Origin of the sequence: Sinosporangium album (assembly GCF_900100605.1) — a bacterium.
GTDB lineage: Bacteria > Actinomycetota > Actinomycetes > Streptosporangiales > Streptosporangiaceae > Sinosporangium > Sinosporangium album.
The window spans coordinates 112,519-170,189 of sequence record NZ_FNCN01000001.1 but is presented as its reverse complement, the minus strand read 5'-3'; the positions used below and the strand labels follow the sequence as shown (position 1 = coordinate 170,189).

General features: G+C 68.6%; 41 protein-coding genes and 1 tRNA gene (2 of these 42 only partly in view). 20 read left to right on the top strand and 22 right to left on the bottom strand.

Translation table 11 applies throughout. The features are described 5' to 3' along the window. Both BLQ73_RS00720 and BLQ73_RS00715 read right to left on the bottom strand, forming a co-directional pair. Positions 1 to 968: the 5' portion of a response regulator gene (locus BLQ73_RS00720; protein ID WP_093167160.1), read on the bottom strand. The gene continues 238 nt to the left of window position 1, outside the view; the window shows 968 of its 1,206 coding nt (coding positions 1-968); its start codon is at positions 966 to 968; the stop codon falls past the left edge of the window. 353 nt (positions 969 to 1,321) lie between these two features. Further along, a complete protein-coding gene (locus BLQ73_RS00715) occupies positions 1,322 to 2,089 on the bottom strand; it encodes a LysR family transcriptional regulator (RefSeq protein ID WP_176955200.1) in 768 nt (255 codons plus the stop codon). A 306-nt stretch (positions 2,090 to 2,395) separates the two neighbouring features. On the opposite strand from BLQ73_RS00715, the gene BLQ73_RS00705 reads away from it, so the two are divergent. Beyond that, positions 2,396 to 3,526 carry a Fic family protein gene (locus BLQ73_RS00705; protein WP_093167154.1) on the top strand — a complete coding sequence of 377 codons (1,131 nt, stop codon included), beginning with the start codon at positions 2,396 to 2,398 and terminating at the stop codon, positions 3,524 to 3,526. 46 nt (positions 3,527 to 3,572) lie between these two features. Here BLQ73_RS00705 and BLQ73_RS00700 read toward each other — a convergent pair whose 3' ends face one another. Beyond that, positions 3,573 to 4,379, bottom strand: coding sequence for an SAM-dependent methyltransferase (locus BLQ73_RS00700; RefSeq protein WP_093167152.1), 807 nt, complete (start codon positions 4,377 to 4,379; stop codon positions 3,573 to 3,575). Positions 4,380 to 4,847: 468 nt separating this feature from the next. Here BLQ73_RS00700 and BLQ73_RS00695 point away from each other — a divergent pair, with 468 nt between their 5' ends. Then, positions 4,848 to 5,999 (top strand): DUF418 domain-containing protein, encoded by a 1,152-nt coding sequence (locus BLQ73_RS00695; protein WP_176955199.1) that lies wholly within the window; start codon positions 4,848 to 4,850, stop codon positions 5,997 to 5,999. Positions 6,000 to 6,124: 125 nt separating this feature from the next. Further along, positions 6,125 to 7,819 carry an N-6 DNA methylase gene (locus BLQ73_RS00690; RefSeq protein ID WP_093167148.1) on the top strand — a complete coding sequence of 565 codons (1,695 nt, stop codon included), beginning with the start codon at positions 6,125 to 6,127 and terminating at the stop codon, positions 7,817 to 7,819. 30 nt (positions 7,820 to 7,849) lie between these two features. Here the strand turns inward: BLQ73_RS00690 and BLQ73_RS00685 are convergent, their stop codons facing one another. The 7 genes from BLQ73_RS00685 to BLQ73_RS00655 all read right to left on the bottom strand — a co-directional run bounded on the left by BLQ73_RS00685 (position 7,850) and on the right by BLQ73_RS00655 (position 27,516). Continuing rightward, the gene (locus tag BLQ73_RS00685; protein ID WP_093167146.1) at positions 7,850 to 9,988 is read right to left on the bottom strand and encodes a UvrD-helicase domain-containing protein; all 2,139 of its coding nucleotides are present in this window, start codon (positions 9,986 to 9,988) and stop codon (positions 7,850 to 7,852) included. Between the two features lie 36 nt (positions 9,989 to 10,024). Continuing rightward, positions 10,025 to 11,236 (bottom strand): McrC family protein, encoded by a 1,212-nt coding sequence (locus tag BLQ73_RS00680; protein WP_093167144.1) that lies wholly within the window; start codon positions 11,234 to 11,236, stop codon positions 10,025 to 10,027. Next, a complete protein-coding gene (locus tag BLQ73_RS00675) occupies positions 11,233 to 13,086 on the bottom strand; it encodes a DUF4357 domain-containing protein (protein ID WP_093167143.1) in 1,854 nt (617 codons plus the stop codon). Before BLQ73_RS00675 ends, BLQ73_RS00680 begins: the two co-directional genes overlap by 4 nt. Further along, a complete protein-coding gene (locus tag BLQ73_RS00670) occupies positions 13,086 to 17,240 on the bottom strand; it encodes an Eco57I restriction-modification methylase domain-containing protein (RefSeq protein WP_093167141.1) in 4,155 nt (1,384 codons plus the stop codon). The genes BLQ73_RS00675 and BLQ73_RS00670 overlap by 1 nt, the downstream gene beginning before the upstream one ends. Then, positions 17,240 to 20,173: a DEAD/DEAH box helicase gene (locus BLQ73_RS00665; protein ID WP_093167139.1), complete on the bottom strand. Its 2,934-nt coding sequence runs from the start codon at positions 20,171 to 20,173 to the stop codon at positions 17,240 to 17,242. The genes BLQ73_RS00670 and BLQ73_RS00665 overlap by 1 nt, the downstream gene beginning before the upstream one ends. Positions 20,174 to 20,268: 95 nt before the next feature. Further along, positions 20,269 to 26,499, bottom strand: a complete 6,231-nt coding sequence (locus BLQ73_RS00660; RefSeq protein WP_093167499.1) for a protein kinase domain-containing protein — start codon at positions 26,497 to 26,499, stop codon at positions 20,269 to 20,271. Between the two features lie 600 nt (positions 26,500 to 27,099). Further along, a complete protein-coding gene (locus BLQ73_RS00655) occupies positions 27,100 to 27,516 on the bottom strand; it encodes a hypothetical protein (RefSeq protein WP_143020064.1) in 417 nt (138 codons plus the stop codon). A gap of 541 nt (positions 27,517 to 28,057) precedes the next feature. On the opposite strand from BLQ73_RS00655, the gene BLQ73_RS00650 reads away from it, so the two are divergent. Then, positions 28,058 to 29,320 carry an MFS transporter gene (locus tag BLQ73_RS00650; RefSeq protein ID WP_143020063.1) on the top strand — a complete coding sequence of 421 codons (1,263 nt, stop codon included), beginning with the start codon at positions 28,058 to 28,060 and terminating at the stop codon, positions 29,318 to 29,320. Positions 29,321 to 29,385: 65 nt separating this feature from the next. Here BLQ73_RS00650 and BLQ73_RS30845 read toward each other — a convergent pair whose 3' ends face one another. After that, complete coding sequence (locus BLQ73_RS30845) at positions 29,386 to 29,670, bottom strand: hypothetical protein (protein ID WP_143020062.1); 285 nt, start codon at positions 29,668 to 29,670, stop codon at positions 29,386 to 29,388. A gap of 261 nt (positions 29,671 to 29,931) precedes the next feature. Between BLQ73_RS30845 and BLQ73_RS00645 the strand changes: the two genes are divergently transcribed. The 9 genes from BLQ73_RS00645 to BLQ73_RS00605 all read left to right on the top strand — a co-directional run bounded on the left by BLQ73_RS00645 (position 29,932) and on the right by BLQ73_RS00605 (position 39,241). Beyond that, positions 29,932 to 30,987 carry a lysine-2,3-aminomutase-like protein gene (locus BLQ73_RS00645; RefSeq protein WP_093167133.1) on the top strand — a complete coding sequence of 352 codons (1,056 nt, stop codon included), beginning with the start codon at positions 29,932 to 29,934 and terminating at the stop codon, positions 30,985 to 30,987. A gap of 160 nt (positions 30,988 to 31,147) precedes the next feature. Then, on the top strand, positions 31,148 to 31,888 hold the full coding sequence (locus tag BLQ73_RS00640) for a class I SAM-dependent methyltransferase (protein ID WP_093167132.1): 741 nt from the start codon (positions 31,148 to 31,150) through the stop codon (positions 31,886 to 31,888). Next, the gene (locus tag BLQ73_RS00635; RefSeq protein WP_093167130.1) at positions 31,885 to 33,186 is read left to right on the top strand and encodes a preATP grasp domain-containing protein; all 1,302 of its coding nucleotides are present in this window, start codon (positions 31,885 to 31,887) and stop codon (positions 33,184 to 33,186) included. Before BLQ73_RS00640 ends, BLQ73_RS00635 begins: the two co-directional genes overlap by 4 nt. Beyond that, complete coding sequence (locus tag BLQ73_RS00630) at positions 33,186 to 33,812, top strand: SET domain-containing protein-lysine N-methyltransferase (RefSeq protein WP_093167128.1); 627 nt, start codon at positions 33,186 to 33,188, stop codon at positions 33,810 to 33,812. Before BLQ73_RS00635 ends, BLQ73_RS00630 begins: the two co-directional genes overlap by 1 nt. Positions 33,813 to 33,913: 101 nt before the next feature. Then, on the top strand, positions 33,914 to 34,798 hold the full coding sequence (locus BLQ73_RS30840) for an alpha/beta fold hydrolase (RefSeq protein ID WP_143020061.1): 885 nt from the start codon (positions 33,914 to 33,916) through the stop codon (positions 34,796 to 34,798). Then, positions 34,788 to 36,440: a class I tRNA ligase family protein gene (locus BLQ73_RS00620; protein WP_093167126.1), complete on the top strand. Its 1,653-nt coding sequence runs from the start codon at positions 34,788 to 34,790 to the stop codon at positions 36,438 to 36,440. The genes BLQ73_RS30840 and BLQ73_RS00620 overlap by 11 nt, the downstream gene beginning before the upstream one ends. A gap of 25 nt (positions 36,441 to 36,465) precedes the next feature. Next, on the top strand, positions 36,466 to 37,851 hold the full coding sequence (locus BLQ73_RS00615) for a lysine N(6)-hydroxylase/L-ornithine N(5)-oxygenase family protein (protein ID WP_093167124.1): 1,386 nt from the start codon (positions 36,466 to 36,468) through the stop codon (positions 37,849 to 37,851). After that, positions 37,848 to 38,192 carry a cupin domain-containing protein gene (locus tag BLQ73_RS00610; RefSeq protein ID WP_143020060.1) on the top strand — a complete coding sequence of 115 codons (345 nt, stop codon included), beginning with the start codon at positions 37,848 to 37,850 and terminating at the stop codon, positions 38,190 to 38,192. Before BLQ73_RS00615 ends, BLQ73_RS00610 begins: the two co-directional genes overlap by 4 nt. Next, entirely contained in the window at positions 38,189 to 39,241 is a 1,053-nt protein-coding gene (locus tag BLQ73_RS00605) for an NAD(P)/FAD-dependent oxidoreductase (RefSeq protein ID WP_176955198.1), read from the top strand. The genes BLQ73_RS00610 and BLQ73_RS00605 overlap by 4 nt, the downstream gene beginning before the upstream one ends. 175 nt (positions 39,242 to 39,416) lie before the next feature. On the opposite strand, the gene htpG is transcribed toward BLQ73_RS00605, so the two are convergent. Continuing rightward, positions 39,417 to 41,468 (bottom strand): molecular chaperone HtpG, encoded by a 2,052-nt coding sequence (gene htpG, locus BLQ73_RS00600; RefSeq protein WP_093167118.1) that lies wholly within the window; start codon positions 41,466 to 41,468, stop codon positions 39,417 to 39,419. Positions 41,469 to 41,718: 250 nt separating this feature from the next. On the opposite strand from htpG, the gene cobF reads away from it, so the two are divergent. Continuing rightward, positions 41,719 to 42,483, top strand: coding sequence for a precorrin-6A synthase (deacetylating) (cobF, locus tag BLQ73_RS00595; protein ID WP_093167116.1), 765 nt, complete (start codon positions 41,719 to 41,721; stop codon positions 42,481 to 42,483). Between the two features lie 266 nt (positions 42,484 to 42,749). On the opposite strand, the gene BLQ73_RS00590 is transcribed toward cobF, so the two are convergent. The 4 genes from BLQ73_RS00590 to BLQ73_RS00575 all read right to left on the bottom strand — a co-directional run bounded on the left by BLQ73_RS00590 (position 42,750) and on the right by BLQ73_RS00575 (position 46,038). Further along, positions 42,750 to 43,112 carry a DUF1330 domain-containing protein gene (locus BLQ73_RS00590; protein WP_093167114.1) on the bottom strand — a complete coding sequence of 121 codons (363 nt, stop codon included), beginning with the start codon at positions 43,110 to 43,112 and terminating at the stop codon, positions 42,750 to 42,752. Continuing rightward, complete coding sequence (locus BLQ73_RS34425) at positions 43,109 to 43,363, bottom strand: hypothetical protein (RefSeq protein ID WP_218125563.1); 255 nt, start codon at positions 43,361 to 43,363, stop codon at positions 43,109 to 43,111. Before BLQ73_RS34425 ends, BLQ73_RS00590 begins: the two co-directional genes overlap by 4 nt. A 98-nt stretch (positions 43,364 to 43,461) precedes the next feature. Next, the gene (gene pruA / locus BLQ73_RS00580; RefSeq protein ID WP_093167112.1) at positions 43,462 to 45,087 is read right to left on the bottom strand and encodes an L-glutamate gamma-semialdehyde dehydrogenase; all 1,626 of its coding nucleotides are present in this window, start codon (positions 45,085 to 45,087) and stop codon (positions 43,462 to 43,464) included. Between the two features lie 24 nt (positions 45,088 to 45,111). Continuing rightward, complete coding sequence (locus BLQ73_RS00575; protein WP_093167110.1) at positions 45,112 to 46,038, bottom strand: proline dehydrogenase family protein; 927 nt, start codon at positions 46,036 to 46,038, stop codon at positions 45,112 to 45,114. 76 nt (positions 46,039 to 46,114) lie between these two features. Here BLQ73_RS00575 and BLQ73_RS00570 point away from each other — a divergent pair, with 76 nt between their 5' ends. After that, positions 46,115 to 47,203, top strand: coding sequence for a PucR family transcriptional regulator (locus tag BLQ73_RS00570; RefSeq protein WP_093167108.1), 1,089 nt, complete (start codon positions 46,115 to 46,117; stop codon positions 47,201 to 47,203). On the opposite strand, the gene BLQ73_RS00565 is transcribed toward BLQ73_RS00570, so the two are convergent. Further along, on the bottom strand, positions 47,187 to 48,701 hold the full coding sequence (locus tag BLQ73_RS00565; protein ID WP_093167106.1) for an AAA family ATPase: 1,515 nt from the start codon (positions 48,699 to 48,701) through the stop codon (positions 47,187 to 47,189). The genes BLQ73_RS00570 and BLQ73_RS00565 overlap by 17 nt on opposite strands. A gap of 350 nt (positions 48,702 to 49,051) precedes the next feature. Between BLQ73_RS00565 and BLQ73_RS00560 the strand changes: the two genes are divergently transcribed. From BLQ73_RS00560 to BLQ73_RS00550, 3 genes are all read left to right on the top strand, one after another. Next, complete coding sequence (locus tag BLQ73_RS00560; protein WP_275936249.1) at positions 49,052 to 49,288, top strand: WhiB family transcriptional regulator; 237 nt, start codon at positions 49,052 to 49,054, stop codon at positions 49,286 to 49,288. 91 nt (positions 49,289 to 49,379) lie between these two features. Next, positions 49,380 to 50,762, top strand: coding sequence for an NAD(P)/FAD-dependent oxidoreductase (locus BLQ73_RS00555; protein WP_093167104.1), 1,383 nt, complete (start codon positions 49,380 to 49,382; stop codon positions 50,760 to 50,762). A 712-nt stretch (positions 50,763 to 51,474) separates the two neighbouring features. Beyond that, a complete protein-coding gene (locus BLQ73_RS00550; protein WP_093167102.1) occupies positions 51,475 to 52,005 on the top strand; it encodes a tetratricopeptide repeat protein in 531 nt (176 codons plus the stop codon). 85 nt (positions 52,006 to 52,090) lie between these two features. On the opposite strand, the gene BLQ73_RS00545 is transcribed toward BLQ73_RS00550, so the two are convergent. The 4 genes from BLQ73_RS00545 to BLQ73_RS00535 all read right to left on the bottom strand — a co-directional run bounded on the left by BLQ73_RS00545 (position 52,091) and on the right by BLQ73_RS00535 (position 56,753). Continuing rightward, positions 52,091 to 53,647, bottom strand: coding sequence for an extracellular solute-binding protein (locus BLQ73_RS00545; RefSeq protein ID WP_093167100.1), 1,557 nt, complete (start codon positions 53,645 to 53,647; stop codon positions 52,091 to 52,093). Next, entirely contained in the window at positions 53,647 to 55,548 is a 1,902-nt protein-coding gene (locus BLQ73_RS00540) for a vWA domain-containing protein (RefSeq protein WP_093167098.1), read from the bottom strand. Before BLQ73_RS00540 ends, BLQ73_RS00545 begins: the two co-directional genes overlap by 1 nt. Positions 55,549 to 55,801: 253 nt before the next feature. Further along, on the bottom strand, positions 55,802 to 55,978 hold the full coding sequence (locus tag BLQ73_RS30835) for an alpha/beta fold hydrolase (protein ID WP_143020059.1): 177 nt from the start codon (positions 55,976 to 55,978) through the stop codon (positions 55,802 to 55,804). A gap of 349 nt (positions 55,979 to 56,327) precedes the next feature. Further along, on the bottom strand, positions 56,328 to 56,753 hold the full coding sequence (locus BLQ73_RS00535; protein WP_093167096.1) for a helix-turn-helix domain-containing protein: 426 nt from the start codon (positions 56,751 to 56,753) through the stop codon (positions 56,328 to 56,330). Positions 56,754 to 56,849: 96 nt separating this feature from the next. Between BLQ73_RS00535 and BLQ73_RS00530 the strand changes: the two genes are divergently transcribed. After that, positions 56,850 to 56,926: transfer RNA gene (locus BLQ73_RS00530), tRNA-Pro, on the top strand. A 295-nt stretch (positions 56,927 to 57,221) separates the two neighbouring features. On the opposite strand, the gene BLQ73_RS00525 is transcribed toward BLQ73_RS00530, so the two are convergent. Then, positions 57,222 to 57,437, bottom strand: a complete 216-nt coding sequence (locus BLQ73_RS00525) for a hypothetical protein (RefSeq protein ID WP_093167094.1) — start codon at positions 57,435 to 57,437, stop codon at positions 57,222 to 57,224. Positions 57,438 to 57,577: 140 nt separating this feature from the next. Between BLQ73_RS00525 and BLQ73_RS00520 the strand changes: the two genes are divergently transcribed. After that, positions 57,578 to 57,671, top strand: partial view of a DUF2975 domain-containing protein gene (locus BLQ73_RS00520; RefSeq protein ID WP_218125562.1) — the 5' end (the start) only. The gene runs 377 nt beyond the window's last position; 94 of the gene's 471 nt are visible here — the first part of the coding sequence; it begins with the start codon at positions 57,578 to 57,580; its stop codon lies off the right edge, out of view.

Genomic DNA, 57,671 nt, shown 5'->3' with positions numbered 1-57,671 from the left:
ACGGCGAGATTCGGTTCGCCGGCGGGGGCAGGGGCCACCGAGTCCAGCACGATGTCGGTGTCGGCGCGCAGCGACAGCACCGCCGCCACCTCGCCGATGCGCCGGGCGCGGCTGAGCGCCCGCCGGGCCAGGCTCTCGGCCTCCGCCGCGCTGCGGCCCAGACCGAAACCGACACGCGCCATCCGGTTGCGTGCGGCCAGCCTCGCCAGCATGGGCAGCCCGGAGAAGCCGCCGGTCGCGTCGTAAAGCGGCCCGCGGGTCGTCACCAGCAGGTGGGTGCCGCCCCGGAACGCCGCGAGTGTGCCGCCGAGCGCCGTCGCCTCGCGCAGCAGCCCCTCCTCCCTCTCCACCTCGATCAGGCCGAGGGCGATCTGGGCGTCTTCCTGAGCCCGGCTTTCCGCGGTCAGCAGAAGCTGCCGCAGCGCGACGCGGACGGAGTGCGCCGACGGCGTCAGCCGCAGCACGTGCATCTCGTCGCGGAGCGCGTCGTACACCGGGCCGAGGCAGGTGATGACCGGGTGGGCGGGGCCGCGGCGGTGAAAGGTGATCGCGTTCCTGTCGGTCAGCTCGGTGCGGTACGGCAGCATGCGCACATGCTCGATGGGCAGGCCCGCCTCGGCGAACGTGGCCGCCGCATCCGCCGCGGGCAGGGTGTCGATGGACAGGCGTGTCACGTCGAGGCCCTGGCGCTGGAGCCGTAGGATCGCGCTCAGCAGCGTCACGCCCGCGTGGTCGACGAAGGCGGCCGGCCTGGCGAGGGTGTCGGCGTCGCGGGCCCGGGTGTACGGCGCCACGCCTGTGAACAGCCATCCTTCGACGCCTGCGGTGTGCGCCTCGGTGATCGCGGGGGCCTGCGACTCGTGGTCGTAGTCCAGCCGCAGGGCGCTCACCCCCGGTTGCTCCTCGCAGACCGCGGCGACGTCGTCGACCAGATCGTGCGGGCCGACGACCCCGATGACGATTCTCACCCGAGCCTCCTTGCGCCTATTCAGTTTCCAAGTCCCGCTCGTCGATCTACTTCGGTATGCGCATCCTGCGTTGGGGGCAGGTCGAGCGGGAAACAGGAGTTGTACGGCTTCCGCGATGCGATCGCCCCCGATCCGGCATCGCGGCCCCTCGCCCGCCCGGCATGATCATCAACACGCCGATCATCGGGTCCGGGACCGTGGGCCCCATCTTGGCGCAGAATGCCGGTCCCTGTCTCCGCCGATGCGAAACCTCCGCCGCCGGTGGGCACGTCCCGTCCGGCGACGCCGGAGGGCGCGGCCGGGAGATCCCGGGGGTGGTCGGCTGATAGGCCGGCGGCGGCGCGGCGCGGTGTTCAGGCGGGGAGCCGGGGCCGGGTCTCCAAGCCGCCGGTTTCGGCGGTGTCGCGGGCGGCCTGGGCGAAGGCCCGCATCTGGTGGGTCTCGTCGCCGACCCGCCGGATGAGCCTCCAGTGGAGGGGCACGGCATTCCGGAACGGCACGTAGACGACATCCGACCATGACGTCGTCCGCGTGAGGCGGGTGGTGACCGCACCCGGTTCGTCCGCGGGGTCGAGGGCGTACGGCTGCCGCCGGGGCGACGCGGCGCGCGTGCGTCTGCGCGCGCGCGGCTCGCGGAACAGGACGGGTCCGGCGGTCAGGTCGGGCTCGTGGACGGGGAAGCCGGTGAACAGCAGCTCCGTCTCGCCGTCGCGCAGGGAAGTGAGGTGCTCCCCGAGCCGCACCTGCCGGATGCGGACCTCGCAGCCCGGGTGGCGGTGGCGGAACAGCCGGGCGGCCCTGACGAGGAAGTGTTCGCCGGTCGCGCCCAGCACGTCGATGCGGAGGAGGCCGGTGATGCCGCGCCCGGCGGCGGTCGCCAGGGCGATCCCCTGGCAGATCTGGTCGTAGCCGGGCCGCAGGTCTTCAAGGAGTTGCCGTCCGATCGGGGTGAGGGCCACCCGGCGGCTGGTCCGTTCGAACAGGCGCGTGCCGATGTGCCGCTCCAGTTCCTTGACCGACTGGCTGATCCGCGCGGTGGAAAGGTGCAACCGCTCTGCCGTACGGCGGAAGTGCAACTCCTCGGCCAGAGTCAGGAAAACTTCGATCTCGCGGCGTTCCACTGTCGTCCCCCTAGACGTTAATCCCCAGGTCAACCATAGTTGTCCTGTTCTTTACGATCTTTACCGGACCCCGTGAGAACGCGCTCTCGATCCGCTCGCGCAGGGAACCCAGGGACGTGAAGTGGTGCCCCGCCATGCCCATCCGCTCCGCCGCGCGGACGTTCTCCGCGCAGTCGTCGATGGAGACCGTGTCGCGCACACGCCATTGGAAGATCACGATTGCCGACCTCCACCTCAACCGGCGAGCCGCCAATGCTCCTAGCCGTTTAGCTTGCCTCGATGACACGATGATTGCATCATGAAGTCATGCTATTCGAGACGCCAAGGCTCGACGGGGCCGACCGCCAGGTGATCGAAGAGATCGAGAAGATGCGGCACGACCTTCGTCTTCACGTCCAGCCGCGGGCGCGCTGGACCAAGCACCTGCGGCGAAACCTCACCGCGAGGGCGATTGTGGGGTCGAATGCGATCGAGGGCTATCCGGCGTCGGTCGACGATGTCGAAGCCCTCATGGTCGGCGAGGAGTCGCTGGAGACCGATGAGGCGATCCGTTCGGAGCTGGAAGGCTACCAGCGGGCGATGACCTACATTCAGGCGCTGTCGGACGCCGGGGATGGTTTCCGCTATGAGACCGGGCTGCTCAACAGCCTGCACTTCATGATGCAGGAGCACCATCCGGACAAACGCCCAGGTCGGTTCCGGAAGGGAATGGTCTACCTTTCCAGCCCGGATGATCCGGTCATTGCCATCTATACCGGACCTGACACCGACGAGGTCGGCGGCTTGATGGAGGAACTGGTCTCCTGGCTCAACGAAGGCGACCTCGACGCGCCGGTCGCCGTTCGCGCCTCGATGGCGCATTTGAACCTGGTCAACATTCACCCGTGGGCTGATGGTAACGGCCGTATGTCCCGTGCGCTTTCCACTCTGGTCTTCTCGCGTGAGGCGCTGATACCCGCGGAGTTCTCTTCCATCGAGGAGTGGCTCGGCCGGGGGCAGAACACCTATGCCTACTACGAGATCCTCAAGAGGACCGGAGGAGCGCACTGGAGCCCCGACGGCGACGCGCACCCCTGGATCAGGTTCTGCCTGCGCGCTCATCACCTCCAAGCCCAGCAGGCCAAACGTCGAGTCGACCTGATCAGCCGGGCCTGGGGGATGCTCACGGAGGTCGTCGCGCTCGCCGGACTGGACGAGCGAGTCATCTTCGCTCTCCTGCCCGCATTCTGGGGGTCCAAAGTCCGCCGCGCCATCTACCAGCAGGATGCGGAACTGAGCACCCAGCAGTCGACCCGCGATATCCGGGACCTCTGCCGGTTCGGGTGGCTGACCGCTCAGGGGCAGGCACGCGGCCGGTACTACGTGGCCGGGCCTGCGATGCAACAGGTTCTCGACGCGGTGAAAAGTTCCACTGAACCGTTCCGCGAACCGTACTGACGCACGACGCGGACGTCGCGGAGAGGGTGCCCAGGGCTTGCGGGCGCTACGGCTTGCGGCCGATCGCGGCGTACATGTTGGTGTCGGTGTCCGCGAGAGGCGGATCGCCGGGAGCGGGGCGCCAGCGGGGCATCGGGACGACGCCGGGGGAGAGGAGCTCCAGCCCGGTGAACAGGCGTTCCACTTCGGCGTGGCCGCGCAGGTACATGGGGATGCCGCGGCGAGTGTATTCGCGGGCCAGCCGCTCGGACTCGGGGGCGAGGTCGCCCGTGGGGATGGTGATGGCGAGGTGGCTGCCCCGGGAGAGCGGCGCGAGGAGCGCCTCCACCAGGCCCTGGGCGTCCTCCACGAACTGCAGCATCGCGATCACGGTGAGCGCGACGGGCTGCGAGAGGTCGAGCACGTCGTGGAGGGCGGGGTCGCCGAGGAGGGCCTCGGGGGAGTTCATGTCGGCCTGGATGTAGACGATGCGCCCCTCGGGGGTGCCGGCCAGCAGCGCACGCGCGTGGGCCAGGACGATGCGGTCGTTGTCGACGTAGACGATCCGCGCGTCGGGCGCTGTCTCCTGCACCACTTCGTGCAGGTTGGGCGAGGCTGGAATGCCGGTGCCGACGTCGATGAACTGCCGCACGCCGAGCTCGGTGAGGTGGCGCGCCATCCTGTGCATGCACGCCCGGTTGGCCCGCATCGACGTGCGCAGTCCCGGCCAGTCCGCCAGCACCGCGGCCGCGGTCTCCCGGTCGGCGGCGAAGTTGTCCTTGCCGCCCACAATGTAGTCGTAGACCCGCGCCGAGTGCGGCCGGTCGGTCTGTAAGTCTATCGGGGCAAGTCCGTCCTGGGGGATGTCGGACATATCCGGATTTAGTCCTTTCGCTTATTCCTGTTGGGACGTCATCGCCAGGCTCTCAAGATCAACCATAAGGCACAAGTCGATCGGCTCGCTTTCAATCCATTCCAAACCAAGTGCCACATTTCAGCATTAATGCCCGGATTGATTGCGGCCCTCTGCCGAGGGCCGCCATTTCGATTATCGGAGCGCTTTGAAAACCGCTGCTCGAATGTCGGGCGGCGGCCCCGCCCGGGTCACCGTCTGCGGGCAGTCGGCCGAGTCCCCACGGGCTCCTCCCCAAGGAGGAGGGCACACGGCCTCCCAGAGGATGGTTTACGGCACCGGCCTCGATCATGCTTGGGGCATGAAAGCCAGAGAAACGATCGACCCGCGAGAAGGCGACGGGCGGTCCCCCAGGCACACCCCCCGTGTCACGCGGGCGGGACATCACGGTCTTTCCTCCGAGTGGGGAGTCGGCGGGGTGTGCGGTACATGACATTGACGAACGTGCGTCCCGTCCAGCCGCGCGTCCACGAGGTCGACACCATCCGCGGCTTCGCCCTCGGCGGGATCCTCCTCGCCAACATCGGCTTCTTCGGCGACCCCCGGCTGCTCGCCACGATCGGCATGGGCGCGACGGGGCCGGTCAACTTCGTCGTGCAGACGCTGGTGCTGTCGAAGTTCTACATCATCTTCTCGTTCCTGTTCGGCTACTCCTTCACGCTCCAGATGAGCTCGGCGGAGAAAGCCGGCGCCGGCATCGTCGCCCGCACGCTGCGCCGCAGCCTGGGACTGTTCGTGATCGGCGCGCTGCACGGCCTGCTGCTCTGGCCGGGCGACATCCTCACCCTCTACGCCGTGCTCGGCCTCGTTCTGCTGGCCCTTCGCCGCATCAAGCCGAAGACCGCGCTGATCACCGGGATCGTCCTGCTCACGCTGGTCGCCGCCTTCTACGCCCTCATCGCGTGGGCGATCACGCTGAGCCCCACGTCCGTCACGCTGATGACGCCGCTGCCTCCGGAGGAAGGGGCCCGCATGCTCGCGGCCTCGACCGCAGGGCCGCTCGACTTCCTCGCCGTCAACGTGTCCAACTACCTCAGCACCGTGCCCGCGATCTGGTTCGCGCAGGGGCCCACGGCGCTGGCGATGTTCCTCTTCGGCTTCGCGGCCGGCAGGTGGGGTCTGTTCCACCGGATCGACGAGTGGGCGCACCGCATGTCCGCCGTGCAGTGGGTCGGCTTCCTCATCGGCCTGCCGGGGGCGGTGGTCTACGCTTCGATGTTCAACATCAACGGCCCCGAGATGCCGGCTGCGACCGCGCTGCACACCCTCACCGCGCCGCTGCTCTCCGCCGCCTACGTGGTCACGCTGATCCGCCTGGGGAGGCGTTTCCCCGCCATCCCCGCCGTGCTCGACCCGGCGGGCCGCGTCGCCGCCTCCAACTACCTCGGCCAGTCCGTCCTGGCGTGCCTGGTCTTCACCGGGTACGGCCTGGGCCTGGCCGGACAGGTTCCCCCGCTCGGCGTGATGGCGATCGCCGTCGTCATCTTCGCCGTACTGCTGGCGCTCAGCGCGTGGTGGCTGCGCGGCCACCGCTACGGGCCGGTGGAATACGCGCTGCGCCGCTTCACCAACTGGCGCTGAGGCCAAGCGGCGCCGAGGCGGCCGGGCGGGGTTAAGTCGGGGTTTGCCTACCGCGGCATTCATGTTGACGCTGTCAATACACCTCACCCTCGGGATCAAGGGGTGGCCCGTGTACTGTTATCTCCATGAACGCCGATTCTCTGGTCTCGGCCGCCGAGATCGCGAGAGTGGCCGGGGTGACGCGAGCTGCGGTCTCCAACTGGCGCAAGCGATACCCCGACTTTCCCGCGCCTGTCGGAGGCGGAGGGCGCAATGCGTTGTTCGCCTCCTCCGAGGTTCACGCCTGGTTGGATCGGCAGCGCAAGGGCAACGACGTTTCCACCGAGGTCGTCCTATGGCAGGAGCTGCGGGGGCGGTACGGCGACGACATGGTTCGGGCCCTCGGCGATGTGTGTGAGCTGCTCGCCACCGGCTCCTCCGACGCCTTGAGCGCTGATCTGAAAGCGCTGATCAGCGATCTCGCCGAGGAAGATCCCCCAGAGCAGGTCATGCAAGGCCTGACGGAGCGTTTCATCGAGTCGGCCGGCCGTGCGGGCTCCGACCAGGTGTCGACCTCCCGGCTGATCCGTGCGGTGCGTCACTTCGCGGGGACGGCATCCGGCGCGGCGCTATCCCCGATGACCGGCACCGTGTTCGACCCGGCCTGCGGAATCGGTTCCCTGCTTCTCGCGCTTGGCGAGGCGGGCGGTGGAGCGTCGATCGGGCAAGAGCTCAACCCGCAGGCCGCCCGTCTGGCCATGATGCGCGCGCGACTTGCCGGGCGGACGGATGTGAAGGTCAAAGTGGGCGACTCCCTCCGTGAGGACGGCTGGCCAACCCTGCGCGCCGAGCTCGTGGTGTGCGATCCGCCGGTCAACGTGTCCGACTGGGGACGTGAAGACCTGCTGCTCGACGCCCGCTGGGAGCTCGGCGTCCCGACAAGGGCAGAAAGCGAGCTGGCCTGGCTGCAGCACTGCTACGCCCACGTCGCCCCCGGTGGGAGGGCGATTCTGGTGATGCCCCCCTCCGTCGCCTATCGCAAGGCGGGTCGCCGTATCCGCGCAGAGCTCGTACGGCGCGGCATTCTCACCCAACTCATCGCACTTCCGGCGGGCATGGCCGCCTCACACACCCAGCCCCTGCACCTGTGGATGCTCGCACGCCCGTCGGGCGCGGGAGGCGGGGTGTCCGCCGTCCGGCTGGTGGATCTCACGGACGCGGACCCCGACGGCCCGCTCCAACCCGCTCTTCACCAGATCGCGGACATACCGCTGATCGACTTGCTGGATGAGACGGTGGACCTCACACCGGCACAGCACATCACCGCCACCTGCGCCGACCATCTAGCGAACTATACGGCGACCCGAGAGGCCCTGCTGGGCAGACTCCACGAGCTGGCCGGCCTGCTCCCGCAGCTCGACTCGGGCCCAGGAGCCCTCGACGGCGCCACGGTCGGCGTGGCCGATCTGGTCCGGGCGGGCTTGGTCGAGCTCCTCGAACGCGATGCGGTCTCCATGAGTGACCGGCTCGACAACGACTTTCTGCACGGCTTCTTGCACAGCCCCGCGAACACCCGGCGCTCCACGAGCGCCAGTGGCGGTTTCCGGGCCGAGCTCCGCGGATCACGCATCCCCCAGATGAGCGTCGACGACCAACGGTTGTACGGCACCGCCTTCCGCACCATCGAGGACTTCGAGCGGAGCGTTAGAGATCTGGCGGAACTCAGCGCCCGCGCAGTCTCACTGGCACGCGCCGGCCTCACCAGCGGCGCTCTGCGCCCCTCCCCGCAACGCGATGACGTATCCCGCGGTGATGTAGGGAGTGAACGTCGGAGCGGGTGAGGACGCGGGTGCCTCTCACTCAAGGGTCCGTCACTGAGGGGGCAGGAACGGGCTGGGTGCCCCGCTCCAGGACACGTGGAGTGCTTCACGGGCCCGCGTGCAGGCGACGAAGAGGACGCAGCGCTCGCGGAGCATGTCGCTCTCGTGCTGGATCCGGTCGACATCCACTGGTGTGACCGCCTTGGTGAAGGGCACCGCTCTCGCGGTCACGCCGACCACGGCCACACAGCGGAACTCCAGCCCCTTCATCGCATGCATGGTCGCCAGACGCACCCCTTCGACGGCCGCACCCGGATGGTCCTTCACCCAGACCACCGGGGTGCCCGCCTTCTTCAGGCCGTCCTCCACCTTCTCCAGCAGGGCGGTGAACCGCGCGCAAACGGCGATGTCGGCGGGCCGTACACCCTGTCCGATCCACTCCCGCACCCGGTCCACCAGCGTCGCCACCTCGACCCTCTCGTTCGCCCGTCCCTCGGCGTGCGGTCGCTTTCCGCGGAGCAGCGACCGGTATCCCGCCAGATTGTCACTGCCCTCGCCGCCGAGGTCTTCGATTCGCGAGCGGTTGAGCACGCCGACGGACCAGGTCAAAATCTCCTCTGTACTTCGATAGTTGATGCGAAGGCGGCTGCTGCGCCCTGCGACCGAGATGCCGAGCGAGGCGAGCGTCACCCGCGAGTCGTAGATCCGCTGATGCGGATCACCCGTGATGAAAAGATCGTCCGGTCCTCGGGTGACCGCGGCGCGGAGCACCCGCCACTGCGCGGGATGCAGGTCCTGGGCCTCGTCGACGACGATGTGGTCGTATCCGTGCACGGTGAGATCCGCGTTGTTCAGCAGACGAGCGGCCTCGGCGCACACCTGCAGATGAGTGGCGGAGCCCGCCGCGCTCAGCTCCGCCGCGAACACCTTCATCGCCTTCCACAGGAGGTCCCGCTGTCGCGCTCCGAGACCCGAGCCGCGGCCCCGCCGATGGGCCCGGCCGTATTCCTCGCGGTCGGCGATGTTCTGCGCCAGGACGACATGCCGGAACTCCTGCGCCAGGAACTGCTCGTTCCACGGCAGGTCGAGGTGACGGCGCACGCCCGTCCAGATCTGGAGTTCATCGGCGTCCCCGATCGGCGTCGGCACGTGCCCCGCCACGGCCCGCACCGTACGGTGCGCGAAGGCGTTGACCGTGGTGATGTCGACGCGCGCGAGCCGATCCTCGTCCTCCAGAAGCGAGGCGAGGTTTTCGCGCAAGGTCCCGGCGAGCGCATTGGTGAAGGTCGTGAGCAGGACCCTGCTGCCGGGCGAGCGTGACAGGAGATGCTTGACGCGGTGCAGGGCCACCACTGTCTTACCGGTCCCGGGGCCGCCGGTCACCTGTGCGGGACCGTTGTAGGAGACGCGGTAGGCGACCCTCCGCTGAGACGGATGGAGGAACACGCGCCACGCGGCGAAAGGCTTGTCCAGGACGTCGGCCAGTTCCTCGGGACCGCTCACCATGGTGATGCGGCTGGTCGTGTTGGCTATGGCCGCCGCGAGACTCTCCGACACATCGGGCCCGGCGTCGGCCGGGCGGCGTTCGGCCACGACGTCCCGCCAGACCTCCTCAGGGGAGAATCCTTCGGCGAGGAACTGCAGCACTTCGAACTGGTCTTCGGGGAGCAGCGAGCCGAATGCCTCCAACTGCGACTTGTCGATGATGGTTCGTACGGCGGGCAGCACCTGCTCGTCGACGCCGAGATCACGGAGAACGCGGTCGGAGAAACGGGAGAACAGGAGCGACGGGGCGTTGGCCGCGGCCCTTTCCAGAGCGGGCGTGAGCTGCTCGATCGCGACCACATTGCGCACCTCCAGCGCCCGCGTGGCGGTGTTCACGGTGTAGAGGCGCTTGGCGGCCCAGCCGTAGGCGTCGTCATGCGGCACGACGTTGAGCAGGAGGAAGGTGTCACTGCCATCGTCGGGCGCCAGCACCACACCGCGCCAGAAGGCGTTGATGCGGATGGTCCGCATGCGTGAGTCCCGGGATTTCTCCACTGCTTCCAGGTGCAGGCCCTTGTCGGCGTGCAGTTCGGCGACGGTTAGTTGCTGGAACTTCGCCATTGCCGTGCGCACACCGGCTTTGACCTGCTTGTCCAGGACGTCGTAGCTCTCCCAGAAGCTGTTGGCGAAGGCGAGCTGAGGCATGGGGGGACCTCCTGGGGTTGGTGGGAGGGAAACGGATCATACCGCCGGAGTCGCGGCGAGCCGCCGGGCGAGAACACGCACGTCGGCGAGCAATCCTGCTGGAGGCTGGTCGAGTTCGAGCGCGTGCCGGTGGATCGCGATGGGGGAGTGCCGCACCTGGTGTACGGCATGGGCCGCGTTCCCCTTGGCGTACACGAGATGGCCCTCCCGCAGGTTGAGCGCCGTACAGTAGGCGAGCATCTGATAGAGGTCGGCGTCGGGAACCCCCTCGCGCTTCTCGGCTTTGTACTTCGCGTCGGCCACGGCGAGCGGTGTGCCGTCGTCGGCATACATCACGAGATCGGGGATCACGCGGATCGCGTCGTGTTCGTCGAGGTGGTGAGCGGCCTGCAAGGCCACGCGGCGGCTCCCGCCGAGTGCTTCGCGCAGGGCGGCGGTGACGAAGTCCTCGAAGACCTTGGCCATGTCGAACAGGAACCCGCTCACAGCCACATCCCCGGCCCGATGCTCGACGGACGCCCCTCGAAGCACCAGCTCGGCCACGCGCAGAGCCGTGTGGTAGCGCGCGTTGAGCCTGTTCGGCCGCCATACCGGCGGTTCATGTCCACGGCCTATCGGCGTGACGTCCGCCAGTCGCACCCGCAGTCGAAGCAGCCTGCCGCGCACGTCGTGGGGGATGCCGGAAGGCAGTCGGCAGAGCCGTTCGCACGCCGTACGCAGCAGCCTGTTCTCGGCGATGTCGGTGGTGTAGTCGTCGTGGACGACCTCCACGGGGACGAGTCCGCCCCGGTGCCTGCGGACCTGGTCGGCCTCCCGGATCCGGCCTCGCACCACCAAGGAGGTCTCCTCGGTGGTGCGGTAGCCCTGGACCAGCCCCTGGCGCAGCGCGCGGTGAGCCTGCCGTTCGAAGAGCCGGGCGAAGGCGGGCAGCAGTTCCGACTCCTCATCGAGCCGCACATCCTCGTCCCGCCACCCTTTGGCGTTGAGCCCGTAGCCGAGGAGGAACAGGAGCCGCGCGATCGGCAGCTTGGGCGTGATCCGCACGGTGACCGTCGCGCCGCCCGGCACGCCGACCGCCGCCGCACCGACTCTGCCCCCGGCCTTCACGCGCCACCGCCCCGCGAGAAACGGGTCGGGTGCCGCCTCGACGATCCGGGAGGCCGCGAGGGCTCGGCCGGTGGCGTCGTCGAGCGGGACCGTGATGGCCGCGCCGTGCTCGGCGAGCTCGACGACTGTGCCGCCCGTCATGGCCGGCCGGACGCGCCGGCCGACGCGTCGGCCGGCGGAGTCGCGGCGAGGGCGGCCCGCAGTGCGGGAAGGCCGTAGCGCCGCGCGACGTCCACGTCGTCCCCGTAGTGGTGCTCTTCGAGCAGGGGGAGGATCTTGGTGCGCCACGTGCGTTCGAGTCCGCCGTCGCGGTAGACCCCCTTCTTCATCAGATACGAGGGGCCGACGCGGAAATCCGGGTCGCCGATGCGCGAGTTCAAAGCGTCGAGGAGCTCCGCGGGGTCGGCGTCGCGCCCTTGGCGGGTGAGCCATCGCCGGAGCAGTCCGCTGGTCGGCTCCGTCCGAGGCGACAGCTCCACGAACGCGAAACGGCGGCGCATCGCGGCGTCCACGAGCGCGATCGAGCGGTCGGCCGTGTTCATGGTGCCGATGACGAACAGGTTCGGCGGCAGCGCGAAGTCCTCGCCGGAGTATGTGAGGCGCACCGACCTGTTGCGGTATTCCAGCAGGAAGTACAGCTCGCCGAAGACCTTGGCCAGATTGGCGCGGTTGATCTCATCGATGATGAGGAAATAGGGGATGTGCCGGTTGCCTTCGCGAGAGGCGAGGTCGGCGAGCTCGCGTAGCGGTCCCGCCGTGAGTCGAAAGGCGACCTCCCTGGTCTCTGGCGCCTCTTGAGGACGGAATCCCTCGAAGAAATCCTCATAGGCGTAAGAAGGGTGAAACTGGACGAGTTTCACCTGTTCGGGGCCGCCGCCGAGAAACTCGGCCAGCTTCAGCGCGAGATACGTCTTGCCGGTGCCCGGCGGGCCGTACAGCACGAGCTGGCGCTCGTCCCACAGCAGGTCGCGCACCTCGCGCAGCCACTCCACGTCGTGCACCAGAAGCTCGTCCGCGAGCTCCTGCGTCGGCTCCGGCAGCTCCAACTCGCGGCGCGCCACGAGCGCCGCCATCTCCGCACTCGCCGCGTCTCCGGCCCCCTCCGCCTCGTCGGCCAACTCGTCGTCGCTGAGCCCGAGCCCCGCCACCAGTGCCTGAACCGAGGTGAGATCGACCACGTCATGCTGGACCGACAGCTTCTGCTGAAGCGCCTCTGGCAGATCGTCAAAGGCGTAGCCGATGCTCTGCCACTCCACCGGCCGCCGCAGGTTCGACCGCCCGTCCTGGGAGGCGACCTGCTCGGCCTCACCGGTGATCGTCCCGATGTGGAGCCGACCGCCGGAGATCGTGCACACCGTGTCACCCGGCTTCATCCGCGACAGGAAGGCGTGAAACTCCTCGATCAAATGCAGCCTCTGGCCATACGTCGCCGTCGCCTGGTAGTCCTCCTCCACGAAGCCGCGCAGCCGGTCCTTGGACATGCCCTGCCGCGCCCCCTCACGCAGGCGGCCCGCGGCCACACTCACCCGCCCCTCGGGAAGCCACAAGCCCTGGACCAGGTCAAGCCCCGACACATTCGACCCGCGGACCAGCCACGTGCGGTTGGGCCCCGACCACACCTGTGCCACGAAGTCGGCGAGCGGCCTCCCGTCGTCCGTCTTCCACTCCAGCCACCCGTTCGAACTGCGGCCGATCAGCATCCCGGCGGCGGCGGACGGAGAATTGCAGACGACGTTTCGGGCCGTCTCCAAATAGCCCGGCCACGTCGTGGACTCCACAATCGAGCCGTCCGCGATCAGCTGCTCCCGCAGCGCGAATGAAGACGGCATCCGCGCCGGAAACGACGGAACGCCCTCCGGCCGGACCGGCGACCCGCCCCTCACCAGGAACTTCTGGCTGCCGTTCCTCCCCTTCTCCTCCAGCAGCCGCCCACGCCCGGCAGGTCCCCCATGCGGCAGGCGGATCCAGAACTCGGGATAGACCTCGGCCACTAGACACCCTCGCCTTCCAGCGGGCTTCCCGGTACGGCCGGAGCCGGGTCATGCCGGGGGCCGCGGCCCGGCGGCGGGTTGAGCGTGGAGACGAAGCTCTCCCCGTCGGTGAGCGGGACCGCCAGGCCCACCCCGGCCGGCGACATCCGGTCGTACTCCGCAAGGACGAGGTCCTTGGTGCGGTAGGTGCCGTATTTGGCGATCTCATTGTTCTTGAGGCCGCCGCTCTCGGTCTGGAAGGTCTCCAGGATGTAATCCGTGTCGTCGCGGGAGATGCCGTAGAGGTGGAAGAAGTAGGCGTCCAGCTCGGCGCGGATCTGGGCCCGGCGCTCCTCGTCCCACCGGAAGGGCTGGGCCTCGGCGGGGTCGCCCAGGTCACGCGCGAGTGGGGCCATGTCGTAGGCGGTGTAGACGAGTTCGAGGACACGGGGGGTGATAAAGGAGGTGTGGGGGTCCAGCATGTCGGGAGTGGGGACTGGGAGTTGTTTCCAGACGAACAGCGCCATGCTTATACCGCCAACCTTCTGGCGACTCAGATAGTCAAAAACCAAGGAACTCTGTGTGGCGATTAGGGCAGAGGTGAGGGCTGGTGCTACCCGTGGAAACATCAGTGGGAACTTCTCTACCACGGCGGCACGTGGAATGAATGCTGGAAGGGCTGTGCGCTCATCGGTGGTGCGGCAGACATCACGCCAACCGCAAAGCCATCCTCGGTTCCAGTTCAGCTTTTTAAGGCGCTCGGCAACGCCGGGAACTTCTACCTCCTGTTTTTTCCTCTCGGTGCGAATAAATCCCTCTTCCTTAATCCAGTAGCGCGGCCCAGCTGTAGTTGCGGGGTTTTGTTTATCGGAAGGTGCCACGCGTCGGTATTCTTCATTTCCTGTGCCGCAGTAGGAGTTCCAGCGGTGGTCGAAGTGATGAGCCATCTTGCCATCGTAGAGCGGTAGCATCCGCTCCCTGTTGCGACTGAAGGAGTTCCCGTCAAGCTCCCAGCCGTCGGATTCGAGGTCATCCCGGGTTTGAAAGAGATCGGAATCGTCTGTCGTGTTGAATAGATTCTTAAAGTGGATTCCCCAGGGGTTCCCATCCGCTTCGGCTTCGTTCCAGAGAATCGGAACTCGGCGATGAATTGCGGCGGTGAGGTCAGCATCGCGGCGGGTGCGAAAGATGGGTAGTGTGCCGGTATTTGGATTTATGAGGGAAATATCTTTCGGGTTGAGTGTAAAGAGACGCTCGCTGTCGTCGAGGTCGATTGTGTCCTCAAGGAAGAACGCGAACCTAGCTGTCGGTTCACGTAGTGCCCGCCCTGTCATGGACAGCAGGCAGAACTTGTATCGAGAGTCCACTCCAACGAAAAGCGGCTTGCGGTTCTCGAAATCATAAAAAAAGGAAATAGCGCCACGTCGGCTCAGGTCGCTGAAAAGATTCTGTGCTCCTGCTCCTGTGGCGATGGAAGTTTGGACGATGCATCCAAAACGGCCCTTGTGGGCGACGATCTCGGAGAAGCGTTCTGTGAAAAGGTGATCGACGAATAGGGAGTTGACTCCCTTGGCGCTAAGACCCTCTTGGCAACGAGGAAAAGACCCGGACTTGCCGGCGAAGTGGAAGGTGGCTTTCACCTTGCGGCGTTCGGCGTGATACCACTGACCCGCGTCTGGATTCTCCTCGACCCATTCGGCGATTCGCGTGCGCCGTGCCGTACCGGCTATCGCGGCGATGCGAGGCTCGACCACGCTGAAATACTTCTTGTCCTCGAAGTCGACCTTGTCCCACGGCGGGTTGCCGAGGACGCAGGAGAAGCCGCCGGCCCAACCCGTGGCGGGGTCGATGTCGGCGCCGCCGGCGTCGCCGTCGGGCACGGTGAAGACGTCGGGGAAGGCCAGGTGCCAGTGGAAGAAGCGGAACTGTTCGCGGAGCCGTACGATCTCGTCGTGGGTGGCCTGTGAGGCGCCGCTGCCTTCGGGGTTCTGGAGGGCGCGGAAGACGTCGTGGGTGATCGCGGGCGGGGCGTCCTTGGTCTTGTGCCACATGAAGGCCGCGCACCAGGCGTCCGCCGCGTGGAGGGCGTGGAGGTAGGCGGCGGAGGTCTCCCAGGTGCGGTAGGCCGAGGCTTGGCGGTGGACGTCGCCGAGGGTGTCGGCGGGGGCGGCTGTGATGCGGCGCAGGTCGGCGGCGAAGGCGGTGTTGGCCACCTTCGTCCCCTCGTCCAGGTCGAACAGCCCGCCTTGTCCGGCGAGTTCCTGGTTGTTCTGCTTCTCAAGGAACGTCGCGTACTTCGGGTCGTCGCCTTCGACGGGCTTGAACGCCTTGTTGGGGATGCCTTCCCGGAGCAGTGCCGGTGTCGCGCCGATCAGCCCGTTGCCGTGTTTGATGTGGGCGTCGAGGAAACCGAGGGGTTTTCCGGGCTCCAAGGCTTCGAGCCACAGGGAGACCTTGGCGAGTTCGACGGCCATGGGGTTGAGGTCGACGCCGTACACGCAGCGGGCGACGACCTCGTGCAGGGCGTGGCGGACCGCGCCGAGGGTGGGCTCGGGGTTGCTTTCGCGCACGGCGGCGACCCGCTTGGCGATCCGGCGGGCGGCGGCGACGAGGAAGTGGCCGGAGCCGCAGGCCGGGTCGCAGACGGTGAGGGCCAGCAGCTCGGAGACGACTGTGTCCGTCGCGTCGGGCTGCCCGGCCGCCGTCGCCTTCTGCTCGCCGCGTTTCTGCGCGTCGTCGATGACGGGGTCGAGGGTGGAGTCGAGCAGGGTCTCGATCAGGGAGCTCGGCGTGTAGTAGGAGCCGGTCTTCTTGCGGTCGTTGCCGAGGCGGTTGACGAGTTCGAAGGTGCTGTCGACGGCGCTGTGCTTGGGCACGAGTTCGAGGAGCGACTCGTAGACGGAGCCGAGTTCCTCCGAGCCCATGTTGCGGTAGTCCACCTGCCGCCAGCGACCGGAGTCGTGGTCGCGGACCCGGGAGAGGTGGCGTACCGCGTCCAGCAGGTAGGCGTTCGAGAGGGACAGGCCGTGCAGGGGCGCGTCGGCGGCGGTGTCGTCGAAGAGGCCGCCGAGTCCCGGCAGCCCCAGTTCCGGCCTCCCGCGCTCGTCTCCGAGCGCGTCGAGGACGATGTGCAGGGCCTGGTACAGGTCGGTGTGGGCGGTGCCTTGGCGGCGGGCGGCCTGGCCGCGCAGTCGAGCGGAGGAGAAGTATTCGGCGTAGCGCCTGCGGGTCTTCTCATCCGTGGCGGGCGGGTGGAGCGCGTCGCGGTCTTCGGTGACGAAAAGGAAGATCAGCCGGTATACGAGACGCAGGAGGGCGGCGTGGAAGGCGTGGACGTCGAGGTTTCTGCGCAGCTCGGCGTTGGCGGGATGCTTGAGGAATCCGGTGCCGAGCCTGGTGATCGCCTTCTGCACACCGTCGCGGTGGCTCTCCAAGGCCCTCGTGCCGGACGCGATGGCGTCGGTGCGCCATTTCTCCAGCCAGCACGACGACGGCGGCGCACCCTCGGCCACGTCGAAGCGGGAGACGTGAAGCAGCCGATACAGCAGGACGAAGTCACTGAAAAGCTCCCCGTCGAAGATGGCCTCCAGGTCGAACTCGACGTAGGAGGCGGTGGCCAGCGCGCTGGAGTCCCGCAGCAGCCGGAGCCTGCGGCCGTTGGTGAGGACGCCCCACAGGTGCGCCTCGGTGCGGTTGAGGCATTCCTGGACGAGCGACTGCGGGGGTACGGCACCGCCCGAGCGCCTGTCGAGTGCCGCGTTCCAGGCGGTCAGGTGCAGGGGGACGTGATTCCAGCGGTGGCTCACCGGGAAGGTCTTGCCTCCGCCGTCGGCCGCGATGCCGGTCGCTCCGATGGCCGTGAGGCGGCCGAAGCCGAGCTCACCGAAGAGCGGTTCGAGCCACTGCGTGACGGCGAGTCCCGTGGGGTCGGCGGGGGTCTCGGCCTCCGGGACGGCCGGCAGACTGCGGCGCAGCTCGCGCCAGATGGACTTCAGGTAGTCCCAGTGGCGTTCGGCCTCGTCACGCACGGAACGCGGCCCGATGACGCGGTAGTCGGCGGGTTTGGCCCCGTGGACGTCCTTGCCTTCGGAGATGCGGATCAGCATGTCGGCGGGGATGAGGCCGCCGACGGTGTGGACGGCGGAGAAGACCTGGGCGCGGGCGGGGGCGGACATCAGAGGGTTCCTCCGGCGGCGAGGGGGGTGGCGGAGCCGGACACCGGCAGGTAGATGTAGACGCCGAGGATGTCGGCGGGTTTCTGCACGGTGACGTTCACACCGCGGACGATCTCGCCGGAGGCGCTGCGGACCCGGCGGTGGGAGGCGAGCAGCTCGGCCGCCAGCTCTTCGCCGTAGGCCTCAAGGTGCGGGGCGGTGCCGTACAGGCCGTCGAGCACACGGTCCATCGTGCGCTCGCCGAAGTCGGGGTCGGTGTTCTCGTCGGCCTTCACATCGAGCAGCTTCGCGGCCTCCTCGGCCGGCAGCCATACGGCGCTCGCGGGGGAGCCTTCGAAGGCGGTCAGGCGGGCGTCCTCGGCGATGAGCTGCCGTTCGCCCGAACGCGAGGGAAGGGTGAGGTGGAAGCGGTAGCGGACCAGGAGCAGCGTGGTGCGGCGTTCGACGGATCTCGTACGGACGACCCCGCAACGCCGGGCCGGGCGGGGGCCGGGAGCCCGGAGGTCAAGCGCGGTGTTGAGCACATAACCGGCGAGAGCGGCGACCACCGGATCGGTGCGCACCAACGCGGCTTCGCCGCGTGCCACCGCCGCCGTCCTACGGAACGGGACGGGGCGGCCCAGCTCCACGGTGTCGCCGCCGAGGACCGGAGCGAGGGCGTCGCGCAGGCCCACGGGTCCGCCGCTCACCTCGGCGCTGAAGTCACCCAGTCCATCAGGCTCCTCACGCAGGACTCCGCCCAGCGCGCCGAGGGCGTGGCGGACGAAGTCGCGGATCTCGGCCGCCCCGCCGAGGGCGTCGCGTACGGCCGCGACCTCGGGCTCCACCTCCTCCGGACGGACGGTGTTCTGCGCGAACAGGGACCGCGACTGCTTCTCCCGGTCGGCGGTGGAGTTCCACTCCGCCTCAAGCTCGGCGGCCTTGGCGTTGAGCCCTTCGATCTCCTCGACGCCGAAGAGGGTCTCCTGGTCGCCTCGGCTGCCGCGCATGAGCAGCCATTCGACGATCGCGTCGGTCACCCCGGAGGAGGAGGCGTCGGGAACGGAGACGGAGATGCCGAGGTCCCTGCGGATCTGGCGGTGCTTTTTGATGAGGACGTCGAGCACCTTGCCGTCGATGCCGTTGTCGCTGCCGTACAGGGTGATCACGCGGACGGCGTCCTTCTTCTGGCCGTAGCGGTCGACGCGGCCCTCGCGCTGATCGTGGCGCGTCGGGTTCCACGCCAGGTCGTAGTGGACGACGGCGTCGAAGTGGTGTTGCAGGTTGACGCCTTCGGAGAGGCAGTCGGTGGCGATGAGGACGCGGCGGGCCGCGGTGTCCTCGCCCGCCTCGGCGGCGAGCTCCTCGATGCGCTGGAGCCGCTGCTGCGGGGAGAGCGTGCCGGTGACGGCACGGACGACGGTGTTCTTGCCGAGTTTGCCGTCCACGTGCTCGGCGACGTATTCGGCGGTCGGGATGTAGCGGCAGAACACGATCGGGTGGTAGCCGTCCTTGACCAGGGCCTTCACGTGCTTGATGAGAGCGGCCAGTTTCAGGTCCCCGGCCGGGCCTTCCAGCATGGCGGCCCGGTCGGCGAGTTCGGCGAGCCGCCCGCCGGCGTCGCCGGTCTCCGCGCCGGGAGCGACGTCCAAGCCCTCCAAGGTGTCGCTGTCGGAGGAATCGCCGGTCAGGGGAGCGCCGAGCCTGTCGGCCTCCTCGGCGGTGGCCGCCGTCGCGGTCGCCGACCGGGTGCGCAGCGTCTGGGCGGCGGCACGCGGCGAGGAGACCAGAGAACGCAGCAGCGCGATCGCCGACCACCACGCGATCCGGCTCTCACGCCTGCCGTGCTCCCCCGCGGCGCTGACCCGCTCGCTCGCATAAGCGATGGCGTCGTCGAGCAGCGCGCGGTAGGCGGGGGAGAGCTTGTACGTCTCGTCCTTGAAGTGCCGGTCCTCGGGGAACTCGGTCTCCTCATCAAGGTATTTGCGGATGTCGGCGCGGCGCCGCTGCACGAAATGCCGGGCGAGCAAGGTGCGCCCGGCTCTGCCGTTCGTGTCGATCGTGGCGAACTCCGGCTTCAGTAGGCCGAGGAGGTTGCGGAAGGCCGCCGTCTTGCCGCTGTGCGGGGTCGCGGTCACCAGGAGTAGATGGCGGTCCTCGTCGGCGGCGATGCGTTGAAGCAGCTCGTAGCGCAGTTGGTTCTGCGCTGAGCTGTTCTGTGCTGAGCTGTTCTGCGTCGAGCTGCCTTCGTCGGCCGCGACGCAGGTGTGGGCCTCGTCGACGATGACCAGGTCGGGGCAGTGCCGTACGAAGTCATCGCGGTGGCGGGTGGACTTGATGAAATCTGTGGAGACCACCACGTGAGGGTGCTTGTCGAAGAGGGACTGGCCGAGGTCCAACCCTCGTTCGAGTTTCGAGACCGTGGAAGCGAGCACCAACTCGGCGTCTATGCCGAACTTGGTGCGCAGCTCCTCCTGCCACTGCTCGGCGAGCGCGGGGGAGCAGAGTACGGCGACGCCCGTAGCGCTGCCCTGGGCGAGCAGCTCACTGGCGATGAGACCCGCTTCGACGGTCTTGCCGATGCCGACGTCGTCGGAGATCAGCAGGCGCACGGTCCGGTGACGCAGCGCCATCATGAGCGGGACGAGCTGGTAGGCGCGGGGTTCGACGGCGATGCCGGCGAGTGAGCGGAACGGTCCCGCGCCGGAGCGGAAACCGATGCGCAGGGCCGAACGGAGCAGGCCGGCCGCGTGGGCGTCGCCGAGGTCGGCCGCTGAAGGGGGCGCGAACTCGGCGCTCTCGACCGTTTCGAAGGCGGGGAAGACCGCGGCGATGTCGTCGTCGGCTCCGCCGAGGGGACGCAGGACGAGCATGTCGGGGGCGCTGTCGGGCAGCACCACCCAGTCGCGGCCACGTGCCGAGACCAGGGACCCTGGAGTGTAGGCGGTCGTCATCGGGGGTGTCCTCGTGTCGTGGTCGATGGTGTCGTCTCTGCGGATACTGCGATTCAGATACTGCGATTCAGATACTGCGATTCAGATACTGCGATTCAGATGCCCGCACCTGATCCGAAATACCGCTGGAAGCGCGTGGCTACGGCGGACCAATCGGCGTCGTGGGGGAAGCGCACCACGTCCCAGCCCATGTCGAACAGCCGCTCCTCGGCGTCGCGGTCACGCATGGCCACCACGGCGTGGTCGTGGACCGGGCCGTCGACGAAGACCGCCACGTTGACTCCGGGCAGCCGGTAGACGAAGTCGGGCCGGGCGAGCGCCTCGGTGACGAAGGTCTGCGCCTCGTCGGGCAGGCGCAGACCGCGCTCCTTGAGCCAGGTGACGAGCCTGCCTTCCAGCAACGTGTCCGACTGCTCGGTCAAACGCGTCATCTGCTCCGAGCGGGATTCGCCCCGCCCGGTCGTCTGGGTCTTCGAGCCTGCGATCCGAAGCAGCAGGTCGCGTACCGAGTGGCGGTCGACGAAGGCGTGGTTGAGCTGGTTGCCGTAGGTGAGCAGACACTCGTAGCAGCCCAGGGCGCACGGGCGATCGGGATGCGGGCCGCCGAGGTCCGCACCGTCGGCGTCGAAGTGGCAGATGGCCAGCGCCTCGGCCGCGGCACGGGCGAACGCGTCCGGTTCGGACTGCATGAGCCGCAGCACACCGGCGCCTCCCTCCGCGGCCTCGGTGAACAGCATCCGGTCGCGGGGCCCGTCCTCCGGCGGCAGCAGTTCGCCGCTCAACTCAGAGTCCTCCAGTTCGAAGGCGGCCTCGATGCCGCGTTCCAGCGCGTACATCAGCGACAAGGCGGTCGGCTCCGGCAGCGGCTCGTTCAGCTTGACCACCAGAATGTTGCGGCGGTCCTCGACGTACGGAATGACACGCTTCTTGTGGCGCCTCTCATTGCCGTCGGCGTCGACCACCGGCATCTCGCTCGAATCCCCTGACGCCTCGCCGGCCTCCCGCTCGTTCATCCAGCGCCCGTCGGCGGGATCGAGCCAGAACCCGTCGGGTTCGTCTGGCTTGGCGCGCACCCGCCCGGCATTGGTGATGCGGACGGTCGCCGAATCGCCGTAGGAGAGGGTGGCCAGTGCGCCCGTGCCGTCGGAGACGAGGGCGTCCTGGCGGCCGGGCCGCGTGCCGTGGTCGTGGAAGCGGTAGGAGGTCACCAGACGGAAACCCGCCCGGCGGCGCTCCTCCTCGTCGGAGGAGATCCGTTCGCGGCGCATGGTGTAGACGGTGTGCAGCTGGAGGAGTCCGTAGGTCGTGTCCAGCAACGGCTCGTCGCACATCTCGCAGCGGTCGGCGCGGTCGCGGGTGTCGTGGTGGTAGCCGCAGGCGGTGCATCTGCGGGCGTCGGTGGTGACGACGTCACCCGCTCCGTCGGGGGGTAGTTGGATGCGTGTGACCTGGTAGCGGGCACCCTCGTGATAGATGAGGGCGCCGGGTCCGAACTCGCGGATGGCCAGGAAGCGCGGACGCTGGAGGTAGTCGCCGTCGCCGGACCGTCGGCCCGACATCGGGATGTAGGCGGCGAGCGGCAGCCGCGGGAAGGAGTAACCGGGGAGGAATCCCTCGCTGGCGAGGTAGCGGTAGGGGTTGAAGTCGGAGAGGACCGACTTGCTGTCCACACTCTCGTTTTTGAGGAGGTTGAGCTGGGTTTCGGCCTCTTTGCGGCGACCGGCGGCGATCCTGCGGTCGCGTTCCGAGAGCGTGTGGTCGAGGACACGGCGGTTCTGCTCGGCCTGGTCGACAAGCGCGGCCCTGAACAGACCGCGCCAGCGGTCGAAGGCCCGGTCGAAACGCTCAGGAGCCGTACGGACCTGGTCCTCGATCCATTGGTCGTCCCACCATGTGGTCGTCGCGAACGCGGCGAGCAGACCTTCGAAGACCTGGCGGGCGGCCGCTACGGCACGGACCTGCGCGCCGGCATTGCGCAGGGCGGCGGCGACGTCGTCTTGCAGGGCGAGAGGGGGGTCGGGACGCTGCGTGTCCTCCAGATAGCCGATGTCGATGACCTGAGGGAGGGTGCGGCCGAGTCTCAGTCCGGTCTCGGCGAGCCAGATGGCTTGGATATGGGACCGCACGAGGTCTTCATTGGCGAGGTCGAGACGGGGTGGCACGACGGCGCCCGTGACCATGCGTGCGGAACGGCGGAAGTAGTACTGGTCGTGGCTGTTGCCGGTGGCGCAGTACGTGGTGACCAGCGCGGGCTGCCCAGATCTTCCGGCACGTCCGCTGCGCTGCGCGTAGTTCGCGGGCGTGGGCGGGACGTTGCGCATCATGACGGCGTTGAGCTCGGAGATGTCGACGCCCAGTTCCATCGTGGGCGAGCAGTAGAGCAGCTTCAGCTCGGCCTTGCGGAAGGCCTCCTCGCGCTTTTCCCGCTCCTCGGGGGCGACCTGGGCCGTGTGCTCCCGCGCGGACAGACCGGCGAGAGTGCCCGCGGCGTTCCGGTAAAGGTCACGGAAGAACGTGTTGACCCGGGGACCGTCGCCGCTGGCGTAGGTGCGGGTGAGAGGGTCGTGAGTGCCGGTCTCACCTGTTCCGGCCCGCCAGATGAGAGAGGCCGCCGAGACGCGGTAGCCCGTCACCGACGGTCCTGCCGGGCCCCTGAACCTGCCCGCCCGCTGCGGCGCCGCCGTGATCTCTTTGACCAGACCGGCCTTGGCGAGGACCTTCAAGAGGTCAACGATGATCGATTGAGTGTCGTCGGGAGACAGATCGGCGTCGCCGAAGTGCACACGCCGGAGATACTTCCCGAACTTTCCGCGTCCGGAGAGGAACAGTCCCGAACGGTCGAGACCCGGTCGGGACGGCTGCGGATAAGCGGTGCCGACCTTGGGACGGTCGCCGGCGGACAGCACCCATGGGTCGATGAGGCGCTCCTCACTGGCGCGCTGAATAGTGTCGAAGTCCTCGCGGAAGTACTGCACGTCGATGGCGAGGGCCCGGCGCATCTCGTCGAGCAGCACACGCGTGATCTCCGCGCGCTGGCCCGGCGCGGCGTCACGCAGCGCCGCATGCGTGCCCGACCACCGGTCCGGCTGCTCGGCGAGCCACTCGAGGTCCTCGTAGTGGATCTCAAGCAGACCGGTCTGCTCCAGGTTCGGCATCGTGATGCGCCAGCCCCGTTCGAGATCGAGATAGAGGCGGAAGGCGATGACATCGCGCAGAGTCTTGGCCGCGTTGCGGGCCATGGAAGGAGGCAGGTCCGACGCGCCCGCGTAGTCGGCGAGCTCAAGGCCCAGGGCTTCGGCGACGCGGGAGGCGAGCTCCTCATGCGTGATGCCGCGGGCTCCCGCCGCCACCGCGGCCTGGTAGAGAGCGCCGCGCAACTGCGTGATCTGCACGAAGTCATTGAAGTGACCGGCCTGCAGGGAGGCGTCCTGCCGATTGTCGACGAAGGTCAGAAGCTTGCGCGCCTTCCTGTCGAGCGCTTCGGCGGGGGCGGCTTTGAGCGACCTGACGATCGACGCCGACACCAGGGAGGTCGCCGACGAGCGGCCCTCCTGGTCCAGGGTGGCGAGCTTGGCGAAATCGCGGCCCCTGGTCTGTTCATAACTCACACCGCAATGCAGGCAGAACAGGAAGGGGGAGGGGATGAAGGCGGCCTTGAGCTCACCCCGCCCTTCGACTCCGTAAGGGTCCACGGTGACGGCGCTCGGCAGTCTCGTCCGGAAGGACGCGCGCACGATCTCGTGCCCGCTGCCGTCGATCTCCAGCCATGACTCGGGGACGCGGCGGTCGGCCACCGCCTCCTCCGGTGTGCGTGGCCAGGGGCGGTCGGGGTCGACATAGAGATAGCCGTCCCCCGCTCGGCCACCGGTGGCCGCGGTGTCGCGACGGGGCTCATAAGCGATGGCGCCGTGCTTCTCCGTCCGCCACACCGTCATGTATTCCTGGCCGCACTCCCGGCAGAAGGCCAGCGGCAGGAGGATCTTGCCGTCCGAGCCGGGGTGGACCAGCTGGTAGTCGCGGGTCAGATGACGTTGCGCCTTGTCCTCCAGGGTGACGTAGACGGTGTCGCCCTTGGAGAGGAACTGATGCAGCCGGAAGGCGAACAGGGGACGCTCGGTGACGGGATGTCTGGCCTCGGAGCCCGCCTTGAGGGTGCTGCGGATCGAGTCGACGCATACGGTCTCGTCCACGCCGGTCAACGCGGCGAGTTCCGCCGCCGCCTCCTCGATCTTGGCGGGCTTCTGCCGTACGAGCCGCCCTGTCGGGTCGGTGGCGAGCCCGAAACGTGTCTCGATCCAGCGGGCCAGAGGGTCCTTCACCAGGTCGGCGTAGGCGCGTGGGGCGCCGGTGGTGCGAAGCCTGTCGGTCGGCACGGTGTCCGGAGACTCGTCGGTGGCGCGTACGAGCGTCTCGCCGATGACGTTGGAGGGGTGGACTTCGACCCCGAAAAGGGTGCCTGCGACATGGGAGACGACTGCGCGCCGGTCTTCAGAGGTGCCCTCGGTCGACATGGTCGCGGACGTGCCCACGCACTGCAGGCTCGTCGCCTGGCAGGCCTCACGCACCCGGCGGATCAGCAAGGCCACATCGGCGCCCTGTCGGCCGCGATAGGTGTGGAGCTCGTCGAAGACGAGGAACTCAAGGCCCTTGGCCATCTTGATGAGGGAGCGCCGGTCGTCGGGACGCGTAAGCATCAGTTCCAGCATCACGTAGTTGGTGAGCAGGATGTCCGGAGGATTGTCGCGGATCTGCCTGCGGCGCTCGTCGTTCTCCTGGCCGGTGTATCTCGCATAGGTGACCGGTTCGCGGCCGGGCCCGTAGCCGTCGCGGAGATACTTGTCGAGTTCCTTGAGTTGGCTGTTGGCGAGCGCGTTCATCGGATAGACGATGATCGCCCGGACCCGTTTGCGGGCTTTGGGCCCTTCGATCTCCCGATCCCTCAGCACCTTGTCGACGATGGGCACGATGTAGGAAAGCGACTTTCCCGAGCCTGTGCCGGTGGTGAGCACGTAGGACGCGCCCGACCGGGCCGTGTCGATCGCGTCGCGCTGGTGGCGGTGGAGCGTGAGAGGACGTCCGTCGCACACGGTGCCGCGTTCGGTCTTGCCGGCCTGGAAGATGCGCGCGCACTCCGGGTGAAGGACGCCCTCGGCCGTAAGCTCCAAAACGGTGCCGCCCGAGGCGAAGAACGGGTTGAGCGACACCCAGGGGTCCGGCCATTGGGACTTCGCGTTCAAATCGTCCTCGACGTACGCCGAGATGGCCTCGTCGCGGATGATCGTGCCGCCTTCGGTGAAGGCCCGGTAGTCGGCGATGAGCCGCCGGTGTACGTCGAAGACGTCCATGCCGACCCTGACCGGTCGTACCTGGGGCACCTGCGCGCGCGGACCGGTGTGCTCCGCGACCGACAGAGGACGGACAGGGTCGAACTCCTCCCACCCGGCGACCCTCTCCGCGCCGACCGCGAACGGAAGCAGCGCCGCGCGGACGGCGACGGCGTCCTCCGGCCGGTCGACGGGGTCCTTCGCGAGCATCCGCTCGACGAGCCTCGCCATGTCGCCCGGCACGTCGGAACGCAGCAGCCGGATGGGGGGCACCGCCTCGTGCAGGTGCTTTTGGCCCAGCTCGTGAGCGGACTCGCTGTGGAATGGCGGAACACCGGTGAGGAGTTCGTAGAGCACGCAGCCGAGGGCATACAGGTCGGCCGCCTGGGTCACCGTCGCGGCCAGGAACTGCTCGGGCGCACTGTAACGCGCGGTGCCGACCGAGACGCCGGTGCTCGTCACGCGGTCCCTCTCCGCATCATCCAGGATCCGCCCCAGCCCGAAGTCGAGGACCTTGACCACGCCTCCTCGCAGCACCATCGCATTGGCGGGCTTGAGATCTCGGTGAATGACCCCAGTGGCGTGGGCTGCGGCCAGGCCGTCCGCCATCTGTGCGCCGAGGGCCGCGGCCCAGGGAACGGGCGGACGCGGCTGTTCGGCCATGAGGTCGCTCAAGGTGCGGCCGTCGAGGAACTCCATCGCGAGATACGGCAGGCCGCCGTTCGCGGCATCCACACCCCCGGCGACGATGCGCGGAAGGTTGGGGTGCCGGAGCCGACGCATGATGCGCACCTCGCGCTCGAACCGCCGGACGGCCTTGGAAGACGCGTCCCATGGGCTGTTCGCGTGGGAGTGGCTGCGCAGAATCAACTTCACCGCCACCGTGCCGTCTGCGGCATCCTCATCCGCTTGAAGATCCTCGGCGCGGTGCACTTCCCCCATGTTGCCCCTGGCGATGGCACCCAGGAGTCGGAACCGATTCGCCACCAAGTCCAGGCTCACGAGCACTCCTCATTCTCCCCAGCCCGCGGAAGGCGTTTGAAGCCAACAGTGAGTGACAGGCTTCCCATAGTGCACGTGAGGAGAGCACTGCGCCTTCGAAAGAGTACACGGAGGTAGGTGTCTGCGACATAGATCTTACGTTGACGGTGTTAACAAGCTTCGTTGGTGTGGCCCCTTGCCCGTCGGTGAACGGCAGCACGTGGACCTCGCGGCGGTTGTTCAGCGGCGAGGATCAGGCCGTGTCAGTGGGCCGTATTGGTGGGCCGTGTCTGTGGCTCGTGTCTGTGGGCCGTGTCTGTGGGCCGTGTCTGTGGGCCGTGGGGTGGGCTGTTCGCCACGGCCGGCTCCGAGTACTGCCGGCCGCTCACCCTGAGCGAACTGGCTGCGAGGCCAAGGATGTGCGTGGTGGATGGCGTTCCACCGTGTCGCTCGTCAGGAATACGGGTAGCTGGTGGCGCTTACCCTAGGTCGATCTGGAGGGATACGGGCCGCGGACCCCGGCCGCGGCCGACTCTTCGCCGGTTGAGCGGGTGTGGGTGCCGGGGGTGTGCGGCGGGCTCGCGGATGAGCCGGGGCCGCGGTTCTGCGGGGACTGCCATGTCAGGACTGCTGCGCCGACGGCACGTCCGCCGGGTGGGCTGTTTTCCTCCGGGGCGGCAGGGTGACGGCGACGACCAGGGTCCCGGCTATCAGCACCAGGTTCTTGATCACGAATTCACCTTCGATCGTGAGCAGCAGCGGGTGTCCGTCTTTGAAGGCGATGTCGGGGTGGAGGGCCAGTACGAGGAACGTCCCGATCAGGTGGAGCAGGAGGAGCGGCAGAACGGGCCTCAGCCACCGCCCGGTGATCAGTGCCAGGGCCACCACGATCTCGAACACGCCGAGCGCGGGCACCGCGAACCAGGATGGTACGGGCACGAACGCCAGTGTGTCGGCGACCAGTTCGGTGACCGGGCTGAGGTGTGCCACCTTCAATGCGCCGAACCAGAGGAACACTAAGGCGAGGGCGCCTCGCATGATGGCGGAAGAGTGTTTCTGGAGAATGGCGGATACCTGGGCTTTCGCACTGATCAGGGAGCTGGGGGGATGGGTCTCGTGTGAATGCGATTGGTTCAGCCGAAACACGGCTATCTCCTTGGTTGGGGGGTTTGCCGGGTCTAATATAGCTTGACCGTTTCTTCTGGATTGGTGAATCGACACCATTGCCGCTGTCGTATATGGGGGCGGTGTGAGAGGGCAGGGGCGAGCCCTTGGGAGTGTGCGGCTGGACGCCCTTCGCGGCGGCGATCCCGGCGGCCGTCGCGTCGGGCCGCCGCCCCTGATATGGCCGGGGCCGGCGGTCGCATGGCCGTGTCGGCGGACGATGGAGCCGGAGGGGAAGGGCGGAGAAAAGTCTGCTCTGTCCTAGGTGCCCGAGGTTCGCCGTGCGTGTATACCGGACTTTCGGTCACTCTGACAAGGACCGAAAGTCAGGGATTTCTGAGCTGCACTTGACGCGGCGGGGCCATGATTATGATCATGGTGGGTTTCCGGCCTGTGACGAGTGGAGCTTCTGCCGATGGCGCAGTCAGCACAAGAGGAATTCGACGGACCGGACAGCGCCGTCGCGTTGAGCTACCGCCGGGTTCTGAGGCTGCCGAACATGGCACAGCTCATCGTGGCCGCATTCTTCAGCCGTCTCGCCGCCGAGATGATGACGCTGGTCTTCGTTCTGTACACGATCCAGCAATTTGATTCGGCGTCCTTGGCCGGAGTCGTGGCGTTCCTGGCCTTCGCCCCGGGATTTGTGGTCAGTCCCATCGCGGGAGCGTTTCTTGATCGCTTCGGGTCGGTCTCGGCGCTGGTCGTGGACCTCGTTCTCAGCGCCGCTGTGGTGGCGTTGACGGCCTTGGCGCAGCCCCTCGGCTTCCTCAGCCCGCAGCTCCTGCTGACGGTGGCCTTCCTCTACTCGTTGACCAGTCCGCTGAGCCTGGCCGGAGTGCGGACGCTGATCCCGCGCCTCGTCCCACGCCGCGCCCTCGACCGGGCGAACGCGCTGGACACGAGCGTGTTCGGCGTGGCGGAGGTACTCGGGCCGGTGGCGGCCGGAGCACTCATGAGCCTCCTCGGCGGAAGCCCGACCCTGACCGTCGTGTCCGTGCTCTACCTCGTCTCCGTCGTCGCGCTCGTCCCGCTGCTGCGCAGCCGGCCTGCGCGCGATTCGCGGCAGGCGTCCTCCTCCCTTCTGCGCGAGTCGGCCAGAGGCGTCGTCTATGTCGTGCGGCACCGGGTGCTGCGGGGACTCGCCGTGTCGTACTCGCTCTACATGGTGAGCTGGGGGATCTTCGTCGTCGTCACCCCGGTCCTGCTCGCGGAGGAGTTCGGCAAGGGCGACGCCGACCTGATGACCGGGGTGATCTGGGCGGCGATGGGGGTGATCGGGGCGGTCGGCGCCTTGGTCGCGGGGAGGCTGAGCGTGATCGGGCGGGAGCACCGGATCATCGGCATAGGGCTTGTCCTCATGACCGCCGCCTTCGTTCCGGGAATCGCCGGGGCAGGAGTGGTGGCGCTCGCCGTCGCGCTGCTGACGATCGGGGCCTTCGGCGGGCCCATCGACGTGAGTGTGCTGACCCTCCGTCAGCGCATGACGGATCCGGCCCGCCTGGGACAGGTCCTCGCCGTGTCCTCAAGTATCAACATGTCCGGTCTCCCTGTCGGCGCCGCGATCGGGGGTCTGCTGGCGGCCCAGTCGCTGGAGGCGGCCTTCGCGGTCGCCTGCGCGAGCACGCTCGTCGCGGCCGTCTTCGGTTCCGCCCTGCTCTCGCGAAGCCGTTCCGCCTGAGGCCCGGGTCGGTGCGCACGATCGATCGGTGCGCCCATTATTCGAGTTCCGGCTGCCGTGCTGCTTTAATTTAAAAATACGCAGCGTGACTTTAGAGAGAGGGTGTGCGCAGGTCCGTCTGTATCGGCATAAAGGTGTTCCATGTGATCGGGCAGGTCGCCCGAAAATATGGGCGACGGGTTTGCGGTCAGGCATATTCCTGCTCTTTCGAGCATCATCTTGCCATTAGCCTCTTGACGGTCGCGAGTGCGATTCCATAGGCTTGGCGTCACAGCGATCATGTAAGTGTTCTTCTCTATGTGGAGAACCGTGGTCGGCGGCGCCGGAACACTTTTCTCGTCGGCGCGCACAGCCGCTGCCTCGGAGTGGCAAGCCGCACGCTCTGTGCATCACCTGAGATCACGTGTCGTTTGTTTCAAGGTTTTCGCAGTGTTCCGACATATGCTGCGTTGAATCACCGTGCCCATGCTCGTGCAATTCCACGGATCCGCCATGTGCCGGCGTGTCGGTATGCGACGGCCCAGTTCACGGACTCTGGATTTTCGCTGGATGTCCGGTGCCCCGGCGTACTCCGCCTCCGCAGTGGCCATGTCACGAGGAAAGGTGATGCGATGCCTCGCCGCCCGAAAACGATCCGAACCCCGGACTCCCTGCTGAAGAACGACCTCATCGCCGAAGACGCCCTTGTCGAAATCCGCGACGTCGCAAAGCAGTACGCGATCAGTATCACCGGTGCGATGCAGGACCGGATCAGGGATCGAGACGACCCCGTCGCCATGCAGTTCATTCCGACGGCGGCCGAACTCGTCACTACTCCCGAGGAACGGCTGGACCCGATCGGCGACGACCCCTTCACCCCGGTGAAGGGGATCACCCACCGCTATCCGGACCGGTTGCTGCTCAAACCGATGCACCTGTGCCCGGTCTACTGCCGGTTCTGCTTCCGGCGCGAGGTCGTCGGCCCAGGGGAGGGGATGCTCAGCGCGACCGAAATGGAGGCCGCGCTGGATTACATCCGTACGCACCCGCAGGTGTGGGAGGTCATTCTCACCGGCGGCGACCCGTTGATCATATCGCCGGCCCGACTACGGCCGATCATGGCCGCGCTGGACGCGATCGAGCACGTCAACGTGATCCGGTTCCACACGCGGGTGCCCGTGGTCGACCCCGACCGCATCACCGAGGAACTCGTGGCCGCCCTCGGCACCGACACTCCGGTGTGGGTGGTCGTCCACACCAATCACAGTCAGGAGATCGGCGAAGCCGCTCGGGCCGCGCTGAGCCGCCTGAGCCGGGGTGGCATCCCTCTGCTGAGCCAGACGGTCCTGCTGAGGGGCGTGAACGACACGCCTGAGGCGCTGGAGGACCTGTTCCGGACGCTGATCGTCAATCGGGTGAAGCCGTACTACCTCCACCACGGTGATCTCGCGCAGGGCACCAGCCATTTCCGCACCACCGTCGGCGAGGGCCAGGAGCTGGTGAGGAGGCTGCGGGGGCGGGTGTCCGGCGTCTGCCAGCCGACCTACGTGCTCGACATACCCGGCGGCCATGGCAAGGTGCCGATCGGCCCCACCTACATCCGGGCCGACGGCGACTCCCACCGCGTCACCGATCCGTGGGACGAGGAGCACGTGTATCCGCCGGCGCCCACCGCCGAGCGGAGCTGAAAGCCGCCGCCCGCCGCAGGGGAGACGATCCACACGCCGTGCGCCCTCGGCGGCGCGCCCTGGAGATCGCGCACACACCGCGACGCACTGACACGCACTGCCACCGACACGCACTGCTCAATCCGAACGCCGAGAACTCCACGCCCCTGGAGGTGCGTAGATGACGGAGTCCCCCGCAGCCGACGGCTGGGAGCTGTCCGATACAGACGTGTTCATCAAGTACGGTGACGCCTTCGTGCCCAGGCGCCGGGAGCAGGTCGCCACGGTGTGCGATCTGCTCCGCGACCTCCCGGTCGCGCATGTCCTGGACCTGTGCTGCGGAGAGGGACGGCTCGCCGAGGAATACCTGAGCCGTGTTCCCGGCGCGCGGGTGACACTGCTGGACGGCTCGGAGGAGATGCTGGAGGCGGCCGGTCGGAGGCTGGCGCCGTACGCCGAGCGGATCTCACGTGTGCAGGCGGACCTTGAGGGGTCGGCGTGGCGGAAGGGAACGCTGTACGGCGGGGTGATGACGTCGCTCGCCGTGCACCACCTCGACGGCGACGGCAAGAGGGCGCTCTATCGCGACATCCACGCCATGCTCGAACCGGGCGGCGTCTTCGTCATGGCCGACCTGGTGGAGACGCCGGGGCGGCGGGCCCGCACGCTGGCCGGTGACCAGTGGGAGGCGGCCGTGCGGCACGCGTCGGAGACGCTGTACGGCGGGCCCGACGCGTGGGCGGCGTTCGAGCGAACGGAATGGAACCACTTCCGCCTGCCCTGGCCCGACCCTGTGGACAAGCCTTCCACGGTGGCGCAGCACGTGGACTGGCTGCGTGAGGCGGGCTTCTGCGAGGTCGACGTGGCCTGGATGTACGCCGGCCACGCGATCTTCACGGCCACCCGCGAGGTGGAGGCATGACCACGCGACCGGGCCGGCCGAGCCGACCAGGCCGACCGGGCCGCACGAGCCGCACGAGCCGCGCCATCCTGGCCAACATCGTCAACGACATCATGGTCGAGGCGCCGACGGAGGCCTACCGCCGCGCGATGGCCGCCGTGACCCCCCGCAAGCTCTGGCAGGCGCACCCCGGGGACTGCGTCGTCATGCTCGCTCCGTGCAGTGCGGTCTTCCGCGACTACGTGGCGTCCGTCATCGACCTGGACGTCGACCGGGTCGAGATCGTCGCCCCGCCCGAGGTGCGCGGTGCACACGCGCTGGAGGTCGCCGCCGACCTCGGCGCGTTGGACCGCGTCGCCGAGCGGGAGGAGCTGCTGCCCTTCGTCCTGGACGCCCCGGTGCTGGAGTTCGCCCGCCGGCGGGGCGTCCGGCTCCTGCCGTACGGCGACCCGCCCGACGACGCGGTCGTGGCGGCGCTGCGGCTGATCAACACCAAGCGGGGGTTCCGCGAGGTCGCCGCCGGTCTGGGGCTGCCCGTCGCGGACGGCGGCCACGCCGCCACCGTCGCCGAGCTCGCCGAGCGGATCGGCGGCTTTCTCGGCACGCGCGAGGCCGTGATCATCAAGACCAACCGGGCGTCCAACGGGTTCGGGAACGCCGTGATCCGGCGGGACGCGGAGCGCACCATCGAGGAGCAGGTCCACGACGCCGTCGCCGGGCAGCCCCTCCGGGGCTGCGGCTGGGTGTTCGAGGAGTTCCTGCCGTTCACGGCGACGCCCAGCATGGAGATGCTCGTCGAGGACGGAGGAGTGACCGAGTTCTACACCTGCGACCAGCGCACCGTGAACAACGCGTGGACCGGCATGGTCACCCCGGCCCGCGAAGGGCCGCGCCACCACGCCCTCGTCGTGGCGGCGCACGCCGTCGGCGGCTGGCTGCGGGAGCGCGGCTACCGCGGGATCTACGACGTCGACTGCGGCGTCCACGACGGCGGCTACGTGGTGACCGAGGCGAACGTGCGCCGCACCGGAGGCACCTACCTCGAAGAACTGGCGCGTCGGCTGCGGTCCGGGGACTCGCCGGTGCGCTGGCGGGCGGATGTACGGCACGGCGCGGCCGGCCTCGACTTCGCAGGCGCGGTGGCCAAGCTCGGAGCGGAGGGGCTGTCGGACCCGGCCGCCCCGGCCCGTGCCGTACTCACCGCCGACACCCTCGATGTCGACGGCAAGTGGCGCTACCTGGTGGTGGGGTGCGACGACGACGCCGTCGCCGACGCCGAGAGCCGCCTTGAGCGGATCCTCGGGATCGGGATCGCGTGATGCTGAACTCCGCCCTGTACCCCGGGTTCAGCGCCATCGCGGGCACCGGCCTCATCGCCTTGCGCGACATCCGCCAGGGCACCGTCGTCTGGGGGCCGTGCGCCGGGTGCCGCACGTGGGCTGCCGACGAGCAGTACGGCATGCCGTCCGCCGTGCTGGAGTGGCTCGACGAGTTCGGATATCGGCTGTCCGACCGGAGCCTCATCCTGCCCTGCGGAGGCGCGCACCTTTTCAACCATTCATGCGAGGCCGCGGTTCTGGACCACGGCCTCGCCGGAGGCATCGCCGTACGCGACATCCACGCGGGCGAGGAGGTGACCTGCGACTACCGCACGTTCCGCTACGACGATCCGTGGGAGTTCGCCTGCGCGTGCGGTTCCCGCGAGTGCGCGCGCGTCGTCCGCCCCGGATCGGGAGGGTCGGGAGGAACGGGCGGAACGGTCGGGTCGGCCGGTCGTGCGGGCGCGGCGGGTCCCGCGGGCGAGCCGCCGCGGGAGGTCGTGTCGGCGTGGCGCCGCCGCATGGCCCCCGCGCTGAGGGCGGCGGAGCGCGTGCCTCAGGAGATCCCGCTGCGCCGGGGCAGCGTCGTCGTGGTGGAGCGGCACCGCTCGGCCGTCCCGTCATGAGGGGGTCGCGCGGCTCCGGAGTCGGCCCTGGACCCGGCCCTGGACCCGGCCCTGGACCCGGCCTTGGACTCGGCCCTGGACCCGGCCTTGGAGTCCCCGTCATGAGGAGGTCGAGTGGTCCCGGAGTGGGCCCTGGAGCCGGTCCCGGAGCCGGCCCTGGAGCCCCCGCGGCCCCGACGGCGCTTCTCGCTCCGGGCGGGCCGGGGCTCGGCGCGGAGACCCTCGCGGAGCTACCGCTGCCCTCGACCTGGCGGACGGCCTATGCCTCCTCGCGGTGCGATCCGGGAGGCGACCCGTGCGCCCGGCAGGCCGACCGGCTTGTCGAGCTGCTGGACCGGGAGGGCGGCGCCGGCCCGGTCGTCCTCGTCGGACACTCCGCCGGTGTCTGGGCGGTGCTGCGGGCCGCCGCCGCGGCCGGCGCGGTGCGCCCGGCGGGCATCGTGCTGATCTCCGGTCAGGTGCGCGACCGCATCGACAACCCGGCGCTCCTGGAGGAACGGCTCCGCGCCCTGGTCGGCCCCCTCGGGGAGCGGGCGCGAGCGGCCCAGTCCGCGCTCTCCGCGCTCTCCGCGCTCTCCGCGGACCCGCCGGGCGACGCCGCCACCCTGCGCGGCCTTCTGGTCGCCGACCTGGCCGTGACCTTTCCAGTTCTCGGGCCGAGGCATCGGCTCTTCCTGGAGGTCTGCTCCCGGACATGGCGGCTCTCCGCCGTACGGGCCTTCCTCGCCGGACGGCTGCCCTGGCCCGACCTGCCCGAGGTCGCCGCCCGTGTCGCGGTCCCGGCGCTGGTGCTCAACGGGGCCGAAGATCCGTGGTCGGCCGAGCCGTCCGCGCTGGAGTTGGCCGCCGCGATGCGGGACTGCGCCGTCGAGATCGTGCCCGGCGCGGGTCACGTCCCGTGGCTGGACGACCTGGACGGCGTGCGCCGGCGCCTGGCCCGGTTCATCCACAGAGTCACGACTGGGAGGAGCGCCCATGTCCGCTGAGCCCTGGCTGATCACCGCCACCCCGCCCACCCCGAACGGGGACCTCCACCTCGGCCACCTCTCCGGGCCCTACCTGGCGGCCGACATCCTGGGGCGGCACCTGCGCAGGCGTGCGCCCGGCGCGACGACGATGACCGGCATCGACGACAACCAGAGCTACACCGAGGCCCACGCCGTCCGGGAAGGCACCAAGGCCGCGGATGTGGCCAGGTGGTTCGGCGACCGGATCGTCGACGCGTGGGAGGGCGCCGGAGTGCGCTTCGACGTCATCGGCCGCCCCGACCAGGCCCCGCACCACGCGCACCTCACCCGCCGCATCTTCCGCACCCTGGTCGACCGGGGGGACATCGTGCCGCGCGTGCGGCCCCTGCCGTATTGCGTGCCTTGCGACCGCTGGGCGTTCGAAGCCTACGTCGTCGGTTCGTGTCCGCATTGCGGCACGCGTTCATGCGGCAACGCCTGCGAGGTCTGCGGACGGCCCAACGACTGCGCCGACCTCGGCGACCCCCGCTGCACGGTCTGCGGTGCGGCCTGCGAACTGCGGGACTGCGAGCGGCTCTACTTTCCGCTGGCCCGGCATGTCTCACCGTTGCGGCGCTTCTGGAGCCAGGTCCGGATGAACAGCCACCTGACCGCGCTCTGCGCCGAGATGGCGGCGGACGGCCTGCCGGAGATCGCCGTGTCGCATCCGGCGACGTGGGGCGTCGAGGTGCCGGTCGAGGAGTTCCCGGGGCATCGCGTCTACGTCTGGTTCGAGATGGCGGCGGGCTACCTGGCGGCGGGTGCAGACGGCACGGGGCACCCCGGCGTGTGGCGCCCTGGCCGGCGCGTGGCCCAGTGCTTCGGCTACGACAACGGTTACTTTCACGCCGTGCTCTTCCCGGCGATCATGCATGCCTACGACCCCGACGTGCCGCTGCCCACGGATTTCATCTCCAATGAGTTCTACCGGTTGGACGGGGAGAAGTTCTCCACGAGCAGGCGCCACGCCGTCTGGCTGCTGGACGCCCTGGAGACCACTCCCGCCGACCATCTGCGGCTCTACCTCACCTGGACCAGGCCCGTCGCGGCGCAGACCACGTTCACTTGGGCGGGAATGCGCACTGTTCTCTACGACGACGTGTTCCCCCGGTGGCGCGGCTGGCTGACGGGCCTCGGCCGCCGGTGCGGTAAGGCGGCGGCGAACGACGGGGACGGGGGGCCGCCGACCGTGTGGGGCCGCTCCGCCGACCGGCGCGTCCGGGAACTGCGCGCGTTGACCGCCGACACGCTGCGGGTGGTCGACGAGGCCTACTCGGTCGAACGCTTCTCGCCGCATACGGCCGTGCGTGCACTCGATCTGCTGGTACGCGCGGCCGAAGAGACGGGCGACGACGCGGAACATCTGACTGGGCGGCTCCGCTTTCACGATATTTTCGCCCGTGCCGTACACGCGGAACTGGCGGTGGCGGCTGTGCTTTCGGCTGGCCTGTACCCCGTCGCTCCGGAACTGGGCGACCAGCTCTGGAAGGCGCTCGGGCATCCGGGATCCGCCGGAGAGATCAGGTGGAACACGCTCGGCCCCGACATGGCGACGGAGCTCAAGGCCGGAGATCTCGTCGGCGCGTGCCCCCTGCTGACACCCGGCCGGGCACACGGGTGAACGCTCCGAACGACAAGGAGGTCCGGTGGAACAATGTGACGTGGTCGGCATCGGGGTGGGGCCGTCGAACCTGAGTCTGGCCGCGCTGGCGCGACCGGTCGCCGGTCTGCGGGCGCGATTCCTGGAAGCCCGGCCGAGATTCCAATGGCACCCGGGGATGATGCTCCCCGGGGCCCGTCTCCAGGTGTCCTACCTCAAGGACCTGGTCACACTCATCGATCCCACCAGCCGCTACTCCTATCTCAACTTCCTGGTGCACCACGGCCGCATCTACCGCTCGCTGATCGCCAACCAGGTCGGCTGCTCCCGGCAGGAATTCGAGCAGTACTACCAGTGGGTGGCCGACCAGCTGCCCGGCATCCACTGGGGGCAGCGGGTCAAATCCGTCCAGGTGGCCGACGCGGGGTTCGAGGTCGTCTGCGAAGAGGGAGGCCGGTTCGCCGCCCCGGCTCTGGTGCTCGGGTCCGGCCGGGTCCCGGCCCTGCCGGACTTCGCCGCCGTGTTCGAGGGACGCGACGTACTGCACAGCAATGACCTGCTGCATGTGCGGCCTGCCGTGCGGGGACGGCGCGTCGTGGTCGTCGGCGCCGGCCAGAGCGGCGCGGAGGTCGTCGACCACCTGCTGGCCGACGATCGGGAACTCCCCGCCTCGCTGCTGTGGATCTCCAGCCGCGTCGGCTTCCTGCCTCTCGACGACTCGCCGTTCAGCAACGAGTGGTTCGCGCCGCCGTACGTGGACCACTTCCAGACCCTGCCGCCGGAGCGCAGGACGGAACTGCTCCGGCACCAGCGGCTGGCCAGCGACGGCATATCGGAGACGCTGCTGCGCACGATCTATCGCCGGCTGTACGAGCTGGACATCGCCGGAGGGCGGTTGCGCCACCACCTTTTGCCGAACCGCCGGGTGACGGACCTGCGCTCGCACGGCTCGTCTCATGGCTCCGGGCTGGCGGTGACACTGCGCGAGGGCGACACCGGGAAGATGGAACGCTCGGTCGCCGACGTGGTGATCTTCTGTACGGGCTACCGCAGTCCCTTCCCCGACTATATGGAGCCCCTGCGGGAACGACTTGTCAACGAACACGGCGACTTCCGGATACGACCGGACTACTCCCTGGAGTGGGACGGCCCTGACCACCTTCGCATCTATGTGCAGAACTGGGCGGAGAGCACGCATGGAATCGCCGACCCCAATCTCAGCCTGGGCGCCTGGCGCAGCGCACAAGTGATCAATTCTCTGACGGACCAGGAGATCTACCGCCTCGACGGCTTCTCCACCACCGTGACCTGGGCCCGGCAGCCGGAGTTGGACCAAGACCGGGACCGCGGCGCGGTCCCGCCGCCGCCCGGGGACCACATCCCGGTGCACGGCCCGTTCCCCTTGGATCTCGCACCTGTGGAGGGACGTTGACCCGACCCGTGAAAATCCGGTACGGCACCGCGGACGCGACGCCGTCGGGCATGGTCGTGGAGGAGATCTCCACCGGAGCCGGGGAGCCCGCGCAGGCCTGGCCGTTCCAAGGCTCCAGGTTCGTGGTGCCCTCCGGCGCCGTGAGCGAACTCGACGTCCACGAGGTGGCCGAGCTGTGGCTGGTGCGCACCGGCACCGGCACGGTGCGCTCCGACCGCGAGGAGATCGAGGTCGGCCCCGGCGACGCCGTCTACTTCCCGTCCATGGTTCCGCACCAGGTGCAGGCGGGGGCGGAGCCGCTTGAGGTCTTCAGCGTGTGGTGGCTCGGGGGCGGGCGTTGACGGCGGACCTGGCCGTGGTCGGCGGAGGCATCGTGGGCGCCTTCGTCGCCTACGAGGCCGGCCGGCTGCGGCCCGACTGGGACATCGTGGTCCTGGAACGGCACGCCCCCGGAAGCGGCGCGACCGCGTGGTCGGCCGGCGCGGACTTCCCCATCGCCGCGACACCGGGGCATCGCGCGCTGGTCGCCGACAGCCGCGCGAGATACGCCGACCTGCGCGGCACCGCCGCCGGGGCCTTCCTCCGCGAGGTCCCCATCGTGTACCTCCTGCCCCGCGACCGCCTAGAGCGGTTCGGCACCCAGGTCGCGGCCGTGCTGCGCCCGCTCACCGCGGCCGAGCGGGACAGGGTCGAGGAGATGCTGCCCGGTCTGTCCACCGCTCCGGGCGAGGTGTTCGTGACGCACGATGAGCCGGGGGCGGTCGTCCACGCCCGCCCCCTGGCCGACGCCCTGCTGTCGGCCGCCGTAGGCCGCGGCCGTACGGCGGTCGAGATCGGGCAGCGCGTCCGGCGGGTGGACGCCTCCCGGGAGGGCTACGTGCTGCGGGCCGAAGGGGAGTGGCGGGCCCGGAGGGTGGTTCTCGCGCCCGGTCCGTGGGATCTGCCGGAGCCGCTGCCGGTCGCACTCGGAGACCCCCCGGGAGCACGACGCAAACGCATCGCCGCCCTGCACGCGCGGCTGCCGGTGCGCTTCGGCGACCCTCTGGTCTACTTCGTCGCCGACGACCTGTTCGTGCTTCCGCTCGCGGCGGGGCAGGCCCTCGTCAGCTTCCGCCGCGACGCCTGGGGGACGGACCCGGAGAGCGTGGACGGCAGGGCCGACCACGCCGACATCCTGGAGGGCACGCGCATGCTCGCCGACCGGCTGCCCGACGCCGCTGGCCTCGTCACCGGCGGAAGGGCCTTCTGCGACCTCTACACCCCCGACCGGCTGCCCGTCGTCCTCACGTCCCCCGGGCTGCCCGGCCTCGCCGCCGCCCTGGGCGGCTCCGGGTCGGGAGTACGGCTGGCGCCCGGCCTCGCCGCCCGAACCCTCCGCGCCGTCATCTGACCGCTCCCGGGGCCGGAGGCGCCCGGAACAGAGGAGGGGCCCGGGACTGATATGGCGAGTCCCGGGCGCCCTCTTTGTCAATTATCCGGGTTTTCCGCAGCCGGACCTGCTGTGACCGCTCAATCTTCAACCACAAAGCCGCAAAGGAAGCCGGCCTCGCCGTGCCCGGCCGATGTCACCGGGGCTCGGCTCCCGGGTCGCCGTGTCCGGGGCTGCCGTCTGTGCCGTCTGTGTCGCCTGTGCCGTCCGTGCCGTCTGTGCCGTCTGTGCTGCCTGTGTCACCCGTCAGGGTGACGAGCAGGCCGTTGAGGCGGCCGACGAAATCGGCCGGGTCGTCCAGGCGCGCTCCCAAGGTGAGCGCGGCCTGGTTGAAGAGGATGTGAGCCCAGTCGGCGAGACGCGCCTCGTCCTGCTCGCGCCGCAGCCGCTCGACCAGCGGATGGCGCGGGTTGACCTCCAGGACCGGCTGGTTGGGCAGCCCCGATCCGCGCAGCCGCTGCGCCAGGCTGAAGTCCGTCTCCGCCTCGTTGGCCACGATGCAGGCCGGAGATGTGGTGAGGCGGCTCGTCACCCGCACGTCCCAGGCTTTGCCGTTCAGGGTCTCCTTCAGCCGGCCGAGCAGCTCCGCGAAGTCGGCGGCGGCCCTCTCGGACTCCTCCTTCTCCGCCGCGTCCTCCAGGTCGCCGAAGTCCGGGACGCCCTGGGCGACCGACTGCAGCCGCGTGCCCTTGAACTCCTGCAGCAGGCCGGTCACCACCCAGTTGTCCACGACCTCGCCGAGAAGCAGCACCTCGATGCCCTTCTTCCGGAACGCCTCCAGGTGCGGGCTGGTCGACGCGGCGGAGAGCGTCGGGGCGAGCAGGTAGTAGATCTTGTCCTGCCCGTCCTTCATGCGGCCCGCGTAGTCGTCGAGGGAGACGTCCGGCTCCTGCGTGGGGGAGTAGGTCGAGGTGAACCGCAGCAGCCCCGCGATCTCCTCGCGGTTGCCGTAGTCCTCGGCGACACCCTCCTTGAGCACGGCGCCGAACTGCTTCCAGAACGCCGCGTACTTCTCCGCGTCGTTCTCCGCCATGTCCTTGAGGAGCTTCAGCACCTTCTTGACGGCGCTGCCGCGGATGTGGTCCACGGCCCGGCTGCCCTGCATCATCTCCCGGGAGACGTTCAGCGGCAGATCGCCGGAGTCGATGACGCCGCGCACGAACCTGAGATAGTGCGGCAGCACCTGGCCGCTGTCCTCAAGGATGAACACCCGCTGGACGTGGAGCTTCACGCCCTGGCGCGGCTGCTGCGCCCACAGGTCGTAGGGGGCCCGGGAGGGGACGAACAGCAGCAGCGTGTATTCGTAGCGGCCTTCGACTTTGGCGTGCAGATAGGCGAGCGGGTCGCTGAAGTCGTGGCTGACGTGCTTATAGAAACCGTGGTAGTCCGCCTCGGTCAGCTCGCTTTTGGGGCGGGTCCACAGGGCCGAGCCCCGGTTGACGGTGGTTTCCTCGGCTGTTTCCTCGGCTGTTTCCTCGGCTGTTTTCTGGGTGGTGCCCTCGGCATCGGCCGCCTCGCCGTCGGCCGATGCCTCCGACGCCATCACGATCGGCAGACTGATGTGGTCGGAGTACTTCTGGATGACGGACCGGAGGCGGTAGCCGTTCAGCAGGTCGTCCTCGCCCTCCCGCAGATGCAGCACGATCGCGGTGCCGCGGGTGTCGCCGTGGACGGTCTCCAGGGTGTACTCGCCTTTGCCGTCCGACGACCAGCGCACGCCCTCGCTGGGCGGCGCGCCCGCCCGGCGCGTGGTCAGCACGACCCGCTCGGCCACCACGAACGCCGAGTAGAACCCCACGCCGAACTGGCCGATGAGCGCCGCGTCGCCGCGCTGGTCGCCGCTCAGCTTCTTGAGGAACTCGCCGGTGCCGGACTTGGCGATGGTGCCGATGTTGCCGATCACCTCCTCCCTGCTCATCCCGATGCCGTTGTCGGACACCGTGATCGTGCGGGCCTCCGGGTCGAACGCGACCCGGATCCGGAGCTTCTCGTCGCTATCGGCCTCTTCGGCGAGTTCGGGCCGGGAGAACCGTTCGAAACGCAGCCGGTCGATCGCGTCGGAGGCGTTCGAGATCAGCTCACGCAGGAAGATCTCCTTGTTGCTGTAGAGCGAATGGGTCATCAGGTCCAGGAGTTGCGCCACCTCGGCCTGGAATCTGAATGTCTCTTCAGTCGCGTCTACGCTCATCGGCTCCCTCTTCGATGTGTGTCGGGACGGCAGGCCGCAACCCCGCAGGAGTCGGCCGGGGGAGGCAGCCTGTGATCGGCCCGAGCCTAAGGAGGGGGCCCAGACCGGTCAACCCGGCCGGTCAGCCCGGCCGGTCAGCCCGGCCGGTCGACCCGGCCGGTCGACCTGGCCCGTCGACACTGTGGACATGCCGTCCGCCAACTGCGGACCGGGCGCCGGAGGTCCGTGCGACGTGCGAGAGGCTAGGGCAATGCAGACAATCATCGTCATTGGAATCGGAGCGGGTGATCCCGACCAGGTCACCGTCCAAGCGGTCAAGGCGCTGAACCGGGTGGACGTCTTCTTTGTGCTGGACAAGGGGGAGGTCAAGCAGGAGCTGGTGGACCTGCGGGAGGAGATCCTGCGGCGGCATTGCGGAGATCGGCCGTTCCGGCTGGTGCGGGGCAGGGATCCCGAACGCGACCGCTCCGCCGGCGCCTACGCCGAGGCCGTCCACGACTGGCGCCGGCGCCGGGCGGATGTCTGCGGGGAACTGATCGAGCGAGAACTCGGTCCAGGGCAGACCGGGGCGTTCCTGGTATGGGGAGATCCGAGCCTGTACGACAGCACCCTCCCGATCCTTGAGGATGTGCTGGCTCGGACCGGTATCACATTCCAGATCGAGGTGATCCCCGGGATCAGCAGCGTCTCCGCGCTCGCCGCACGGCACCGGACCGGCCTGAACCGGGTGGGCCGCCCCGTGCAGATCACCACCGGGCGGCGGCTCGCCGAGGGCCGACCCGGAGACGTCGACGACCTCGTGGTCATGCTCGACGCGCACAACACCTTCGCCGAACTCGACGACCCCGACCTCGAGATCTTCTGGGGCGCCTACCTGGGGATGCCCGACGAGATCCTGATCTCCGGGCCGGTACGGCAGGTGGCCGAGCAGATCGTCGCGGCCCGCTCCGAGGCCCGCGCCCGCAAGGGCTGGATCATGGACACCTATCTGCTGCGCCGCCGTACGGAGACATGACCGGCCGGAACTGGAAGAGGAACTCCTCCAGCTCCTCCATATTCCCCGCTGTCGGCAGATCCTCGACAACTGCCTGGTGTGCCGCCGAGAGCGACTTGCCAGGCCGAGGACGCGCTTGACCAGGTTGCGAGTGATCCCGATGCCGGCCGCCGACGTCGCCGAACATTCATCCTGATCTGCGGCCATGTGGTCGGGATCGTTCACAGCGACGTCGACGGGAGGCCGCGGGGCATCGCTGAGTGGTGGTCGGTGCGTGCCCGGCTCGCCTAGCTGGCCGGGGCGGCCTGATGCGGGAACAGCTGCCGGATCTTGTGGATGGCACGATGGCCGTCGGGTACCCCCTCGACCAGTGCGACCATCGAGGTCGCGTGCTCGGTGCGGAGCGGCAGGATCGCCTGGTAGTCCGGCGACTTGTACCACTCCTGAGCGCTGGCCAGATCGGGGAATTCCAGCATCACGATGTCGCTGTCCCAGGTTCCCTCATACCCGATGAGCTGTCCGCCGTGCACGAGGTAGCGACCGCCGTACGGTACCATCGTGGCCTCGATCCGCTCGATGTACTCCACGATTTCCGGGCCGACTTCGACATCCTTCAGGTAAGCGATCACGTACGCGCGCGGCGCCGTCATGCCGGCACCTTGTCCAGGAAACCGCGTACGTCCTGGATCCGGCCTGACTCGTCCAGCACCAGGACGTCGAATCCGATCACCAGCGGCTCGGCTCCCTCCGGGCCCAGGCCCCAGCGGAAACGCACCTGGCGATGGTGGGCGTCGGCCTCACCGACCTGGGTGAACACGAACCCGGGAAACTGCGCCTGGACGCCATCGACGATCGCCGTGATCCCATCGTGTTGGCCGCCTACTGGCGGCAACGTGAGCAAGCCGCCGGCTGGACGCTCGCCGGCGGCCCCGCCCGGCGGGCATGGATACGCCCGTGTCCCCGCCTCGCCCGACGGGGACACGGGCGTGCTTATGGAGGTTATCCCTGGTGGGGATAGGTGTGGTGCACCGGCGGGACGAAGGTCTCCTTGATCGTGCGGGCGTTGACCCAGCGGATGAGGTTGAAGATGGATCCGGCCTTGTCGTTGGTGCCGGAGGCGCGGGCGCCGCCGAAGGGCTGCTGGCCGACGACGGCGCCGGTGGGCTTGTCGTTGACGTAGAAGTTGCCCGCGGCGAACCGGAGACGCTCTGAGGCCGACGCGATGGCGTAGCGGTCCTGGGCGATGATCGACCCGGTGAGGGCGTACGGCGAGACGCCTTCCATCTGGTCGAGCACCGTGTCGAACCGGGCGTCGTCGTAGACGTGCACGGCGAGGATCGGGCCGAAGTACTCCTTGACGAACACCTCGTCGGTGGGGTCGGAGCATTCCAGCACGGTCGGATTGACGAAGTAGCCGGTGGTGTTGTCGGCGGAGCCCGTGAGGACCTGGATGGAGTCGACCTGGTGGGCGCGCTGGATGGCGGCGCTGTGCTTGGCGAAGGCCCGGTCGTCGATGACGGCGCCCATGAAGAGCGACAGGTCGGAGGTCAGGTCGCCGATGGTGAGGGAGCGGGCGGTGTCCACGAACTCGTCGCGGATCGCCGACCAGATCGACCGGGGCACGTAGGCGCGGGAGGCGGCGGAGCACTTCTGGCCCTGGTATTCGAACGCGCCCCTGATCATCGCGGTGGCGAGGACGGCGGGGTCGGCGGAGGGGTGGGCCAGGATGAAGTCCTTGCCGCCGGTCTCGCCGACGAGCCGCGGGTAGGACCGGTAGCCGGCGATGTTCTCGCCGACGGTGCGCCACAGGTGCTGGAAGGTCGCGGTGGAGCCGGTGAAGTGGATGCCGGCGAGGTGCGGGTCGGTGAGGGCGGCCTCGGAGACCCCGGCGCCGTTGCCGGTGACCATGTTGATGACGCCCGGCGGGAGTCCGGCCTCTTCGAGCAGTCGCATGGTGAAGTGCGCGGCGAACTGCTGGGTCGGCGACGGCTTCCAGACCACCACGTTGCCCATGAGTGCGGCTGCGGTGGGCAGGTTCCCGGCGATGGCGGTGAAGTTGAACGGCGTGATCGCCAGCACGAAACCTTCAAGCGGCCGGTATTCCATCCGGTTCCACACGCCGGGGGAGGAGGTCGGCTGCTCGGTGAGGAGCTGCCGGGCGTAGGCCACGTTGAACCGCAGGAAGTCGATCAGCTCGCACGCAGAGTCGATCTCCGCCTGCTGTACCGACTTCGACTGGCCGAGCATCGTGGCCGCGTTGAGTGTGGCCCGCCACGGTCCGGCGAGCAGGTCGGCCGCCTTCAGGAAGATCGCCGCCCGCTCGTCGAACGGCAGGGCCCGCCACGCGGGGGCGGCCCGCAGGGCGGCGTCGATCGCCGCGCGCACGTCGGCGGCGGTGGCGTCGCCGGTACGGCCGAGCACGGCGGCGTGGTTGTGAGGCTGGACCACGTCGATCAGCGCGCCGCCACCCATGCGCTGCTCCCCGTCGATCGTCATCGTGAGATCGAGCTGGGCGTCGCCGAGTTCCTTGACGCGGTTGGCCAGGGTGGTGCGTTCCGGGCTCCCGGGGGCGTAGCCGTACACCGGCTCGTTGGCCGGGGCAGGAACGTTGCTGATGGCGTCCATAGGGAGACCTCTTCTAGACGATTCTTACTTTGACGTGAACGAGCGCAGGAAGAAGGCGATGTTGGCGGGCCGTTCGGCGAGGCGGCGCATGAAGTAGCCGTACCAGTCGTCGCCGTAGGGCACGTAGACGCGCATGGTGTGCCCGGCCCCCGCGAGGGCCTCCTGCTTGTCCGTTCTGATGCCGTAGAGCATTTGGTACTCGTACGTACCCTGGGCTCTGCCGCACCGTTCCGCCAGGGTCTCGGCGATCTCGATCAGCCGGTCGTCGTGGGTGGCGATCATCGGGTAGCCCCGGCCCTCCATGAGGATGCGCAGGGCGCGGACGTAGGCCTTGTCGACGTCGGCCTTCTTCTGGTGGGCGACCGACGCGGGCTCGGCGTAGGCGCCTTTCACGAGCCGCACCCGTGATCCTTCGCCGGCGAGGTCGCGGCAGTCGCCTTCGCTGCGGAACAGGTACGCCTGGATCGCCACGCCCGTCGCCGGGAAGTCGGCCCGCAGGTCGCGCAGGATGCCGAGGGTGGAGTCGACGGTGGTGTGGTCCTCCATGTCCAGGGTGACCGTGCCGCCCGCGGCCTGGGCCGCCTCGCAGATCACCCGCGCGTTCTCCAGCGCGATGCGGTCGCCGTCGGCGCCGAGCGCCTGCCCGACGGCCGACAGTTTGACCGAGACCTCGGCCCGGTGCCCCAGGTCGTACGGCTGGAGCGCCTCAAGCAGCGCCACGTACGCTTTGGCCGTCTCCCCGGCGGACGCCGCGTCGCGGGTCTCCTCGCCCAGGTGATCGATGGTGACGGCGAGCCCGGCCGCCGCCAGGCGGCGTGTCGCGGCGACGGCGTCGGCGGTCGTCTCGCCGGCGACGAACCGGTTGACGACCTTCCGGGTGACCGGAAAACCGGAGACGGCGCGCCGGACGAGCGCACTGCGCGAACCGGCCAAGAGCAACGAACCGAGCATGTAACCAGCGTAAAACCCCAGCTCAGGCCAGGCCCATCGACATTCGCCACGGTCGTTGGCGCTGGAGTTCATACAAATGCACAACAATGGTGGGGTGCAGGAGGAACTCCAGGAGACGATCGACGAGATAGCGGGCGTGCTGGGCGCGTCCGCGACACTGGAGGACCGGTCCTTCCAGCTGATCGCCTACGGGGCGCAGAGCGGTGACATCGACCTGGTCCGCCAGGAGTCCATCCTGCGCCGGCGCGCCACCGACGAGGTGCGCGCCTACTTCGAACGGTTCGGCATCGCCGCCGCCGGCGGGCCGGTGCGCATCCCCGCCGACGCCGACCTCGCCGTGCTCGCCCGGGTGTGCGTGCCGCTCCGGCACAATGACGTGACCTACGGCTATCTGTGGCTGCTGGACTCCGGATCACTCACCGATGAGCGGCTGGCGGAGATCAGACCGCTGGTCGAGCGGGCCGCCGCGACCCTGGCCCAGGACACCCGGGGCCGCCAAGACCTCGGCCGGGGTCTGCGCGCGCTGTTCTCCGCGGATCCCGACGAGCGGGCCGATGCCCTGGCCCGGCTGGACCTGCGGGGGCCCGTCGCGGCGATAGCCGTACGCGACGCGCCCGGGCGGGTCGTCCCGCTCTGGACCCTGCCGCGCGCCGTGCTGTCGCGCCCCGGCTCGCCCGTCGCCCTCCTCGCCCCCGCCCACCAGGCCCTCGACGTCGCCGCGAGGGCCCGCGGGATGTACGGCACCGCCGCCGGAGTCGGCGGTGCCCGCGCCGAGGCGTCGGAGGCGTGGCGAAGCTGGCGTGAAGCCGTACACGCCCTGCGGATCGCCGAGCACATCCCGCGGTTCGCCCCGGTCGCCCGCTGGGAGGATCTCGGCGTCCACCGGACGCTGGCCCGGCTCGGCGGCCCCGACCTGCGGGAACTGGCAGCCGCCACCGAGGTGCTGGCCGCCGACGACGAGCTCGCCCGCACGGTCGAGTGCTATCTCGACCACGCGGGCGACGTGAAGGCGGCGGCGGCCGAGCTGGGTGTGCACCGGCAGACGCTTTACTACCGACTGAGCAAGGCCGCCCGCCTCACCGGGCTGGATCTCGGCAGCGGTGACGACCGGCTCGCGGCCCATCTCGGGCTCAAAGCCGCGAGGCTGCTCACGAATCGCCCATGAGCTGTGACGTCGACCTGATGACGGCCCCGGGGAAGGGGGCGAGGCCGGGGCCCACGGGGCCGCCCTCGAACCCGTCCTCGTAGTCGTCGTCCTCGTCGTGATCGTCGTGATCGGTCGACCCTCCGCCGCCGAGCAGGGAGCGGGTGAGGGCCTGCCGTTCGTCGAGCATCTCGGCGAGCGCCTCCGCCAGGTGCTCGCGCTCCAGCGCCGTCACCGTCTCGCGCTCGCCCAGCGCGCGGAGCACGGCCCGGCGCAGCAGCTCCTTGAAGAACGACGCGGTCATGTCCTCGGTGGCGTCGACCAGCTCGTCGAGGTCGTCCGGCAGCGTGAGCTCCCGGGCATAGAGGCGCAGCAGGGCCAGCCTGCCCGCCGCGTCGGGTTTGGGCACCTCGACCGCGAGATCGACGCGCCCCGGACGCTCGGCCAGCGCCCGTTCGAGGATGCCCGCGCGGTTCGTGGTCAGCACGAAGGTCACATCGGCGTCGGCGCCCACGCCGTCCATGGCGTCGAGAAGCGTGAAAAGCAGGGGATTGCCCTCGGGGTCGTAGGAGCGGTCCCTCGCCACCAGGTCGACGTCCTCGGCCACGACGATCGCCGGCTGGAGCTGCCTCGCCAGGGCCGCGGCGTGCGAGATGAACCTGAGCGCGGACCCGGTCATCACGATCACCGTGCTCTCGGTCATGCGGCCCATGAGATAGCGCACCGTGTGGGTCTTGCCGGTGCCCGGCGGGCCGTGCAGGAGCAGACCGCGCTTGAGGTGCTGGCCGTGGGACAGGAGCCGGGCGGCCTCTGCGCCGATGCCGGCGACGTGCCGCTCCACCGACGCGAGCACGCCGTCGGGGAGCACCACCTGGTCGGCGGTGACCTCCGTGCGGGGAAGGAAGGTCACGAGCTGGTTGCCCCGGTGTTCGCTCCACCCGAAGGTCAGCACCTGCCCCCGGAACACGTTGTGCTCGCGCATCAGGCGAGTCACCTCGTCGCGCGCCGCGCCGCCGGCCGACCGGGAGGCCGTGAGCACCTCCAGGCGGCACTGGGGGATCTCGCCGCCGTCGTAGTTCCTCAGGCCGAAGACCACGGGGGTGCCGTCGGGGGCGAAGGTGAGGACCAGGCCGAGGGTGACGACCTCCATCGTCTCGTCGGGGCCCACGGCGACGGTGCTGTAGTCGACCGCGCCGATGTCGTAGCTCTGCCAGCCCTCCTGAGCCACCATCAGCATGTTGACGAAGTCGTCGTCCCTGTTCTGCCCGGAGACGCCGAACCACTCGGCGAGCGGCTCCCGGGCCGCCAGGTAGGCGTCGAGGCCGCGCTGGAGTGAGGCGTGGTCCCAGGCGGGGAAGGACTCGGTGACGCAGACGATCTCCTTGAGATCGGCCTTCAGATGGCCTTTGACCCTTCTCAGCAGTTCGGGCTCGGGCCGGTCGGCGTCGATCGTGCGGTGCGCTTCCTTGACCAGGTCCTTGAGGGCGTGCGCCAGTGCTCTGGCGTCGTGCGGATCCATGTCGTGACCCCCGGATGGATCGTCGATGACGAGAGGTCCACTCTTTCAGAGATCATGGCCGATCGCGCACCAATTTCCTTACCTCTCCTTACAGGACGTTCATGTAAAAACGGGACAATTAACCAGCTATTTGGCTTTTATGTAAAAAAATCACGATTCTCGTTGGGCGGCCTTCGGCAATCTCACAGGGGAAGCCAAGGAGTTCGGCCCATGCCGCAGGCCCGTGTCCCCCATACTGAGGACGGTCCTTGGCAGGACGTCGCGTTCAGCTGGTGCCTCGTCGGCGCGGCGGTGACCAAACGGCTCGAGGTCCACCCAGGAACGCGGAGGTCAGAGTGCAAGCCTCGTCGATGCGAGACACCTATTGGATGCGACACGCGGCCTGTCGCGACGTCGATCCTGAGATCTTCTTCCCCATCGGCTCCGCGCCCACGCGCAGTCAGCTCGCCCTGGCCAGACACGTGTGCGCCCGGTGCCCCGTCTCCGCGCTCTGCCTCAACTACGCCCTCGACACCGGCCAGACGGCGGGGGTGTGGGCCGGCACCACCGAGCAGGAGCGGCGCGCCCTGCGCGAAGCCGTACCGTAACCCGAGCCCCGCTCCTCGGCCGCCCCGCCGCGACGGTCACCGCTCGTGACCTGGAAGGTGACGTTCCGCGGCGGGCGGGTAGGGGCGGAATATGACGAAACCAACGTTCCGCATACTCATCGTCGGCGGTGGCTACGTCGGCATGAACACCGCCCTGCGCCTGCAGCGCCTGCTCGCGCCGGACCTGCGCGCAGGCCGGATCACGATCACCGTGGTCGACGCGGACTCCTATATGACCTACCAGCCGTTCCTCCCGGAGGCGGCGGCCGGCGCTCTCGAACCCCGCCACGTGGTCGTCCCGCTCAGACGCGTCCTGCCTCACTGCGAGATCCTCAACGGCTGGGTCCTCGGCATCGACGCCGCGCGGCGCAGAGTGGACTTCCGCCCCCACTGGGGCCCCGGCCGCGAACTCGGCTACGACCTGCTGGTCCTCGCCCCCGGCTCGGTCTCGCGCATCCTGCCCATCCCGGGCCTCGCCGAGCAGGGCATCGGTTTCAAGACCCTGGAAGAGGCCATCCACCTGCGTAACCAGGTCCTCGGCCAGCTCGACCTCGCCGCGTCCACCACCGATCCGGCTGTCCGCCGCAGGGCTCTGACCTTCGTCTTCGTGGGCGCCGGTTTCGCCGGCGTCGAGGCCCTCGCCGAGCTGGAGGACATGGCCCGCGACGCCTGCCGCTACATCCCCGGTGTCGAACCCTCCGACATGCACTGGGTGCTCGTCGAGGCGACCGACCGGGTCCTGCCCGAGGTCGGCCCCGAGATGGGGCGCTGGACGGTCGAACAGCTCAAGGAACGGGGCATCGACGTACGGCTCTCGACCCGTCTGACCTCGGCCGTCGAGGGCCGCATCAAGCTCGACGACGGCACCGCCTTCGAAGCCTCCACGCTGGTGTGGACCGCGGGGGTCAAACCCCACCCCATGGTCCGGGGCAGCGATCTGCCCATGGACGAGCGCGGCCGGATCAAGGTCACCCCGTTCCTCAACGTCGTGGGCCGCAGCGACGTGTTCAGCGCCGGCGACTGCGCCGCCGTGCCCGACCTGACCCGGCCGGGGGAGTTCTGCGCCCCGAACGCCCAGCACGCCGTACGGCAGGCGCGCCGCCTCGCCCGCAACGTCGCCGCCCTGGTCCGGGGGGCCACCCCCAGGCCGTACCGCCACGCCTACGCGGGCTCGGTCGCCAGCCTCGGGCTGCACAAGGGCGTCGCCCAGGTGTACGGCGTCAAGCTCCGCGGGCCGCTCGCCTGGTTCCTGCACCGCAGCTACCACCTGACCCGGGTGCCCACCCTCAATAGGAAGGTGCGGGTTGTCGTCGATTGGACCCTCGCCCTCTTCTTCAGCCGCGACATTATCTCGCTCGGGGCTCTGGCCCACCCGAGACAGGAGTTCGAGTTCGCCGCCCGGCGCCAGATCGAGCGGCGCGAGGCGGAGAAGCGGAAGGAGACGGCCGCGGCGGGAGTGGCGGCGGAGCGGTAACGCCGATAAAGCGCCAATCCACCGTTTTGTTCCTCCGCATTCTTTATGGGAAGTATGGGGGCTACTGCTCGTTCGGTGCTTTAAATAGTTAGGTTTGTTAAAGAATCTCGCAGCCGTCCGGCTGATTGGTCACCCGTTGGTCTAGAGTTGCGCACAGTGAGCATCCCTCAATATTGATGCAGTAAAAACAGTTTCACCAGGAAGTTTCACCAGGAAGAAGGCGCGTCCGACCTTCGCGATGCGCAATCTGAACTCGCAGAGCCACCGGCCAATGACTCAGCGTTCCCTCCAAAATCTGAGGCGGCGGCAAGGGAAACTCCTGCGGCTTCCGATGCGCATATCAAGGTCCGAACAAGCACGTAGGAGTTACCGCTGACCGATATCACCACGGGTGGTCAGCCGTCTGACATTGCCACCGGCCTGGCCGATCTGCGGGAAATTCCGCTGTCCAAGGTAGGGTCCCTCGCCGAGGCCGGAGTTCTCGGGCGCGTCCTGCCGGCGGGTGCCGAGGGGAGAGTTTCCGTCGCGGCCTTCAACTCATCGATCTGATCGGTCGGGCGGCCGTGTCCGCGGTAGCGGAGCAGTTTCACGAAGGCCGTGAAGGCGATCGAGCTGCTGCGCGGCCACTACCCCGAGATCTACGCGGGGCTGCTGTGCACGATCGACATCCGCTCCGGACACCCTTGCCTGTGCTCTCGAAGTGGCCTCCTGCATGGCCGCCATCGGAGAATTCTCACAGGCCAAGGAACTCGCCTCCGATGTCATGCACCAGTTCTCCCACAGGCTGGGAAAGAAGCATCCGTACACCCTCACCGCAGCCAACAACATCTCCTCCTACCTGCGTGAACTCGGCAGCGTCGAAGAGGCCGGAAGGCTGTCGGAGACCACCCACACCACCTTCGCGGCCAGGCTGGGGGAGTCGCACCCCTCCACGCTCGCCAGCGCCATCGTCACGGCCAACTGCGTCGCCTCCCTGGGCGACCTCGCCAGGGCCGAGGCGCTCGACCGCGCCACCCTCGCCGTCCTGCGACGCAACCTCGGCCCCGACCACCCCGACACGCTGACCTGCGAAGCCAACCTCGCCATCACCCTCAACGTGCTCGGCCGATCCGTCGACGCCCGGCAGACCCGTGACCGCGTCCTCAACCTCATGCGCCGCCGCCTCGGCGAACTCCACCCCCACGTCGTCGGCCTCACCGCCTGGCGCCGCCTCAACCGCGACCTCGAAGCCCAACCCTGGTGACGATCCACCCCGCCACCCGACCTGTACGGCTGTCGCCCAGCGGGGCGTCGCCGTACGCGGGCGGGTGCCGGCGGTCCGCGGTCCGTCAGCGTTTCCTGCAGTAGTCGCCGGAGTCGATACCGCCCTCCGGCACCTTGCCGCGCTGCACCTGCCTGAGGGCGTTGCCGAATCGGCCGAGGTCGAGCCGGGCAGGGGAGAGTCTCCTTGTCAGCACCAGCCTCGTGCATGTCCGCAGGACCTTGCTGAACGCGGCGTAAAACGACGAGGTGGGCCGCCGTACGGATTGCTCCAGTGCCTCGTGGGTCCGCGCCGCGACCCTCTGGAGCATCTCCACGCCGACCTTCGGCGGATCGTCGGACCGCCCCCGCGGATTCAGATGCTCACAAGATCTGGCCTCCGCGCGGAGATATCTGTAGTCGTCGTAGACGGATGTGAGAACCGGCGAGTATCCGCCGCAGGCGAACAGTTCTCTCTGGGACCGCTCAGATGTGAGAAAGTCGATGAGCTCATAGGCCCGTTCGGGGTCGGGGGTATGGCTGGACACCGCCAGGTTGTAGCCGCCGCGGACTCCGCGCGCGCCGGCACCGGGCATCAAGGCTACGTCGAAGTCCAGATTCTCGAACAGATCACGGCCGGTGTGGTCGGTGTCGCGAGGATCGAACCCGCGTGCGTACATGCGCGGATCCATGGCCAGGCGGTGGTAGGCATAGGGCCACTGCCGCATGTAGTCGAACCGGACGCCGTTCCGGCCTTCGAAGCCGTTCGCGAACTCTTCCCTGCTCGTCTCCTCCACATAGCCGAAAGCGTCATCGCTGAGCGCCTTGTTCTCCGTGTCCGACCAGGCGTGCAGCACCTTCCGGAGTTTCTCCCCGTTCCCATCGGCGCGGAGCACGACGTTTCCGCGCGCATCCGTGATGCGTACCCCCTCGCCGAGGAGAAGATCCATGATGGTGACGCTGCCGCCCTCGTAGTCATGGAGCTGGCCGATGAACCTTCCCCCGCGGGCGTAGTGGCGTAACTGATCCATGGTCCGGGGGATCTCGATGCTCTTACGGTGGTAGAGCAGCGGCACATCGGCCGCGAAGGGCACCGCGTAGTACCTGCCGTCCACCATGCCGGTCTCATGCGCCTGCGGCACGAAGCGCGCCGAATCCCACACCGGCAGATCCTCGGGATCCGTCATCGGGGCCGAGAGCACCGCCGGAGGAGCGGGGCCCGTGGGCCTGCCGACATCGGACTTCCTCCGCCGGGGGAGTTCGACGATGTAGCCGTTCCTCGCGAACTCGGGAATCCAGGCGACATCGAGGATGAGGACATCGAACGGGCACGCGCCACTCTGGAAGCGGCTGACCATCTCGGCACGCTCTTCATCGGTGACCGCGGCGATCTCCACGAGCTGGGCGTCCGGCTCGCGCGTCCTGTTCCATTCCTCAATGAGTTCGCGCCGATAACTTCCGGTGCTGATGTCCGCGCCGGTTCCAATGGTGAGCCTGTTCGAGCTGAAGCCCGTGCATTCGGTGGTGCGCTGGACATCGTCATCCACGAAATGCAGTTGGTAGATCAGGATCAACACGGCGGTGAGGGCGGCGGTGAGGGCGGCGGCGGTCAGGGAAATCTTGCGGTCGGTCGAAGAGCGCCCCATCACGACCTCCAGCGACGCAAGGTCTGGATCATCTCGACAAGGCCGTCCTGCGCGTCTCCTCCCGCCTCTCTGCAGGTGATCTTCTTCCCGGCCGGGGTGTCCTCCGGTAGCCGGGCATAGGATTCAGGGCAGCCTTGGTCTCCCAGTACGACGACGTATATCCCGCCGATCGCCTCAAGGCCGTCCAAGGTCCGGACCACACGCTTGCCGTCATCTCCCGCCCCGTCGAGAACTCCGCCGTCTGTGAACACGACGAGGAACGGTCGTCCGGTGTGAAGGCCGGAGGCCACTTCGGGGAGCGCGGCGGCCAGATCCGCGTCGAACCCGTGCGACCGCTGGTTTCTCAATGCCGTCAGCAGAGCGTCGAACTCCTCGGTGTCCTCACGGCTGACCTCCTCGGGCCCCTCGTCGCCGAACAGACCGAGGACCTGGGTCGTCCCGTTCTCGGTGTACCGGAAGATGCGCTTCGGGATCAGGACGTCGTCGGGTGCTATCAACGGCTGGATATCGCGTATGGCCTCCCCGATCTCCGGGAAGTGGGGATGGGAAGGGGAGTCCATCGAGCCGGACGAGTCCAGGACCGTGACAAGCCGAAGGGGCCTTCTTTCGTCCGCCAGCCGATTGACGGCCTTTTCCAGGAGGTCGGCCTCCCTTTCCTCTCTCTCCGCCTCCGCCTTCCCGCCGTTCTCCGTATCCGCCGACGTGGAACCGGTCCCGGCCGTCCCCTCCGGCCCGCTCAGCCGCTGTCCGAAGTCATCAAGCACCCGTGCGTAGCGTTCGGAATCCTGATCGGTCCACGTGATCGGAACCAGCCGGTTCTCCAGAGCGGCCTCCTCCCCGCCCGGCGCCTCCAGGAGATCATGACCGACCCCCACGGGTATGCGGCCTCTGCACACGCCCCCCGCTTTGTACGCATCGACGCTTCGCTGCGGCACGACCATCACGAATTTCTTCTTCTCCCGCCCCTCCATGCTCCCGACCTTGCAGAGGAGGGCCGTCGCGTCTTCCTCCATCACGTGATTGCGCCTGGCCTCCACGAGATCCGGCTCGGGGCGAACGGCACCTGCCGTTCCCTTCGCCCCGGCGTCTCCCGCGGTGAGTTCGTCGCGGTGGAACAGCGAGTACGCGATGAGGCCCGTGGATGACAGCTCCGGAAGCGGATAGTCGAGGACGACCCCCCGGTCCTGGAGCAGCTCCCTGATTTTCACGATGGACCGGAGCCGTTGCGCCTGCCCCTGCAGGTCGTTGGTCCACGTCGCCACCACCAACTCATCCCGCCCGGCGGGCGCGCTCTCTCCGAGTATCGTCCGCCGACTTCCCAGATATCTCTTCACCAGCGCCACCTCGCCTCTGCTCGTGGCCAGCCAGGCGACCGGTCGGACTCCGAAAAGACGGCGGAACGGCTCGGCGCCCTGATGGCCGGAATCGCGATACCAGTTGTTGCCGAGCCCCAGAGCCATCTGCTGGAGGGAAGGGGCCGCCCCTATCGTGATCACGAATCCGGGGCATACGCCGTCCCTGAGGTTCTCGGTGAACCGGGTCGCCTCTTTCTGGTAGGCGGCGACGTTCTCCGGGGCGGTGACGATCGGTACGTGGAGAGGCGGGGCGCAGCTTGGGCGGATGTGCGACCACGCGGCCGAGCCGCTCCAATAGAGCGCCACGACCAGAAGACAGGGAACCACCGTTGGCGTCACGCCTTTGAGCAGTCCGACGCCACGCTGCCGGACCTTTTCCAGGAGCTTGGGCAGCGCTCTCATGTCGTTCGGCCAGAGCCATACCGCCAAGGAGACGAGGAGGATCATTCCGGCCGTGAGAATGCCGACCAGGCCCCGCCACTGCTCCAGCTCCGCCTCGAAGACCTGCTCCAGCGAGGTAACGGCTATCGGGGCGGCGACGGTCATGAAAACCGTAAACCAGAAACCAGGACCAGAATAATTCGAGTCCGGCTCGCGTTGGCCGTTATTGGGCGGCTTAGAGGACATGGCAAAATCCGGAGTAAAGTCGGACCGTTGCTATTGCCGGGAGTTTCCCCGGTAGTCAGATGATATTCCCTGAACCCAGAACTCCCATGGTGTGTGCATTAAATTGAGACCATTGCTTGATCTCGCGCCGTGCCCTCCTGTCCGCGTGCCCGCGCGTGCCCGCGCGTGGCGTTCAGGCCGCGCGGCCGGCGAGCCACGGCAGCATGTCGGGCATCACGTTCAGCGCGCGGAAATGGGCGGCGCCTTCCTCGACCCGCATCGTCGCCGTCGGAATGCGGTCCGCCAGCCACCGCGAATGCTCCACGGGTGAGAACACATCCTGCTCCCCGTGCCAGAGCAGCGTCGGCACCCAGATTTCCGTGGGGGTCGAACCCCCACGGCGAACAGAACGCGATGGCATCGTCGATCCACCCGTCGGGAGAGTTGCGCAGCGCCTCCGCATAGTTCTCCAGCAGCATCGTGCGCACCCCCGGATTCGCCAGCACACGCCGATCCGCCTCGGGGACCTCCTCGTAAATGCGGTAGAGGAGCCGTCCCGGATCGGCCCTGATCGCCTCCGCCGCGGGCGCCAGCAAGTCCGCCAGACGCGCCCGACCGGCCCGCGCCGTCGTGAACTCCGCGACATTGGACTCACTCATCCCCGCCAGCCAGTTCAGCCCCTCGGCCCCATCGCGCACTTCACCGGCTCACAAAGACTCTCAACCCTCGTCGAGCACTTTCCGAACCTCTGCCACCAGTGCCCCGATGTGCGACTCCGCCCCCGCAGGCACCTCACAGAACCCGGTGTCCGGCCGATAATCGACGTCAAGCCCCGCGCCCACCAGCCGCTGCGCCCACCGCAATGCCGTGTTCAGCTTCTCCCGGGGAACCGTACGGCCCTGCGCCACCGTCGACAACGTCCGCAGGTTCGTCGCCGGCCCCGACTGCCGATCCTCGGCCCGCAGCCTCCACGGGATCGCCCCGCTGTGATCCAGCATCGCCTTCGACAGCCCGGCCGCCCGCTTCGCCTGCAACACCCCCGAAGCCGACACCCCGAACCTCTCGGCCAACTGCTGCACCGACCACCCCTCCGCCACCAACCGCGCCAACTCCCCGCGGTCGATCTGCGGCCTACGCCCAGCCATCCCGACACCTCCCCGCGCGCCCACCCTTCCGAGTGCGCATACACCGCCGTTCTGCGCTAAGGTAATCACGTCCGGTCCGAACAGGGCCAAGGGCACCGGGACGTAGCGCAGCTTGGTAGCGCACTTGACTGGGGGTCAAGGGGTCGCAGGTTCAAATCCTGTCGTCCCGACCAGCGTTCTCGCAGGTCGTAGGCGGTATCGGAGGGATCCGATGCCGCCTTTTGGTTGTTCTGGGGGCCGGTTGGGGACGCGGGCTGGCCATCAGGCGGGGCATCGCGACCACCATCCGCGACGACCGCTGATCCCGGCCCCACGGTGTGTCTCGTCCGGCGGCGGGCCGCGTCGGCTGTCCCGCACGCCCGGCCGTACGGCGGTGGGTCCGGCAAGGGGGCGCCGCTCGATCTCCTGCGGGGTGCGGGGCGTGAGCTCCTCGACCACCGCTCCGGGTCGCCGGGTCGGTCACGGACATCACGGCGGTGGGGGCGGTGGTGGTGACTGCGCCGCGACCTCCTCCTGCCGGATTCTGCTGCTCGGGGGCAGCTCTCCGGCGAGGATCGCCGTGCGCAGGCCGTCGGCGATGCGCCGGCTGGTGTCCACGTGCCGTGCCTTGTCGGTCTGGCGCGAGGCGCCCGGGCCCGGGGCTGCCATGGCCGTGCGGGTGACGGATGAATGAGCGTCGGTCATGAGGACATGACGCCTAAAGCGCCGGGCGGGGCCGGGTGTCAGAGGAACCCTTGCTTCACCTATCGAGATTCGATAGATTCTCATCGTATAACGATAGGAGGGTGAGTTATGGGGAAGGGTGAGTTATGGGAAAGGTGACAGTGCGTGCGCTTCGCGCCGTGCTCGTGGTGCTGCTCGCCGACACCGTGTTCGTACAGGCATTGATGATGTGGGCCTTGGCCACCGACCCGGAGG

Coding starts and splice junctions, on each gene's coding strand:
- BLQ73_RS00575 (WP_093167110.1), bottom strand. CDS start 46,038: ATGCTCGGTTCGTTGCTCTTGGCCGGTTCGCGCAGTGCGCTCGTCCGG.
- BLQ73_RS00550 (WP_093167102.1), top strand. CDS start 51,475: ATGGCCGCCATCGGAGAATTCTCACAGGCCAAGGAACTCGCCTCCGAT.
- BLQ73_RS00685 (WP_093167146.1), bottom strand. CDS start 9,988: ATGCCTCAGCTCGCCTTCGCCAACAGCTTCTGGGAGAGCTACGACGTC.
- BLQ73_RS00560 (WP_275936249.1), top strand. CDS start 49,052: ATGCGAGACACCTATTGGATGCGACACGCGGCCTGTCGCGACGTCGAT.
- BLQ73_RS00590 (WP_093167114.1), bottom strand. CDS start 43,112: ATGACGGCGCCGCGCGCGTACGTGATCGCTTACCTGAAGGATGTCGAA.
- BLQ73_RS00680 (WP_093167144.1), bottom strand. CDS start 11,236: ATGACGGGCGGCACAGTCGTCGAGCTCGCCGAGCACGGCGCGGCCATC.
- BLQ73_RS00640 (WP_093167132.1), top strand. CDS start 31,148: ATGACGGAGTCCCCCGCAGCCGACGGCTGGGAGCTGTCCGATACAGAC.
- BLQ73_RS00670 (WP_093167141.1), bottom strand. CDS start 17,240: ATGTCCGCCCCCGCCCGCGCCCAGGTCTTCTCCGCCGTCCACACCGTC.
- BLQ73_RS00620 (WP_093167126.1), top strand. CDS start 34,788: ATGTCCGCTGAGCCCTGGCTGATCACCGCCACCCCGCCCACCCCGAAC.
- BLQ73_RS00525 (WP_093167094.1), bottom strand. CDS start 57,437: ATGACCGACGCTCATTCATCCGTCACCCGCACGGCCATGGCAGCCCCG.
- BLQ73_RS00655 (WP_143020064.1), bottom strand. CDS start 27,516: ATGCGAGGCGCCCTCGCCTTAGTGTTCCTCTGGTTCGGCGCATTGAAG.
- BLQ73_RS00570 (WP_093167108.1), top strand. CDS start 46,115: ATGCACAACAATGGTGGGGTGCAGGAGGAACTCCAGGAGACGATCGAC.
- BLQ73_RS00645 (WP_093167133.1), top strand. CDS start 29,932: ATGCCTCGCCGCCCGAAAACGATCCGAACCCCGGACTCCCTGCTGAAG.
- BLQ73_RS00700 (WP_093167152.1), bottom strand. CDS start 4,379: ATGTCCGACATCCCCCAGGACGGACTTGCCCCGATAGACTTACAGACC.
- BLQ73_RS00635 (WP_093167130.1), top strand. CDS start 31,885: ATGACCACGCGACCGGGCCGGCCGAGCCGACCAGGCCGACCGGGCCGC.
- BLQ73_RS30840 (WP_143020061.1), top strand. CDS start 33,914: ATGAGGAGGTCGAGTGGTCCCGGAGTGGGCCCTGGAGCCGGTCCCGGA.
- BLQ73_RS00555 (WP_093167104.1), top strand. CDS start 49,380: ATGACGAAACCAACGTTCCGCATACTCATCGTCGGCGGTGGCTACGTC.
- BLQ73_RS00540 (WP_093167098.1), bottom strand. CDS start 55,548: ATGACCGTCGCCGCCCCGATAGCCGTTACCTCGCTGGAGCAGGTCTTC.
- BLQ73_RS00690 (WP_093167148.1), top strand. CDS start 6,125: ATGAACGCCGATTCTCTGGTCTCGGCCGCCGAGATCGCGAGAGTGGCC.
- BLQ73_RS00650 (WP_143020063.1), top strand. CDS start 28,058: ATGGCGCAGTCAGCACAAGAGGAATTCGACGGACCGGACAGCGCCGTC.
- BLQ73_RS00665 (WP_093167139.1), bottom strand. CDS start 20,173: ATGACGACCGCCTACACTCCAGGGTCCCTGGTCTCGGCACGTGGCCGC.
- BLQ73_RS00705 (WP_093167154.1), top strand. CDS start 2,396: ATGCTATTCGAGACGCCAAGGCTCGACGGGGCCGACCGCCAGGTGATC.
- htpG (WP_093167118.1), bottom strand. CDS start 41,468: ATGAGCGTAGACGCGACTGAAGAGACATTCAGATTCCAGGCCGAGGTG.
- BLQ73_RS00695 (WP_176955199.1), top strand. CDS start 4,848: ATGACATTGACGAACGTGCGTCCCGTCCAGCCGCGCGTCCACGAGGTC.
- BLQ73_RS00545 (WP_093167100.1), bottom strand. CDS start 53,647: ATGGGGCGCTCTTCGACCGACCGCAAGATTTCCCTGACCGCCGCCGCC.
- pruA (WP_093167112.1), bottom strand. CDS start 45,087: ATGGACGCCATCAGCAACGTTCCTGCCCCGGCCAACGAGCCGGTGTAC.
- BLQ73_RS00630 (WP_093167128.1), top strand. CDS start 33,186: ATGCTGAACTCCGCCCTGTACCCCGGGTTCAGCGCCATCGCGGGCACC.
- BLQ73_RS00565 (WP_093167106.1), bottom strand. CDS start 48,701: ATGGATCCGCACGACGCCAGAGCACTGGCGCACGCCCTCAAGGACCTG.
- BLQ73_RS00535 (WP_093167096.1), bottom strand. CDS start 56,753: ATGGCTGGGCGTAGGCCGCAGATCGACCGCGGGGAGTTGGCGCGGTTG.
- cobF (WP_093167116.1), top strand. CDS start 41,719: ATGCAGACAATCATCGTCATTGGAATCGGAGCGGGTGATCCCGACCAG.